Below are 50672 nucleotides of genomic sequence, written 5' to 3'. Positions count from 1 at the left end.
AAGTTTGCCGAAAAACTCACTCTCGTGCTGGTCCGGATTTCCTAATGCAGATCACAGTTGTATCCCTTTGCAGATTCGCTCCGCGGCACCCGTGCGCATCATCCTTCGGGGTCGGGCAAACCCCGATGAACCACGCTCAAGAGTAGGAATCTCCACTAAACCTGAGACAGTTCGATCGTTCGGGAAGTCCGAATGCTGAAGCCACCTCTCATAGGACGGATCGAGCGAACGCGGATATCTCAGGATGGGAGCGGGCGACTGTTTGGCGCGATCTTGAGGACTTCTGGCATTCTCTTGCCTACCCCTAAGCAGTTCCGTTAAGTACCATTGCTACAACGAACTCAGGATTTTCAAACGCTTGCTGGCGTTCCTTGATCCCTGATACGGGCGCCCGATAGATGATTACTGCTCCGGGTTTCTCCGTGATGTCGATGCCTTCTGAAGGCGATCCGTTTTAGTAGAAGCGACCTCTGGCAAGAGAGACGTACTGGATCGTGACCACTACAGGAAATGATTTTAACTTCGCAGAAAAATTCGGTTCGGCAGTCTCACCTTCTGGACGAAGATATTCTATGCGTTACATTCAGATGCACGCCATGCCATTTTTTTTCTCACTCTTGAATCGGGCCGACACGTCTGCTGTCCGTCCAGCAGCTATCAGGGAAGACATGCCTTGCTGTAGCGGTGAGCCATGAAGTTCCTGTGCCTATATGGACCACAGAAGTGGAGTGTCACGGTACCGAAGCTTGCGTCGAGCCTATCCATCCAATCCAGGTAAAGAAGAGGGTTGCGACCGATGTCGAAGAAAATAGTCGATCTCCTTATTTTATAAACAATTAGGAATGGAAAATGAATGATAGAGATACACGAATAATTGGCAACGTTCTTTCGGCAATCTCTCCTAACACGGAGCCCGCAGTAAGCAACATCGTAAACGTACCACTAGTCCTCACAAACGGTGAACTAGCGGCCTCGCAGATATTTTCTTTCTCGGGCTTACGAGACGGACGTGAACACTTCGCCATAAAGCTCGGCAATCCTCATCCAGAGACACCGGTGGTTCGCCTGCATTCAGAGTGCGTGACCGGTGATGTGATGGGATCTGCCCGTTGCGATTGTGGGCCGCAATTGAACGAGGCGTTGCTGCGCCTACACGAAGAAGGCGGCTTCCTGCTTTACATGCGTCAGGAAGGGCGCGGTATTGGCTTGTATAAAAAACTCGAGGCGTACCGATTGCAGGAAGATGGTTACGACACCTATACCGCCAATCGTATGCTGGGACACGCGGACGACGAGCGGGACTACGGAGCAGCGGTCGACATGCTGAACGCACTGGGAGTCAAGCGACTGGTGCTGTTGAGCAACAATCCCGACAAACGGGCGCAACTCCTCAAGGCCGGAATCCAGGTCGATTCGCTGATACCAACGGGGGTGTTTCTGCACGCGCATAACCGTCGTTACCTCGAAGCCAAAGTCAACCACACTCGTCACAACATCGATCTTCCCGCCCATCAGGAGTCCATCTAATGATTTCCCATCGTTCTCCCATTAGCGGTGTTGCCACGTTCGGCGGCCGTTTTGTCGCCACAGCAGGTTACGACAACCAGTTGATTCTCTGGGATGCTGGCCACAAGGTGCCAGTCGGCCGTGCGTTTCACGATCACCTTGCTAATCAGGTGGAATTCAGTCCGGACGGCCGGCACGTGGTTACTTCATCGAGCGATCACACGTCGCGGCTGTGGTCGGTGCCCGACCTCAAGCTTAGAGCCGTGTTCGGCGACCATCTCGACGACGTCGAAATGTCGGTGTTTCACCCCGGCAAGGAACTGATCGCTACGGCGTCGCGGGACCATCGGGTACGCGTTTACGATTTTCAGGGTGCCCTCAAGGCCTGTTTCGAAGGACATTCAGCCGATGTGATTTCCGTTGCGTGGTCGTCGAACGGTGACGAACTCATTTCATCGAGTGACGACGGCACCATCAAACGCTGGTCGTTGTCCGCCAACCGGCTGGTTGCCGATCTTGATCTGGGTGGCGTCGAAACCGATACGATCGCTGTTACACGTCAGGGTGTAATTTATGCTGGCAACGACGAAGGCGAAATTCTCGTCATCGATGGTGACAAGACGCGCCGTTATCCCGCGCACGCCGCCGGGATCAAGCGATTGATCTATCAGGCGAGCGAACACTTGCTAGTCAGCCTGAGCTACGATCGCACACTACGCATCTGGTCAACGCAAGGCGAGTTGACCGCACTGGCGAAGTCGGATCTACCGTCGCAGGTCTGGCCGCGATCGTGCGCATTCGTGGACAGCAAGACCCTTGCGTTTGCCACCTTCGGTACATCTTATGCGGTGTATCACGTCGATACCGATCGTTGGGACATGGACGGTGTCGGCTTTACGCCCGGTATCAACGCGGTGACGATTCACCATGGCAAGCGTCTGACGATCGGCGATGGCGGCGTGCTTCACATCGACGGCATTGCGTCGACAGATGTCGGTAGCCTGTGTAATTTCCTCACGCCTGTCGGCGAGCGCGTCGTGACGGGCGGGCAGATCGGCAAGGTCGTGGACGCGTTGACCAACGAGGTTCTGTTTCAGCATCATTCGCCGCTCAATTGCGGCGCAGCTTTCGAACGAGATGGCTTACCTCATGTCGTGATCGGCACGTACACGGGTGAGGGACTTGTATTTTCCATCGACGCGCAACGCGTGGTGAAACATGTAGCCACCTTGCCGCTACACGCGAATGCGGTCAAGGCTGTGGCGGTATCTGGGGGCAAGATATTTTCGGTTTGTGCCGATACAGGTGCATCGTGGTTTGCGGTCGACGACTTCCGCGAAACCGATCGCATTCGCGCTGCGCACTTTCGTATCGCCAACGGATGCGCTGCGCTACCTGAGGGCGAGTTCGTCAGCGTCAGCCGTGACCATAAATTGCGTATCTGGCGAACCGGTGGCGTTGCGGTAATCCAGACGCCGCATAAGCGATCGATCAAATGTGTTGCGACCTCAGACGACGGACGCTATATCGCTTCTGGTTCCTACTTCGGTACGGTCGCGATTTACGATCGCGCGGTATCTGGATGGAAGCCGACCGTGCGACCGACTCCAGCCGGCATCTCGTCAATGTGTTTCGACCCAGTGAACCGGTGTTTTCTCGCGAGTTCGTATGACGGCCATATCTACGAAATCGCTACCGGGGGGCAAAACGCATGAACGGCCGTGTGAATTTCAATCCGGCGGTGCACGCGACCGGTACCAATCCCAATCTGCTGTCACCACGCGAAGCAATGGGGCTCCCGGCTTCGCTCGTGGACCGGCTGGGGCGCGACGTGCTCAGCCGCAACCGCGATCTGCTGCGCGGTTCCGCTGCGGAGCTGGTTGCTGTACTGGAAGACCAGGACGCGTCGCTGCCGCGCCGCTTCGCGGCGGGGGCCGTGCTGGCGTTGGTGGGCGACCCACGTATCGACGTACTTCGTCCGCCGATGGTTGAGTTGCCTGGCGGCATGGTCAAGGTAGGGTTGCCGGTACAACGAATCGAGGATGTCGTTGAGCGTTGGCGGCACGTTGGTGTCGTGCGTGAATGGATCGAGAAAGAGTGTCCGGAGCACATGGTGCAGATCCAGCCGTTCGCGCTGGGCCGCTATCCGGTGACCCACGCCGAGTATCGCGAGTTCCTCGAAGACACGCAGGCACACTGGTTGCCCTCTTCGTGGCAACTGGGTGGCTACCCCAGTCATCTCGCGAATCATCCGGTTTGGACCGTGCCGCCCGAGGCCGCCGATGCCTACACCGCCTGGCTTGCACAGCGTACCGGTCGTGCGTTCCGTTTGCCTACCGAGACCGAATGGGAATATGCGGCGTCAAGCGGTGACGGGCGTGAATTTCCTTGGGGCAGCATATTTGAAGCCGGACGCGCGAACACCGTCGAAGACGGTCCTCTGTGCACCACGCCGGTCGGCATCTATCCAGCCGGTCGTACGCCTAGCGGCATCGACGATCTCGCGGGCAACGTCGAAGAATACACCGCGGACAACTACGCACCCTATCCAGGCGGGGCGTTCGTCGACGATGACCTACATCTGAAGCAGGGCACCTACCGTGTAGCGCGCGGCGGCAGTTTCTCGCGCTATGGCGATCTCGCGCGATGCGCGCGACGACACGGCTGGTATCACAGTCCGATCTATGCGATGGGTTTCAGGCTTGCGGAGTCCCTATGAATTCACTACCTGCGTTCGACGCTCATTTCGAACTGGCCGACGTTATACCGTTCGATACGTCCAGACTGCGCGCCCGGCATTCGGCGCTTGAGGTCTTCCATCAGCAACTTGGCGACACGGATTTGATCGAAGTGCCGGGTTATGCCGGCGGTGCGGCCATCGTTGCGAAACTCGAATGGCAGAACCCTGCGGGTTCGATCAAGGATCGTGTGGCCTATGCGTTGCTATGCGACGCATTGATGAAACACGACGATCGCCCGCTGGACGAACTGCGCATTCTCGAGTATTCAGGCGGTAATCTCGCCGGGGCGCTTTCCATGCTGTGCGGCGAGCTGGGTATCGCGGCGCGCTTCGTATTGTCTTCCGCGGCTCCGGGTAGTCTGCTCGAGCTGCTACGCGCGCGCGGCGCGTCCATCGAACTGGTAGACCGGGAGCTCGGCTTCTACCCCGTCATACAGCGCGCGCTTGAGATGGCCGCACGCGATCCCAGCTGGACTTTGTTGTACCAGCATCGCAATACGGTCAACATCGACGTTCACACGCAAACCACGGGCGCCGAACTCGTTTCGCAACTCGGCGATCGTGTGCCGTCTGCATGGGTTGCGTCGATCGGAACCGGCGGCAGTCTGGTTGGTGTCGCGCGCGCGCTTGACGTGCACTATCCGTCGCTGCGCGTGGTCGGCGTGACGCCTGCAGAATTGCCCTATGGCAGCGCTGCACCACCGAATGGTCTACCCAAATATTCTGGTTCAGGTGGTATGGGCAATAGGGTGTGCCAGCCGTTCGTGCAGGCCTATCGGCGCGCAGTCGAGCATCACTCGGTGTCGTTTGCCGACTCGCTTAAAGGCATGGTCGAATTCAGACAACTGACCGGCATCGCAATCGGCAGCTCCGCTGCCGCGAACTGGCTGATCGCCCGCGAACTTGCCCGCGAGTTACCGCGCGAAGCGACTGTCGTGACGCTGTTCCCTGATGCCGGCACCCCCGAGGAATGGAAACGAGCCCTCTCATGACCCATACGTTGACAGAACAGGCGCCTGAGCCGGGGGAATGTGCAGGCATGGTTGTTCGATTCGTTCAGGCCGTCTCCTGGAACCCAGGATGACATCTGGAGCGACGAGTCGGCGATACAGTTTTTCGCACCCGTAGCGTTACTCGAATCGGCGAACTGGGGCCCCGAACGCTTGCTGGCGATTCGAGGCACCTCCGATGCGAATTACCATTTTTTAGTTATCGTTTGCCACAGGGAGGCATGACAAATGCATATTGTGCTGGTGGAAACCACGTCGGTGCGCGGCTTCGACTGCGTCGCGGAAATGGTTGATGCGGGCATCGAGGTCACCTTCGTCGCGCAAAATCTACAGGCGCACAGAGCGGTGCAGGACGCCGCTCAGATGGCGCGGGCGACGCGACTGATCGAAGTTCCTGAACTCGGTCAAGACGCCAACCTGTATGCATTACTGCGCGAGCGCTGGGGACCGAGCTGTCCCGACGGAGTGATCTGCCGGCGCGAGTCATTCGCGCTTGAAGTCGCCGGATTGACCGAGGCGCTCGGCGTTCCTGGAGAAACGCGAGCAACCGCGTTACTGCTTGGCGACAAGCGAGCAGTGAGGCTGCGACTGGCCAGTGCCGGGATCGGGACGGTGCGCTGGCGTAGTGCCGATGGTCTTGATAGTGCCTTGGAGGCTGCCGACGCATTGGGTTATCCAGTCGTGATCAAGCCGGCAAACGGGTCGTTCTCACTGGGTGTCAGCGTCGTACACGACCGGCCAGCGCTGATTCGAGCATGGAGCGAAGCCGTACGCACTGCGGCGAGTTTTGCCGGAGGGCAGCCTGCGGTTCTGCTTGAAGAATACCTGACCGGTTTGCATGTCAGCGCGGAGCTGCTGGTGCAGGGCGGCGAACCGATCCTGCTCGGTCTTGCCGAACGCGACGCAGTCTCACCCGGCGTCACAGCGGAGACGGGCGGTTACTTCCCGGCGAGTTTCCCCGGCGCTGAACGTGCTGCGGAGTTTGCGCAGCAGGTAGTCAAGGCGCTCGGTATCTGCCATAGCGCAGTGCATATCGAGATGATGGTGACGCCGCGTGGCCCCGAGTTGATCGAAGTGAACGGCCGGGTGGCCGGGCACGTGGTGATGCAGCAGATCTCTTTAGCGCTGGGGCGGTCGGTGACAATGGATCTGGTCGCGCTCGCGACAGGTCGCAACATCTCGCCCCCGGGCGACCCTGTCTCCACCGTCGCACTTCGGCAGGTGTGGAGTGACCACGATGGGATCGTGGTGCGTGTCCAGCCGCCCGTCGAACTGCACCCGCAGGTGGTGTCGCATGGGTTGTTCGTCGAGACCGGCAGCCAGGTAGCTGCGTTGCGCAGCAATCCAGACCGGTTCGGTTATGTGCTGGCGAGGGGCGCGGACCGTAACCAGGCGACTACGATCGCGGTGGGTGCGGCGGCCCAGTTGCTGGGCCGACTGGAGATTGCCCGCATACCGCCGGTCGATTACGAAGAGGTACAGCCCTCTACGTCCGGAACCGGTCATGTTGGATCTCCAGCTGAGCTCACTCCCGTACCGCCGCTCGACCGTGCGGGCCCGGATGCCTAGACGACACCTGAAGACCTACCCCCGCTTGAGCGTCACCAGACCGCTGTGATCAGGTCTTCTCATGAAGGCCGCATAACGAAGGCACATACCGAATGATCAAAAAAGTGGACTGAATCTCGAACAAATCTATCAACCCCGTATTCGTTTCCGGAATTATTTTCAGTCACGCTAGTTGCTAGTCGAAGTAGACAAAGCGAATCGCTAATTTTCAGTGAGGACTTTCTCAAAATGACACCCTCTTCTTCATCAGAGTACGCATCGATTCTCGTAGAGAGTTTCAACCAGTGGTATGCATCTGGACGCGACACATGGTCAAACGAGCAAGCCATGCGGACGATGATTGATCCGATCCTGAACGCTCCCTCGCCCAAATTCCGGATTCTCGATATTGGTACAGGTCGTGGTTCTGATGCAGTTCGCCTCGCAGAAGCAGGCCACACGGTCACAGCGATGGATCTCTGCCGGCTGCCGGAGTGGGACGCTATCGAAATGTCTAGCACCATACCCATAACATTCATACAGCAGGACTTTCTGGATTGGGAAGGAGCGGATCCTTTTGACGTCGTAATAGACAATGGCTGTTTTCATCATCAGCACATTGACAAAGTTGGAGCCTACCTCGATCGAATCAGGGATCTGATGATTCCAGGGGGCATCTTCATGTTAAGCGTGTTCCATGACACCACCAGTCACAACGACTTCGAGATCGTCCTTTCCGACCGTAGGCTCGTAAGGATATATACCGTGTCGACGCTAAGTAAGCTCCTTGCCAAGTACGGATTCGAGGTGATGCGGCTTGAGCATTGCCAGCGAGCTTCAAAAGCTTTTCCCTACGACTATCTGTACGTGACCGCAGCAAGAGATCTTCCATGAGGGTCAGCCAGACATCGAGGATTCTTGCCTTGCGGGGACTCTGGCAGTTGATCGTGCTCCAGGCAGTCGCGGTTCCTTTCTTTCACGATCGAGGGCTCACGACCCCGGAAATATTCGTGGTTCAAACACTGTTCACAATAGTCCTGACCATTCTGGACATCCCGGCTAGCGTGTTAAGTGGACGCATCGGTAGACGTAACAGCCTTGTCGTTGGAGCGCTGGCAAAGGCGATTGGAGGAGTGCTGCTGGTTCCCAATTTTCATTTCGCGGGTATTTTGGGCGCGTACACAATGATAGCGATTGGGAATTCATTTTATTCGGGGGTAGAGTATTCGCTGCTATACGATGGCCTTCAATCGCATCGAGATCCGATGGCATCGCTAAAGCGGACCTTGGGGACGTCGTATGCAGTCACATTGTCGGCAACGATCGTGGCGAATCTGCTAGGTGGATTCATTGCAAAATATTTTGGATTTCAGACCGTAGCGAACGTGAATTCGATACTGGCGTTTTCGTCACTGGTCGTTACTCTTACTATTCGCGAGGTACCCGGCCGGAATCAAGATTCCAGTGTGCACCGCATCGAATTCAACGAAACTCTCCGTGCGGCAGCACAGATCCTGTTCTCACGTCAACGTCTTGCGATGGTCTGTCTGCTCGTTGTGATGGGTGTTGTTGGCCCCGTATTTACCACATTGCTTCAGATTCACCTATATGACCGACAGGTGGACCTGATATGGTTCGGCATTCTCATTGCGGCACAGAATGCTTTCGGTGCCCTGTTTGGTCTCTTGCTGCGGAGCTCGCTGGTGACTCGGCTCGCCCGTTTGCGCTCCGATATGGTAGTTCTGTTATCCGCAACAATCGCGTTTGGTTTATTGAATGTTGTATCTTTGCTTGCGCTACCGGCGGTCCTGGCCACAATGGAAGCCGCGAAAAGCATTGCGTTTGTGATCACTGGTACCGAATTCGCGTCATCCTATGAGTCGCGGGCGCGTGCAACGATTTCATCGATGCAGTCAGTTCTTATCAGAATCGGATCAATCGGCGCTAATGCTGCCTTGGCAATGGGATCGGGTTCCAGGGTGGGCGGTCGGCTGAGTTATGGCGTAGCCATAATGCTCGCCGCAATATCGATTCGATATTTTATTTGGCCACGAAATACAGGTAAGGCGTCGTCTCCCGGCGTATCGGATATCGCAAAATAACGAGTATGGACGACGCCCAGTTCAAGCATCGCGAGCCATCATGGAAACAAGGCGGTCTCGAAGATGAAGCGCAACATCAGAACGGACGTTGAGAGTGGGAAGATCGAATACGTCGATGAATCGCTTAACAGGATGGATTGACTCTGTGACCAGACACGAAGACTTTTATCGCGCCAACGTCGACATTATCAACGTGCGTATGCGCGAAGCACTAACGCTTGCCGCCGATGCAATTGGTCTAAGCGATCCGAATCCGCGTGTAGGCTGCGTGATAACCGACGCATCGAATCGCGTGATCGGCCGCGGGCACACCCAGCAGGCGGGGGGGCCGCACGCGGAAGTAATGGCACTACGCGACGCGGCCGCACATGGAGAACTGCTGAAGGGTGCAACTGCCTACGTAACGCTTGAACCTTGCTCGCACTTCGGACGGACGCCGCCCTGTTGTAACGCATTGATCGATGCTGGGGTGGGGAGAGTGGTGACCGCATTGCGTGATGCCAATCCGGTTGTAGCGGGTTCAGGCATTGAGCGACTGCGCGCGGCCGGCGTCGACGTGATCGAGTTCCCGGACAGTGCGCTGGTCGACGATGCGCGGCGCCTGAACGTCGGTTTCCTGTTTCGCATGCAGCATGGGCGACCGTGGGTACGCATGAAAGTGGCAGCGTCGCTTGACGGCAAGACCGCATTGCCGAATGGAGACAGCAAATGGATTACCGGCGAAGCCGCCCGACGGGATGGTCACGCATGGCGGCGGCGTGCGGGCGCGGTGTTGACAGGTGTAGGCACTGTGCTGGCGGACGATCCGCAACTCGAAGTCCGTATGGTTCAGACTGTTAGACAACCGTTGCGGGTCGTAGTCGATTCGACGCTACGCATGCCGGCCGGTGCTCGTCTGTTGAACACGGGCGGACCAGTGAGAATCTACTACGCCCATGAACAGGAGGACCGCAAGCGCTTTCTTGAATCCCGTCGAGCCGACCTGCGGCGTCTGCCCGATGTTGCGGGTCGCGTCGATCTGCAGCGGCTAATCGGCGAGCTGGGGCAGGACGGTGTCAATGAACTGCATGTGGAAGCTGGGGGTGAACTTAACGGCGCGTTGATTTGCGCAGGCCTTGTGGACGAACTGCTGTTCTATGTCTCGCCGCGGCTGCTTGGCCCAGGGCGCGAGCTGGCGGCGCTTGCGACGACTGGAGCGCTGGGCGAGCGTCCCGCTTTTGAGTTCCACAGCGTCGAGAGTGTCGGCGAGGATGTCCGGCTGATCGCCGTGCGTCGTGACGCGCAGAGGGTAGGTTCGACATAGCGTGCGGCGCCAGTTGCTTCTGCGGGCAACAGCCGCGAGTATTCGAACCGCTTGTTCAAATACTCGGATGCGCTCCATCGAGATTGACCGTCATGAGCTGCAGCGCATAGGTCCCCCATTTGCGCCGATCCCAGAGTGGCTCCATATTCAACCGTATTGACCAGCGCTCTGCCGCTCATGCTGCGAGTTCGGGCTCTCGCTGAGGACCAGGTGCTAACCGCGGCAAGAGCAATTGTGATCGCACGCTCGCATCCGATGACGAAGCCATCACGTCCAGGTAACCGATTTAGCCTTATGCTCCCGCAATCCCCGCGTCTATTCGGTGATCCGGTTCGGCCGCCGTCCTCCCGCCCTTGACCGCGGCCAAGGGCGTAGATTTCGTTCTCTTCGCCGTCTTCGGGTTCGTTTACCAGCGATTAACTGACTCGGGCTTAGGGGATTTCACTTATCAGACTGTCCGAGCTTTCACGGTCACCAAGCTTGCTGGAGGGCTGATGATGAGAATTCAATTCTCGACGGTAAGTTGTCGGCAATGCTCCCAACTGCTCCCGGAAATGCTTGCGCAGTGTCGCTGCACCATGGAAGCCCACCGTGAAGGCTATCTTCTCTATCGGCAGATTCGTCTCCTCAAGGAGCTTGCGTGCCCGCATCAATCGCTCCATCATCAACCACTCACCTGGTGGCGTGCCCATTGCGATGCTGAATCTACGCTGCAGGCTACGCGGGCTCATCGCCACTTCAGCCGCGAGGCGGTCGATGGACCAATCTTGTTCAAGTGATGACCTTACCTTATCGATCAAGGCAAGAAAGCGCGCTCCAGCCAGTCTGTTCAAAGATCCACTTTCGTGCCGAATATTGGCGCGCTCGTGTCGCGGCGGTATCACCATTCGCCGGGCGACCTTATTGGCCGCATTCATGCCAAAATCTCTGCGTACCAAATGAAGGCACAGGTCGATGCTAGCTAGGCTACCGGCCGAAGTTAGAACATCGCCCGCATCGACATAGAGTGCATTGGGCTCCAGAACCACAAGCGGATAGAGGCGAGCAAACGCGGCCGCGTGCTGCCAGTGCGTCGTCGCCCGTTTGCCCGAAAGCAAACCCGCGGCAGCTAGCACAAACGCGCCAGCACAGAAAGATAGCAGGCGGGAGCCGCGTTGATGAGCCGCTTGCAATGCGGTACAAATAGCAAGCGGAACCGGAGCCTCTGGTCCTCGCCAACCTGGCACAATGATCGTGTCGGCCTGTCGAAGCATTTCCAGACCTCCGTGAGCTTGCACGAGAATGCCTCCTGTTCCGTGCAGATCGCCCGACTCAGCAGCCACAACCGCAAAGCGATACCAATCGGATCCCATTTCGATGCGTGGCAGATCAAAAACCTCCACAGCACAGCTGTACTCAAAAGTATCTAAGCCGTCGTAGGCGAGAAGAGCAATGAGACGGCCGGCGGCGGAAAATTGTGGGTTCTGGGACATGCTACAACTCCAAGCCAGTTAAAGATTCAACCCGTCGAGCAAGTGGTTGACGTTACTCAATAGATAGACCTCAATTGGCCGAGAATGACTACGTGGAAGGAGTCCTCGTCTACCGAGTGAGCACGATTGTGCCCAGTGGAATGTCCTCAGTAGAGGTGGCTCCGGAGATCCACAGGATGGGAGGCGCGTTACCCCAGCTATGAAACGTTCTTACGCCTCTGCGTATTTGTGAAAACCATCGACAAATCGAAGTTGTTTCGCGAAATAAAACGTCACTACAACCCTGCGCCGCAAGTGCAATCTCTCCGGACGCCATCTCGTCTCTGCATTGCCTCAGTGTGCGTTCGGACCGCGGGCTAGAATTCGAACGGAGCCCTTTACGATTGAACTCTCGCTGGTGGCTTCGCTCAGGTTGCATCACTAGAGACGACGCTACCGAGACTGGCAAGCTGATGAGCGATCACGCGCTCAATCTGGGTGTCGTAGGCGTATCGGCTGCGCAATGGTTCCGCGATCGTGCGTGGTGGCGGATAGGTCAGACCTTGCTGATCGACTTCATATGCCGAAACAAAGCTTCTGAAACTTCCGCTCAGCAGCAGGTAATCCCAGCCACGTGTACCTTCTATCAGACCGTGAAGTGCGGACGCGGTCACTGTCGATTCGAGATTCGCATGCTCTGAAGGACCGGGGTTTGCGGTTGGCTGTTGTTCTGCGAGATGGTAGTGCCACTGCTCGGTACGTGTCGGCGATACCACGGTTAACTGGTAGATTACATTCCATCGTGCATATGTATCGCGTATGTCTGCGCTAAGACTGGCGATATATCGTGGCAGTTCAGCGGTGCACTCGTGGACAATCTCGCGCCACTGCGAAGCGTCGTCGCTGTGTGCGGCCGCCTCGGAGGGGTGAACAAATGGCACTCCGAAGGTAACGGGCGAAAAGCGAGGCTCGCTATCCGCAGTTGCCACTAGCGACGCAAACGGGCTCGCGCCACACTCGTGCGTTACCGTCGCTGTGCCGTTGGCCTGCTCGTGCAACGTAACGATATCGGCTGGCCGCGCACTGTAACAACGGCCGGCGAGTCCGGGGCAGCGGTGCAGAAGCGCGTCGGTGAATCGCACGGGTGTAAGCGGAAACACCAACTGGTTCATATATTCTGCTGGCGGCAAGTACGAGAACATGCATGCGCCGGGCACCACATGGCGCGGTGCGATGCGCGCGATCTGCTCAAGCATTGCTCCGACCCGCTCGTACGGAAATGCCAGAGGGCGATTGAGTGGGAAGTTATTCTCAAGAAGTGGCTGCCACGGTGCGATCAGCAAATCGACAGGCCCGTACTGTTCGGCGATGCGCGTTGATGTCGCTGCGCTGACAATTGTATCGACGACGTTCCACAGCACGCACGAGCCGTCGCGAACGATTGCGCCGAATTCCGGCACGCGGTTCTCGGACCGGGTGATTGTGATCTGCACTTTTCCGAGTGTCAGTTCGTCGAAGTCCTGTACCCGTTCGACGTTCCGGTAACCAAGCCTAGTGAGCGCGCGACTGAGAAGGTCGTCGTCGGGGATTATTACACGGCATTCTCGCGGCAAATTTGCCAGGGTCTCGACGTCGAAGTGATCGAGGTGGCGGTGCGTGATTATGAGCAATACTGGATACAGCTCGTCGAGTTTGTGCAGTGTGCGCTTCGGAAAGATGTCGAGCAAACCTTCCTGATGAGATGATCCAAACACCGGATCCATCAAAATATTGCCTTCGCTGGTTTCGATCAGCAGGCTGGCATGGCCGAGGAAATGTACTTTCATGCTTGATCCCTCCCTGAGAGCGTATGTACGAACGGGCACGTCATGTTGTTGACTTGAAGGCCGTGCGCTGCGCACCACGCGTTGTCGAAAAAGGTATTCAGGTATGGGCGCGTGCCATCGGGTAGCAGCGCGACGACATGGCGCGCGCTACGGCGCGAGCACGTCTCATCACAAAAACGTAACGCGGCGGCAACAATCGCGCCCGATGAGGGGCCCGCGAGCAGACCCTCGCGTTCGAGCAGCGCCTGGCTTGCGCTGCGCGCGTCAGCGTCAGTGACCTCGTACACGTAATCGACGTCCGCGACGCTCGCGACGGCGGGCACCTCGTCGTTGCCAATCCCTTCCACGAGACTACCGGTAAACTGCGTTGAACGTCTGTGCCAGCGAGCTGAAAATGCGCTGCCCGGTGGTTCGGCGAGCACAATGTCAACGTCCGGACGTTGTTCTTTCAGAAAGCGGGCGACGCCATGTAGCGTACCGCCGGTGCCTGCTCCACACACAAGTGCGCCGATCTGCCCTGCGGTCTGATGCCATAGCTCGCGTCCGAGGCCTTCGTACGCGTTGTGCCAGTTCATTGGATTGCCGAACTGGTTCGCGAACCATGCACCCGGAATCTGGTGCACGAGCCGGCGCGCGGTCGCGTTGGCCGAATCTGGATGATCTGCCGGTAGCCCAGGTTTGACCAGATGCACGGTAGCGCCGCATGTGCGCAACAAGTTGATCTTGTCGGGTGTGGTCGTGTCGGCAACGATCAGCACGACACGGTAGCCGAGTACGGCACCGGCCATTGCCAGCCCGACCCCTGTATTACCGGAGGTGGTCTCGATCACCGTTCCGCCAGGCGCGAGCCGACCTTCTCGCGCAGCGTTCAGCAACAGTGTGCGCGCGAGACGATCCTTGACGGAGCCGCCGGGGTTCATAAACTCGCACTTCGCATACAGGCGGTCCGACGTCGTGGGCTGCGCGGCTTGCAGTCGATCGAGGCAGACGAGGGGCGTGTTGCCGATAGCGTCCGCAATCGATGGGAGGGATCCCGGTAAGGGGGCGATGCGCTTCATATCGTGGACTTGTATAACAGGTAGCAACCGAGGCTCCACGGAACTGTGACGCGCCCGTCCTTGTGTAGCACGGGCCGCAACCAGCGCTGCACGTGCGAGCGCAACTTCTCAGTCGATATCTCAAGCCCGAAGAGGCGCGCGATGTAGGCGAGCGCGGACGGTTCATCATCAAACTGCCAGTCGGTCTCCACGCACTCAGTCCACCCAACGTGGAGTCCCGACCGCTCGGCGAGCAGCTCGACAAAATGGCGGTCAAGAAAATCGACTTCGTGGCCAGTGCGGCAATAGCGCTGCACGACGTGATCAAAGAACCGCTGCGCACTCGTGCCGAACTCGACGTCCACGAGGAGTAGCTCACCTGACTCCTTCAGCACACGGCGGATTTCGTCGAAGGCGACGGCCTTGTTCTGCACATGGTGAAAACTCGCCATCGAGAACACCAGATCGACTGATGAATCAGGTAGATCGATATGCGACGGGGTAGCGACAAGTTTGCGCATACCGGGCAGTACCTGCAGATGGTCAAGCATGTACGGCGACGGATCGCATGCCACCAGTTCGCCATGGACTGCCAACTGGTTGCTCAGCGTTGGTGTCGCATATCCGGAGCCTGCTCCAAGTTCAACGATGCGCTGTACCGGCTCGCGGCGCCGTTGCGCGAGCGCCCAGGCGGCAGCCTTCAGTTCCTCTGCGCGGGCTTCAGGCGCGGCGCGCATTGCATGCTCGTAGTCTGCAGCACGCTGACGGTCGAATTCGATAAACATGGATTGCTCACCTAGTTTGGTTTGACGTGAAGGTGATCACCGACGCAGAGTGCGTCGAGCGCCACGGCCCGATAGAACTCTTCACTTTGTGCGGCGACCGAGAAGATCGGGCTACCGCCTTCGTTCAATGATGTGTTGAGCAAAATGGGCACGCCGGTACGAGCCTCGAACGCGCGCAGCAGTGTGAGAAATGGATCCGGCGGCGCGCCGGGACCGTCGGCAACGGTTTGTACGCGCGCGGTACCGTCCTCGTGGACAACCGCTGGAATCGACGCACGGCGCTCCGGCCGCACGTTTACCGCGCGTAGCATGTAGCGACTCGAGCCGCTCATCTCAAACCACTCGGGCGCGCGGCTCTCGAGTACGCTCGGCGCGTAAGGACGCCAACTTTCGCGCAGCTTGATACGGGTGTTGATGATGTTCTTCGCGTCAGCGATGCGCGGGTCCATCAAGATCGAGCGGTGGCCAAGCGCACGCGGCCCGAGTTCACCCTTCCCCTGGTGCCAGGCGACAATCTTGCCCGCCGCCAGCAGGTCGGCGACCTGTTCGATGGTCTGCGGCGATGGTGCTGGTTCGACTGGATCGTTTTGCCAGTATGGGAAACCGGCGTTCGAAAATGGTGGCTCGTCGTGCTGGATGCGGAGCAGTTCGAGACAACCGAGCGACAGTCCACCGTCGTATGAATGCGGTGGAATGGCGAGCAGCGGAAAGTGGTGTGCGAGCAATTCGTTACATACGACGTTTTGCGCACAACCGCCTGCATACAGCACAGTTTCATCCGGCCGGCAGTACCGCTGGAAGAAGCGAAGCACATATTCAGCGACGCCGTGGTGTAGTGTTGCTAGCCAGTCGCGGAACGAAGGGTTATCGAACGAAAAGAAATCGTTGCCCGCACGCGGCGCCCAGCGGCGCGCGATTTCGTCTACGACAATGTCTGGTGCAGCCTCCGGGGCCGTGCCACGCCATGGCAGGGTCAGGATCAGATCATAGATACTGGAGTCGGCGATTGCGTCAAACTCGATCGACTGTAGATACGCGTGATCAACGTCGCCATAAGCCTGAGCACCCATCACCTTACCAACCAGGTCTTCAAGATTGCCAGACAATTTCATGAGCATGCCTATCTTCTCAAATAGCATGCCGAACGAGCGACTACTGCTGCTGAATACCAACTGCGGCGTCTTCGATCCGGGCGCGCGAATCACTGCCTGAGAGTTGCCGTTGTCGCCGTTACCATCAAGCGCAATCCCTACCGCGGTCTCTGATGTGGCAAGTATTGGCCAGCCGCTCAACACATGCGCGTAGTGATGATCAACACACCACGTCGGCACGTTCCCGAGAAACGGAAGTACGGGCTTGCTTGCAGCGAACAGCTCGCCAGGTGCACAACGGCCAAGCCCATTTCGCTGGCCATCGGAGAAGGCGACCGCGTCGACCCGGTCGATGCCCCATTCCTTGCACGTTCGCTCGACAAAATCTAGCGTTGCGCGATGATGCTTAACCCCCGTCATCCGCTCGGACTTTGCATAGTAGACACGCCCATTAGCGTACGCACACATGTTGCTGTCGTGACGACCCAGATAAAACGCAACGAAATTCATGAGGTTCTCCCAGTTGGCGAGGACTTGGTGGTGAGAAAGGTGTGAATTACCCCTGCGGTTTCCTCGGGGCGCTCAAGCATTGGTAGATGACCGCAACGGGGAATCACGCTTAGCGTCGCGTCAGGCAACAACTTGGTGAATGCTTGCGCGTATGCAGGCGGGGTGAAGCGGTCGTCAGCGCCGGCAATGACCAGCACGCGGCGCCGCAGATGGCGGAGGCGCTGGTGGAGACCGTGCTCGGCGAATGGCCACATAACGCGACTCAATGCGTTCCGGCCTCGCGGCGGCCAGTGCGCACGCATCTGCTGCGCCTCCGGATGCGTCGGGTCGTGCCACAGCAGCGCGGTGGCATCTTCGCCGCCGAGCGCGAGCAGATTTGCGAGCGGATGCGTATCGAGCCAGAGACCGAGTGGTGCGATCAGGACCAGCGGTGCGGCTGGATCTGGTGCGAAGCATGCAAGCTCCGCAGCGAGCATTGCTCCGAGCCCTTGACCGATCAGCAGCGGCCGCGCCGTAAGACCTACGCCAGCGTACCCGCTCGCGACAACGCCGGTCTCATCGCCTGCAGCTGCATCTGTACTTGTGTCCAGGCATGTCTCATACAGACGCGCGGCGCATCCGGTCAACAGATCAAGCAGCGGATTCCTGCCAGGTGGCGTGTGCATTGCGATGTCTGCTGCAAACACGGCGGACAGAGCCAGTGGCGACAATAGCTGCAGGCAGCGTTCAGGCAGAACGCTTTCGATACCGCCGAGGTACATTGCGCGCATACGCAACAGGGAGGCAGTGCCCAAAATCGCGGATGAAACGGATTTGTTCATATGAGCCCCCCATGGGCCGTACGGCGCGGCATCCATCGGTCGGTGTGTTCCGCGTGAAGGCTACGCAGTCGCGGCATTACTTCTGCGGCGAATAGTCGCGCGTTCTTTGCAGTCTGTTCGGCTGATAGTGTCCCGACCTGCAGAATGCAGATCAGATGACCGATCCTGCATTGCTGTGCCAGCTTCCGCAGTGCGGCAGTCACAGTTGCGGGACTGCCTGCGATCACCTGACCTCGCTCGACATAGTCCGCGTAACGCAGCGGCGCAGCAGCGGGTGTAGTGCGCGCTGGCTGCGTGGGCGAGTTATCCCCCGGTGCATCGGTTACTGGAAGGTGCGCGAACATCGGCGCGCCTGCCGTCACAGTGCCGAAGAAATGCTCGATGGCCTCCGCGTACTCGCGCTCAGCCACTTCATCTGTCTCGCTGACACAAATGACCTGTGCGAGTGCGAAGCGGTACGGGTTGTCATCCCAGCGTTTGGCGTAGACGGTCGACCAGTACTCATCGAGGAACGCGACGGTCTTTTGCGTGCCGCCGAACGACAAATAGCAATAGCAGTATCCTTCCTCCGCCGCGAGCGCCCACGTGTCCTTGCTGCCAGTGCCGGGTAACCAGATCGGAGGGTGTGGTTGCTGCACGGTGCGTGGCCAGACGTTCACGTGCGCAAGTTGCGTATATGTGCCATCGAAGGCAAAAGGTTCGTCTGCGGCCCATGCCTCGCGAACCAGCCGATGCGCTTCGTTCCAGCGACTGCGTAGCTCGCCTGGCGCGACGCCCCCTGCAAAGCACGCGTCCATCGGTGTACCGAGCACGAAACCAGCCACTAACCGCCCGCCCGATAACACATCGATTACAGCAAGCTCCTCGGCGACGCGTGTCGGTGGGTTGTACAGTACAAGACTGTTGCCGAGCACGATGATCGCCGCATCGCGCGTTTCGCGAGCCAGCACGGCGGCGAACAGGTTGGGCGACGGACTGACGGAGCCCGCATATTGATGATGCTCGTTGACGACGAGGCCATCGAAGCCGAGCTGGGCGGCGGCCCGATAGCCTGCCAGCGTGTGTTCATAGAGCTCTGCCACGGTCGCGGCATTGCAATGCTTGCGCGCAGGCGTGACCCACATACCCCCACCTCCGGCAAGCGCTTCCTCCGGCAGGTGAGGATAGGTGAATTCGACGAACCAGTGGAATTTCATGGCGTTTCAACAAGGTCGTTGAAGAGATCTTCCATCAGTTGCGACGCAACGTAATCCTCGATCAGTACGTCAGTACGACCCTGGCGAACGAGGCGTACCTGGGCACCGATCTCGGGTGTGCGACCAAGGTTGTACAGATGGTCGTCATGAGTGGCGTTACGCAGATGCTTGAAGGCCTCGGGCCCGACGTAACCACCGAGGTGATCGCAGCGTCCCGTAGCCAGATGAAACGTACCGAAGATCTTCTCGTCCTGAATTTCGGCACCGGTTACGGGCAGACGCGACGTACCGAGCCCGAATTCGCAGAGCACCGCGCTTGCCGGGTCTTCTATAAAGCGATTAAGGCCAACCGCGAGCGTATCTGCATTGCCATCGAGCAGCGTGCCGTCTACGACGCTTCCGTTCTCCACCTTCAAGGCTGCAAGCGTGCCGTCCGGGAACTTGTGTGGAAATACACCGTGCGCACTTTTTGGCAGGAAATACACCTCACCATCGGGAAGATTCTCGACGTTGCGATGCCCCGGCGGGCAGCGTCCCGCACTCTTGCCCGCATGGCGACCACCGAGTTCGATGTCGAGACGAAAGGTTTGTCCGCGATACGTAAAGTCGATCTCCGCACGTTCAGCAGGAGACAGCGCGGCCTTGAATCTGTTGGTGGTTTCACCTACTGTGCGGTAGTCGAGACACAGACCGCTATTTATTACGTCGCGATTGATACCGTGCATCGTGGCTGCGCGAAAGCCAGTCTTACGCGCCAGCACCAGCAGTGGTGCAGTGGCAGAGTGGGTCGTCAGACACAAAAGGATGGTGTACTTCGAGCAGATTTCGTCAACGAAATCGATCATCTTGCCTTGTGGGGTGAACGCTTCTTTCGGCAATTCGGCGTTACTACCTGACACTGTCTTGTATGCAAAGAAGTCAACTGAACCCAGTCGAAGTCGCTCCGCAACACCGGCCCGCAGAGGCTGATAGAAATCGCTATGTGCAAGTGCCTGTAGTTCGAACTCGGGGTTATCCAGGAAGCGGAAATTTTCGACGAGGGACGGGTCGGGCAGATCGATCAGGATAGCGAGGCGCTCTCCAGGTTCGGGTTCGAAGCTGCTTTCAATAAGACGATACAAATCGAAAGGAGGGAAAGTGAGATCTGTCATGGTTATGGCCTCGGGTTAGAGTGGAAGTCAATCGGGGCGCCGCGGGGTGTGACGGAGTGCCTGCATCAGAAAACCCATGCACGCGCCAAACCAGCGCCGGATGAGGAGATTTGAACCGCGCAACGTTCCTCGTCTCTGGGGGTGAGATACACCGTCTGACACGATGCGTGCATAACGCAGCAAATGTCTTGCGCGCGGCGAAAGTCGTGCAAAGGTACGTGCTTCGATAGCCCGACGATAGTCTCGGTCGCTGTGCGACGTCTCTTCGACAAGGCGGCCGAGCAGATTCCCCAGATTCAGGAGGCGTTGGCTCGCGACGCTACCTCCTTTACCACGGCCTATCTCCCGTACTCGAGCGGCGAGCCATACACCGGCCTGCGCGAGCCAACCGTACGGCGCGTCACCGGCCAGCACGTAATAAATGGATAGCATCGGGCGCGCGTCCGGTGTGAGGTTTGCGCTGCCGCGATGCAGTAACCGATGATCACGCACGATCAGTGTGCCGGCGGGTACGGTCAGGCGCACAGGGCGACGTCCCACGCTGAGTGCGCGCGCGTCATCGGCAGGAATGAAATATGGCCTGGTGTCGAATTCGCCATTGCGGTGGGTGCCTGGCCACACTTCGGTCGGGCCGTTGTCATTGGTGACGTCGACGAGTGGAATGTTCAGCGCGATACTGAATCGCGTGAAATCCTGGTGAGCGCCCTGAAAACCAGCACCCGCAAGTGGCGTATCGGATGCGATCAGGTAACACACTGCCTTCGGACCAATCAGCCGATTAACCACCTGCATCACGCGAGTGTCATTGAAGATGCGTTCATCGAACAACGATCCATGCGACGGTAAATGCATGTTCCAGCGGTTCAGATCGTGATTGCCACCGGCGGGTTTGAAGTCGTTCAGAACCGCGTCGTTGCGCTTGAGCAAGGAAAGGTGCGGTGACATGCTGCGAAGATCAAGACGCCGCATCTTCAAATCGAGCAGTTTCATGTAATTTCGACGCAGCAGATCGAGCTCGTCGCGACTGAATGGACTCGGAAAAGTGCAATAGCCGTCTTCGATGAATGCATCGAGTGGTGACCTGTTTCGCGATGCTGGCTGCACGACACACGTGTCGTTGAATAACTGGCGCTGTTCCATGACTCGGTCCTGTGATCTGTTGACGTTAGATCAAATATCCCGCCTGCAACAAAATTCAGATTCCCAACCGTGAGACAAGCATGCCATTTGCACTGTGCGTGCACATACTCTTAAGTCTTATAGGTTGAAGCAAGCACTCGCGGTCCTCTATTCTCGGAACCGGATACGGAGTGCCGCGTCGGCACGTAGATCATCGAGGGACGGGATTCATGGCAGAGGCAATCAAGCATGACGCGGAAGCGCCCACCGCGAGAGGTGCAACTGCGAGCAAGACGATGGATGAAGGGAAACGCGCACTGACGGTCGGGATGTTTATCAAAGGCCGCTTACGTGTTGCGTGGCGGTCTTTGAGCGCAGCGGTAGCGGCGCAGGTGATATCGGTCATGGTGACGATGTACACGACGCGTATGATCGGCAACACGATGGAATCAGCGGGCCGCAATCTTCTGACTCCAGAGCAGCTCGGTGTGACGTTCGCAGTGATTGCGGGGGTGCTTCTATGTGCGATCGGCGCTCGTCGCTATGGCGACCGGGCTGTCCTCTTGCATATTCTGGAGGTGTCCTGCGAGATTGTGCTGGTGGGTTACAGGAGCTGTCGGCAGCGTATGCTTGCAGATGCGGGAGATGAATTGGGCGGCGCGGCAATACGCAAGGTGCTGCGCGCGAGGCAAAACTACGATGCTGTAATCAGCAATGCTTACTTCACGCTGTTACCGGCAATCGTTGGAATTCCGTTCGCAATCTGCGTGACTGCGATCGACAGCTGGCCGGGTGCGCTCGCGATGCTGGTGTGTTTGCTGCCAATGCTGTTCGCTACTGTCTCTTACGGGCGGCGACATGTCACGCCGCTGCTACGCGAATCGGCGGCGCTCGATAGCCGCCTGTCTGCGGAGTTGTCCGATGTGCTGGGCAACCACGAGACCGTTACCGCGTGGGACACCCACCAGTACGAAACTACACGGCTGTCATGGTTCTGCGAGCGCTGGCGCGAGCGGACAGGACCGGCCTGGAAGCAACTTGTCGACAATGCGATGTTGCAGAACGCGCTAGCCACGGTCACGCTCATCGTGCCGCTTGCTGTGGTGGCGGCGTGCGCGCTGGCGGGGCACGGCAGCGTAGGCGCGGCAACTACCGTGGTCGGTGCATCATTCGTGTTGCGTAGTTCGCTTGCCGCGTTTGGCAAGGCGACGCGTGAATTCTACACATCGATATCCGATCTACGAGAATTCGTCGATTTGCTTAATACGCCTCAAGACGATAACGCGTCGAGAGAGTTGCCGGCGTTTCGCGACGGCAAGATGGACATCCAGTTCGACAACGTCAGTTTCCTCTACGAGGGTCGATCCGGCAGCGGGATCCGCGGGATCGATCTGACCATCGCATCGAACCAGATGGTTGGTGTGGTCGGTTCTTCGGGCAGCGGTAAGACAACTCTCCTAAAGATCCTGCTCGGTATCAATCAGCCGACCTCCGGCCGCATCTTGATTGCGGGACAGGATTTGGCGCTTGTCGAACCCGGTAGCCTGCGGCGCCGAATCGCTATCGTGGCGCAGGACGCCCCCATGTTTGCGCGCACGTTGCTCGAAAACATGACGTATGGGATCGACTGGGTCAGCCAGGAGGAGATCGACGAGGTGGTACGGGCTATCGGCCTCGGTTCACTTGTCGATTCGTTGCCAGATGGCTATCAGACCCAGGTCGGTGAGCGCGGCGCAAGCCTGTCGGGCGGCGAGCGGCAACGCGTCGCCATTGCCCGTGCACTGCTGTCGGGTCGACCGTTGTTAATTTTCGATGAGGCGACAGCAAATCTCGATGCAGTGACGGAAGCCAGCGCGCAGACGGCGATCGAACGTCTTGCCGGCGAGCAGACATGTATTGTCGTGGCGCACCGGATATCGACCTTGCGCAATGCGGACCGTATCGTAGTGCTGAGCGGGGGGCGCATTGTGGCGGACGGTAACCACGACGAACTGGTCCGCAGCGGTAACTCCGCCTACCAGCGTCTGCTCGGCACTCAGGCGTCATCGAATGGCGTGGCGGGTACCTCGCCTTCCGCGGAAGGTGGCGCAGCGTCGCAAGACAACCCCGATCTGATCTCACTGGCGAACGAAACTGGAAGATGACAGACATGACACACAATCCCCCACTTTCTCTGCGGACCCGGCTTGAGCGCTGGGAACTGGCGAGCCCAATTGAGTCACAGCACGGTACGTTCTATGAGGACGAGACACTACTGGTCGAATTGAGCGACGGTGTGCATATCGGACGAGGTGAAACGGTCGGCATGCTGCATCTGGGCGAATCCGCTGACGCGCTCGCGACTGAGGTGGAAGCGCTGCGGACCGAACTGGGTGATGGCCTTACGCGCTTTAGTTTGCGTGAGTGGTTGCCGCCAGGCAGCGTCCGCGCGGTACTCGACGCGGCACTCTGGGATCTCGAGTCGCAACAGCGTGGCATACGCGTCGACGCTCTGGCAGGTCACGCCGGTGCGTTCGACAGTCCCGTGCGTTCGCTCGTCACACTGTCGCCAGCAACCGTGGCCGAACTGTCTGACCTGCTGCGACTCCTGCCGCTCGACGTTGCTATCAAGCTCAAGCTGAATGACCCGGACGAGGTGGAACGACTCAGTCTGGTGCGCGCGTGCCGTCCCGACGCAACACTCGTGGTTGACGCTAATGGCGGTTGGAACAGTGAGCAACTGGCCCAGCTGCTGCCCGCGTTGCAGGCTGCACGTGTCGATCTGGTCGAGCAGCCGCTCCCTCCCGATGCAGACGGTGAGCTAAGTCGTTTCTCGGGTGCGATTCCGTTTGCCGCCGACGAGGCATGTGGCGATCTCGCATCGCTGGAGCGGTTGGCCGGCCTGTACGACTTCGTGAATGTGAAACTCGAAAAATGCGGAGGGCTGACCGAAGGGCTGCAGATGGCAAGGCGTGCACGCGAACTGAATATGCAGGTGATGGTCGGTTGCTTCGGTGGCACTTCATTATCGATTGCACCGGCGTTCGTAATGGCAAGCCGTTGCACATACGCAGATCTCGACGCGCCGTTGCTGTTGCGCACCGATCGTCCGGGAGCGGCGTCGCACGACGGCACTTGGATCGCACCGCCAGCTCAAGGGTTTTGGGGGTGAGGGCGATCCGGCACGGTGGATGGACAGAAGCTACTGGGCGCAGCCCGAGAGCACTGAGGCATGTCACTACTAACACTCTTTTCTATCGGAAAACATCATGCAAGTACAAATCGGAACACACGAACCCACGTTGTTCCAGTACACGAGGCGCTATCCGGACGTGCCACCGGAAGTGATCCTGAAAGAGGACTTGCTGCGCCTCGGGCTGCGCATCGAACGCGATGCGCTTGCGCTGCTACGCGGTTGCCGCACGCAGGCTTATTTTTTGTTCTCGTACAACATGTCACCGGTCGACGAACTTGGTGAAGACATCAGTTCGCTGGCGCCTGAGGACATTTCATTTCTCGGTGGACCACTCGGACTCAAGCGTACATCAGTGCGTGTCGTACTTGCCGCAAATTCCCCATACCGGCTGTGCGAAGCCGACGGCAAACTCGCGATCTGTGAGAATGGGGAAGTATTGGCGGAAGTCGAGCTACCAAAGAGACCGCCGTACTACGGCAACCTTCTCGACGACGGGACGCGCTACGAGCAGGTGGTACCGCTCCTGTACAACCACTACGCGTTTGTCACCACGTTCCGGGTGTGCCACTACTGGGGTGACAAGGAAGAGTGCAAGTTCTGTGACATCAACGAGCACGTGCGCTCGTTGCGGCGCCAGTCGGGCGACCACGTCCTCCCCGACCCGGTGAAAGACAAAGATAAGGTCATCCAGGTGATCAGCGCGATGTTCGCGGAGAAGTCTCCGGACTTTCGCCTCGTGACCGTTTTGATGACGAGCGGCTCTATTCTTCGCAAGGTGCGCGGTGGCGCAGGCAATCCAACCGATTTCAACCTGCCCTATGTGGAGGGCATCCGTAACGCGATTGGGAACCAGACGCCGATCGTGCTAATCACCGAATCGCAGCCGGTCGAGCAGGTCAGGCGGTTGCATCGGGCCGGTGTGACGAGTCACAACGCAAATCTCGAGGTGTGGGACCGAAAGTTGTTCGAAGTTGTTGCACCGGGCAAGGAAAAGTATGTTGGCTACGACCGCTGGCTGCACAACCTGTACGACGCAGTGCCGGTGATGGGTGAGGGTAACGTGAGCCCGAACATGGTCTCGGGAATCGAGATGGTTCAACCATGGGGCTTCAAGTCAGTGCGCGAAGCTGTAGCGTCGGCGCGGGAAGGCTTCGAGACGCTGATGTCGCACGGCGTGGTACCGCATCTTGACACATGGTGCATCGAACCAGGTTCAAGGCTCGAAGGCCATCCGCCGCCGCCGCTCGATTTCCTTGTTCAGGCCGACATTGCATGGTATGAGACTTGGCGCAAGTATAGTTTGCCGCCATTCTCGGGCTATGGTCCGATGGGCGCACCAGGCTGCGCAGTCTACGGCAATAGCGCCTCTGTCGACATGGGGGGATGAGCAAATGACCAGCAGTATTGCCACCCGTTCTGCGCAGATGGACACGCGACGCGAGCATCACGGCAAACCATGGACTGCGCTCGATGCTGCTGCGTCGGTTGTTGACGCAATTGAGGCGCAGGCCAGATTCGTGCCGGATCTCATTGCCGTGTGCGACATGACAAGTGCCTGGACCTATAGGGCGCTGTGGACATACGTCGAGGAAACGGCAAAGCGATTGTTCGAGGCTGGCGTTCGGCCGCGCGACAGCATCATTTGTGTCGCTGGACGTGACGTATCGACTGTGATTGCTCTGTTGGCGATCTGGCGCGTCGGTGCGGTATACGTGCCGGTGAAAGACGACTATCCGGCGGCACGAGTGGCAGACATCTCCACCGGGTCAGGCGCGGTGTTGCTACTGCGCAGCGGTAGCGCCGGTTTGCCCGGTGGCGACGATGCGAGCCTGCAGATTGAGAGACTGAAGGCCTCAGTCCACGCTGCGGCACCCGGCGATACCGCCGAAACGCCAGGCACCGAAGCGCAAGGCAGTGGCTCCTGCGCAGACCTTGCATACGTGATCTATACGTCCGGGTCGACCGGTAAGCCTAAAGGCGTCGCGGTTGGACACGCCGCATTGCACAATCTGCTTGTCGATCACATCCGGAGCTTCGGTATCACGCGCGCGGACCGCGTACTGCAGTTTTCTTCGCTGGCATTTGATGCCTCGTTGTTCCAGGTGCTGATGCCGCTGTGTAGTGGCGCGACACTAGTGTTGGCCGACGAGGCGACGCTGAGTGATGTCGATCGTCTGCTCAAGCGCATTGAAAGCACGGGCGTGACAGTGCTGTCGCTGCCGCCCGCGTACCTCGCCCGTTTCGAACGCCGGCCTCTTCCGACATCTGTGCGACTGCTTAACACGGGCGGCGATGCGCCGGTCGTCGCGGATGCGCGACATTACGCGATGAGTTGTACGTATATCAGCACCTACGGACCGACAGAGGCGACGATATGCTGTGCGTACCACGAGGTCGATCCCGCGCGTGACTACCCAGACGGGATCCCGCTTGGGCGCCCTGTCAAGAACATGCGCCTTGCAATACTAGATAGCGACCTGCAATCAGTACCGGCGGGCGTCATCGGTGAGTTGTTCGTGAGCGGCGCGGGGCTTGCTCAGGGTTATGTCGGCGAGCCGGAACTCACCACGCGCGCGTTCGTAGAACTGCCTACGTTGTCGGCCCCGGGCGCTGTGATTGCGACGCGTACTACCCGCTGGTATCGTACCGGCGATCTGGTGTGCGAAACCGGCGGCGAGCTATTCTTCGTCGGGCGCGCTGACCGGCAGATCAAGCTCAGCGGTTACCGGATTGAACTGGCGGAAGTCGAGCGGGCGCTTGAACGGCACCCCGGAGTGGCGCGCAGTCACGTCGAACGAATACTCGATGCAAATGGGCGTGCGAGGTCGCTACATGCGTATCTGCAGGGTGACGGTACCGTGGCGACTGAGGCGGTGCGCAGTGCCATGAATGAATCTTTACCCGCATACATGATTCCGGCTACGTTTAGTTGGGTCGCTCGTTTCCCGCTCACAGTGAACGGCAAGGTCGACGTGCAGGCACTGGTGGCGACGAGGCGCGCTGTCGGAGACAAACTCGATAAGCCGGACGGTTGCGCTCCTGCGGACGATGACACGCTCCCCGAAATGCCCACGACACCGTTCCAGCAACGGTTGGCGGAAATCTGGCGCCGCGCGCTCGGCGTCGCCATTACGAGCTTGCGTAGTCACTTCTTCGAACAGGGGGGCGATAGTCTGACGGCGATGCGGATTGCAGCAGATGTTGCAGTCGCGTTTGGGCACAACGTAAGTGTGGCAGACGTGTTGCGTACCCCTGTGTTCGCTGACTTCGCAGCGTTGCTGGAAGCGCGGCTGCACAGCGCAGGTGGCAAGCGGGCCGACATAGCCGCAGATCGCATAGCGGTCGATGGCGAAGAGCAGTCGCTGCTCGACGCCAGCGAGGGTGTGTTTCCACTCGCGCCTTCGCAGCGGCGCTTATGGACACTGCAACAGATCGAGCCGGCGTCGAGCGCATATCATCTTGCGCAGGTATTCGTGCTCCGCGGCGACCTCGATGTACAACGTCTCTTGCGCGCGTTCGATTCGATGTTGCATCGTCATCCGGCGTTGAGCGTAAGTATCGTCGAAAGGTACCGACTACCGTATCAGCAACTGGGTTCAAAGAATATACAGAATGCCGGGCTCATCGTACGCGAGTCAATCGGGACTGACGACGTTCTAACACGCGAATTCCTCCGTGCGGCTGAACGCGTAGCTGAGCCGTTCGACCTTGCATGTGGGCCGTTGTGGCGCGCTGAGTTGATAAGAATCGATGTTGATTGCCACCTGCTGCTACTGGTACTGCATCACATAGTGTGCGACGGCACATCGCTTGGAATTGTGCTACACGACCTTGGCCTGGCATATCGCGAGCAACCTGGCGTGCAGTTGTCGTTGCGCTCAGACGCGGCTACTGACTACCCACAAGTGGTCGCCGCGCAGGCACAACGCTTGCGGCAACGATTGCCCTTGCTCTCTGCGTTCTGGGCGGAGCGAGTCGTGAATTTACCGATGCCGCTCGCGTTGCCAGCGGACTTTGCGCGGCCCGCTCGGCGCAGCGGCAGTGGGGCTACGCTTCATTTTCCCCTGGATGAAACGCTGACCGCTCGCGTTGCAAGCGCGGCTGCCCGTCATGGTGTTAGCCGCTTCACACTGGCACTTGCAGTGCTGAATGTGCTGCTGTATCGCTACACCGAGCAGGAGGACCTGGTAATCGGCGTGCCTGTTACCGAACGGCGCGACGCGACGCTCGAACGCGCGGTCGGCATGTTCGTGAACACGGTGATGGTGCGCTCGCGCATCGTTCCCGGTATGCGGTTCGATGCGCTGCTCGCTGCATTGGGTGACGAGTGCGCAGCGGTCTACACGCACGGTGACTACCCGTTTGAGCTGCTGGTGGAACAGGCTGACAACGTGGCGGATCCTGCTCACCACCCGTTGTTTAACGTAATGGCTGCGTGGCAGCGAGCAGACGATCTGGAGTTCGCGCTCGACGGTATTACCATCGAACGTCCTGTGTCGTTAGAGCGCGGTAGCAAGTTCGATCTGAGTTTCGATTTTGTCGAAGGCGTACAGGCTGGCACACGATCACTGCAAGTGCTGATCGAATATAGCGACGCGTTGTTCGTACCGGCACGCATCGAACGGATGTTCGAGCACTGGCGCACGCTCCTCGAGTCGGCGCTGGACGACCCAGAACAACCACTCGAGCAGATGACAATGCTGTCTTCGTACGAGCTGGCCGATTTGCAGCAGCGCTTTCAGGCGCAGCATTTCGCTGAGCCCGACAAGTCGGGTCTCGACGGCTTTCTGGATGCCGCGCGCGCCACACCACACCAGACGGCAATCGTCTGGCGGGGCCACCGGTGGAGCTATGCGGAGATCGGTCGGCGCGTCGACGCACTGGCCGCCCGGATCGAGAAACAGACGGCGGCCGGGCGTAACATGCTGATCGGCGTGCTTGTCGAGCGCTCAGAGCGGTTCTTCGTAGCAATCCTGGCGATCTGGCGTGCTGGACATGCATACGTTCCGCTTGACCCACGGCATCCTGACCAGCGTTTGCGGCAGATTGTCGAAATCTGCCAATGTGCGCTGGTGATTTCTGACCGTGAGCTGGCGCCGCGCATTGGATCCGCGTGCGCGACGCTGCTATACCGCGATGACGCACAAACCGGCCTGGAGGTCACGGGGTCTGTGCCACCGGACCGCGACGAGCTTGCGTACTGCTATTTCACGTCTGGATCCACAGGTCAACCAAAAGGGGTATTGGTCAATCATCGTAGCGTGGCAAACGCGGTTGAGATGTGGCGGCGCGACTATCGCCTCGACAGACCTCGCGTGCTGCAACTCGCAGGACACGCGTTCGACGTCGCGCTCGGCGATCTGTGCCGCTCGCTGTTGATTGGTGGCATCCTGGTCATCGCAGATGAGGTCGAGCGTGCTGACCCGAAATCGATTGTTGATTTGCTCGAAACGCAGCAGATTGATGTGTGTGAGCTCACGCCAGCGGTGGCGCGGCTCCTGACGAACTGGTTTAACGAGCGTCCGGCACCGGCGAGCCTGCGTCTACTGGTGGTCGGTTCGGACGTGTGGACTCTCGACGAGTTCGAGGCATTACGTGCGCGGCTCCCGCCGGGCACAAGATTGGTCAGTAGCTACGGCACCACCGAGGCAACCGTCGACTCCACCATCTACGAGGCGACCGGTGCATCTATCGGTACGCGTCCTGCTGAAGGCGAGCGGGTTCCGCTTGGTCGACCGATGAGCAATGTCGATGTGCTGATTTGCGACCGGTCGGGCAATCCAATGCCGGTCGGCGTGCCCGGTGAACTTTGTCTCGGCGGGCCGGCTGTAGCGGTCGGTTATCTAGGCTGGCCGTCGCCGGATGGCGTGCGCTTCGTGGTTGATCCGCAGCGTCCTGGGGAGCGCATGTTTCGCACGCGGGACAGGGCCGTATGGCGTGCCGATGGCACGATCGCCTTCCTCGGCCGTAATGATGATCAGATCAAGGTGCGAGGCTATCGGATTGACCGGGTCGAGATCGAGCAAGCCTTGCGAGCAGTACCCGGAGTTGGTCAGGCGGTTGTCGCCGTGCACACGACGGCTGGCCGACTTATGGCGTTTGTCACTCCCGAGTCGGGCACGGAGGATGCGCCAGATTCGCATGGCGTGCGTACCGCCCTTGCGGGACGATTGCCGTTCTATGCGGTGCCTGATTCGATCACAGTACTTGAGCACATGCCGTTGAACGACAACTACAAGATTGCCGTTAAGCAGCTCGAAGCGCTGGAGCAACTGGCACATGCTAGTCCAGATGGTAGACACGACGCGGACCTGATCACGCTGCAACCCCGTGAGGCTTTACTCGCAGGCTTGTGGCGCGAGGTACTGCGCGAGCCGGGTGCGATCGGCCCGGAGAGCTCCTTCTTCGGGGTCGGCGGCGATTCACTTCGCGCGGTCGGTCTGGTGATTGCTGCGAGCCGCGCTGATGCGACGCTTACGCTGGCTGACATTTACCGCTACCCGAAGCTCGCGCAGATGGCGGAGCGGCTCACGCCGGGTGGTGGCGCTGTCGCTGCGGCACTTATTACGCCTTCCGTTGGTGAGGCGGCGCGGTACCGTTACGCAGGCATTGCGGAAGACATCTATCCTGCCACTTACCTGCAAGCCGGAATGCTGGATTGGTCAACGCTCAGTCCGCACAGCTATCACAATCAATCTAGCTGGCGTTTGCAGGGGAAATCGTTGAGTCCCGACGTGCTACGCGACGTCATACGGGCGATGATCCGGCGTTATCCGGCACTGCGCACCGCCTTTGTGCGTGATAACACAGATGCAACCGGCTACGCGCAGATCGTGTTGTCACCAGAAGCGGTGTCGGTCGTGAGCGAAGACCTGAAGGTAGTCGACGCCGCGGCGCAAGATGAACGGATCGCTGCATGTCTACGCGCTGACCGGGCCAGACCGTTCAGGGTCGGCGAGCCGCTGGAGCCGATGAGTCGCGTACTGTTCTTCGAGCGAGCGGCCGGTGACATCGAATTGGTCTGGTCTCAACATCACGCACTCGACGACGGCTGGAGCCATACCCAGCTGGAGGCGTGTCTGGTCTCACACTGCACGAAGTTGATTCAGTGTGGCGAGATCCCATACGCTCCGGTCAACCATGGATATCGTGAAGTCGTAGCACTCGATCGCGATCACGCCGCGTCCGCACGACTGCTCGAATACTGGTCGACACGCGCTCGCGATCTACCAGGTGTGCGGGGGCATGAACAGAAAAGGGGGCGTCCGACAACACCTACGTGCGAACCGGACAAGCAGATCGTCGCGCTCAGTCAAGAGACGGTAGCCCTGCTTCGGCAACGCGCGGCAGCGCTAAACATAAGCATCAAGAGCCTGTTTCTGGCCGCGCTCCACAATGCACTTTGCGAACTACGTCCGCATGCCTTTCCGGTCATCGGTGTCGTTGCAAACGGTCGCTCCGCACGCTTGAGCGATCCTCTAGGTACGGTCGGATTGTGCTGGAATCTGTTGCCATTTTACTGTCCGATTCCGGTTCTAAACGGCCAGCGAGCGTTCGATGAACTCGCCGGAATCGAGTCTCATGCGGGCTTGCCTCTATCGATCATTGAACGGGCTGCTGGCCGAAACGTTCTGCTTGACGCGTGTCTGAACTTCACCGACTTTCGGTACGCTCAATCCTCCGATGAGCCGCAAGCGGCAGTTGTCGTCGCTACGCGGCGTCATCACGGGTACTTCCACTTCCCGATGACAGTGACCGTGGCGTTTTCCGGCGGTAGCGGATCTGCGGTCGTATTCGAATTTGATGGTGATCATTTTGCTCAACCCGAGCAACAAGCGCTGCAAGAACACTTCCTAGGAGAGCTTCATCAATGAACGGTCTCGACTGTGCGGGCGTCGTGCGCTCGCTGCTACACCAGGATGATATTGGACGCATTGTTGCGCAGGCCCATGGGATGACAGGCGAGGTAACCTGTCGCCTGTGGACGATTGGCGACAACGACAACTACATGCTATGGCACAACGGCGTGCCGTTATTTGTCCGCGTGTATCTGGCCGGCAAGCATTGGGGTACCGGCGAGTCGGATTGCCGCTTTGAACTGGAGTTTCTGCAGCATATGCATACGAAGGGTGTCTCAGTTGCCCATCCGCTGCCCAATCTGAACGATGATCTGCTGACGCCGCTAGCGGCGCCCGAAGGCACACGTTATCTGGCGCTGTTCTCGTACGCGAATGGCGTACTCGATCCGTTTCCCGAAGACGACGAGCGTTGTGCAGCGGTCGGCCGCGAGCTTGCGCACGCGCATCGGGCCGGCATCGGGTTCGTATCGCACCATAAACGTTTTGCGATCGATGCAAATTTCGTCTTGCTGCGTCCGTTGCAACGTATTGCTGCAGCCTTGGCGCACGCGCCGCGATCACGGCTGACGGCGCTATTGAAGGTTGCTCATGTTGAGGTGATGGATGCACTTGCGACCTTACCGGCGCGCGGCGATGGCGTTATCTTCGGAGATTTTCACGGTTCTAACTACCATCTCACGGCGAATAACGTGACGTTGTTCGACTTCGATCTGTGCGGTGTTGGCTGGCACGTGCACGACATCGCGACGTGGACATGGGACGCGCGCAAGCGCTTCGGCGACGAGAAGGCAAAGACGCTGCTTACCGCACTGCTGCAAGGTTACGAATCGGTGCTTCCGTTGCCGGCGACCAGTATCGCAGCGCTGCCGGCGCTGATGATAGCTCGCGAGATCTGGTTGGTGGGCGAGCATTGTGCGGACATCGAAAGCCTCGGCGCGGAACGGCTAGACGAACGTTACTGGATGCGTTTCGAAGAACGTCTGACGACATGGCTCACTGCTCTGCCACGGCAGGTCTGGGTTGAGCGCGCGAGAGTGAGCGACGAACTTGTATACGGGCGGTGAACATGACTGCCGTACGGACACGAATTCCACCGCAGACTTTGAATGACAATGGCGCGCGCTCGCCCGACTTTTGGAACAAGCGATTCACACACGGCGAGACACCCTGGGACCAAGCCGGTGTGTCGAGTGCGTTTTGCCGCTTTGCACTGACCCAACCGCAGCCACTTAACGTGCTGATCCCGGGTTGTGGGAGCGCGCATGAGGCGCTATGGCTTGCACAGCGGGGCTGGCGGGTCAGGGCAATCGACTTCGCCCCGATCGCGATTGAGACCGCTCGATCGAATCTCGGCGCGCATCGGGACTGCGTGGAACTGGCCGACTTCTTTCGTTATGAGCCACCTTTCACACCACAGTGGATTTTCGAACGCGCTTTTCTCTGCGCGCTATCGCCCGCACAGTGGCCCGCCTATGCCGAGCGAATGGCCGCATTGCTGCCGACTGGCGGGTGGCTCGCCGGTTGTTATCTGCTCGGTGAAGCGTCATCTGGTCCGCCATTTGGCGTCGAACGTGAGGCGCTCGGCGAGCTCCTTGCATCAAGTTTCGATCTGGTAGACGAACGTGGTGTGACCGATTCGGTTGCGGTATTCGCGGGGCAAGAACGATGGTTCACGTGGCGTCGCCGGTGATCCTTTACTCGACGACCAGACCGGTCGGGAGGTGCATAAGTTGTGCGTGAAATCTCGTTCTACCGCGCATATATTATGCTGTACTGATAAAAATCAGGCTTGCGCCGAATACGCGATGATCTGAAAAGTCTATGACTATTGTTACCAGCGGAAGTACTCTCACCGATCGCACGACTACTGCGATACGCGAGGTGTTGGCCGGCAAGCGGCGTGGATTGCGCTCGGCGCTGCTGTTCACCGGGCCGGCTGTGATTGCATCGATCGCCTATATGGACCCGGGCAATTTCTCTACCAATATCCAGGCGGGTTCGCGGTTCGGTTATACCCTGTTGTGGGTGGTTCTAATGGCGAACATGGTCGCTATGCTGTTCCAGGCGCTTTCAGCGAAACTCGGGATCGTCACAGGCCGAAATCTGGCCGAAATGTGCCGAGAACAGTTTCCTCGCAAAGCCATCTATTTCATGTGGGGTGTTAGCGAAATCGCAGCGATGGCCACTGACCTGGCAGAGTTTCTCGGTGGTGCCATCGGCCTCGCGCTGCTATTCCGGGTGCCACTGACAGTTGGCATGGCGATTACTGCCGCGGTAACTTATGGCATCCTAGTCGTCGAAAGAAGCGGCTTCCGGCCCATGGAGATCATTATTGGTACGCTCGTTGGCGTGATCGGTGTTTGTTATCTGCTTGAGATGTTCATTGCACCGGTTTCATGGAGTCAGGTCGGAATGCACACGATCCTGCCGTCGATACCGAATGACGAAGCGCTGACGATCTCAGTGGGTATTGTCGGCGCCACCGTCATGCCCCACGCGATCTATCTGCATTCCGGTCTCACTCAGGGGCGTGCGCGGGCGGACACTGCATGCGCGCGGCGCGCTCTGTTGGGCTTCTCAAATCGAGAAGTCATTGTCGCGCTCTCGATCGCAGGTCTCGTGAATATGGCCATGGTCGTGATGGCGAGTGCCGCGTTCCACATCGGTCACAGCGATATCGCTGAAATCGAGGCCGCCTACCATACCCTTACACCTCTGTTCGGTGCTGGCGCAGCGGCCGTATTCCTCATTTCACTGATCAGTTCGGGTATTTCCAGTTCAGTTGTGGGTACGATGGCGGGCCAGATGATCATGCAGGGGTTCGTCGGCTTCCGTATTCCGATCTGGGTGCGGCGTCTTGTCACCATGGCCCCGGCTTTTGTGGTGGTCGGGCTTGGAGTAAATACAACCCAGGCGCTCGTGATTAGTCAGGTCGTACTTTCATTCGTGTTACCTGTCCCAATGGTGGCGCTGGTTGTTTTTACGCACCGCAAGGACATCATGGGTGAGTTCGCCAACAGCCGGTTAACGGATGCTGCTGCGATCATCGGGACGACGATCATTCTCATACTTAATCTGATTTTGCTACTTCAAACCTTTGGTGTTGGAATTCCCGGACTGCCTGCTACTTAGGTAAGGGCACCATTTTGAAACACACCCGATGCCGCATCGCAGGTGCGCGAGTTTGTATTGCAGGCCTCGCAGTTATAAAGTTGGCTGTTTCCCTAGAAGTACCGGTGCAGTTTGCTAAGGAAAATGCATTGTATCAAGTACAGATTGAGAGACCTGCTACCCCTATGTCCGTCGTCAAAATATCAGGATCATTCGCGCTCAGTTTGAGTGGGTGTTAGCATAAAAATAAATTTTATGCAACTATGATGATTGGGGTTGTGATGAATTGATATTTCGCTATCCTCTTGGGGAAGATCTGCGGAAGTGATCGTTGATGACGAAGCTTGGGTTCTGGTCTGGATCTGTCTGGAAACGTGAACGTAGACGGGATTTCTTGAAGAGATGCGATGCACTGTACCGTGTTCTAGGCTGGTTACGTTGATCGAGCACGACTTATTGACGCAGGCCGCTTGCACGTTCCAACGAAACCGGAGCAACGCAGAGTACTGGACCCGAGTGATCGTTCGGATGCGATATGCGATCAGATCGAACACGATAAGGTCACTATTGGTGCTAGTGTCGACTACTCGTTTCGCGTCATCAAGTGGCAGTTCGGCGATACGGGTGCCCAGTTCCTGGTTTGATGGAAAACACCGCCTAGATCACTCTGTCGTTTGCTCAGGGAAATCTGGAGAGGGTGCGCAATGCCTTGCGGAGAGCCTGAAGGCGAGAATGTTGTGGTCGTCAATCTCTGCAAGCGTCGCCTGGTGCCAGCGGAGTTTACCCATGTGTTCGTGACGGGTAACAAGAGCGGTGCGGGTGAATGCGGTAAAGTAATGAGTAAGAGTCGGGTAGTGCGGGATAGCGCAAAAGTGGGTGTGCTGGAGTAGCCGATGGCTATCCTCTGATGTTCTGACCGATCTGCTGCGCGAGCAACGGAACGGTTTGACAGATTCGCAACGGCGGATGCCCGAGTCATGGGGAACCGTTGCAGGGGAAGGTGTCGATACGATATCAACGATGGTGCGTCATCGCTCTCCCGCAGCTGCCCGCACACTGGCTGTATTGAAGATGAGATAGCGTCGAGAATTAACCCTTGCACAATTAAGGGAACCTCTTTCGGAGGATGGGATTCGACTAACGACAGCGTGCCGATCTTGGGCGTCGCATCTGGTCGACGGAGCAACGATGACTGGTCGGGCTTCAACGGTGTCAACCAACTCTTACCGCTGTACCCTGTGGGCCGAGGATCTCAGCATTGGTTTTCGTAGTGATTTACTTAATTCGGATAGTATTTCTCGATGTAGGAGTCTACGCGATGTCCCTTATATCTATCTTGTGGATAACGCTTATCCACGGCTATGAAGAAATGGTCCCGAGCCCATCGTGCAGATCCAATTTGACTGGTCGTGGCATTTGCGTAATTAAAAATTCGGATATTTTAAATTATGTGCACTTAGAGGGCATGTTACTACCTGAGCGTTGGCTGTTACGGTTAAGGAGAAATTCTTGATGCTGCGAATCCCTGCGATATTGTTGTCATTTTCTGACCTCTCTGCGGGAAATGGTGCTGATATGAGCAAGAATTAATGGATTTATAATAGATGTCGGGCGATGGTTATTTGAGACTGACGGTAATCGAATTCAATGCATTGCGGCTCATTCATTCGTGGTCGGTGTGTGATGAGGAAGTGCAGGCAGATTTACGCGTTGCAGGTATTGCATTGGGGCTCGGAGGTTACACGGAATGGCGGGGAGTTTGCGAACAAGGTTGCATATCGGTCGGTTGGGTCTGGTATGAAACTCCAACCCGACGTCTGGAGATTGCACCGAGAGGAATAGGACCCGTCGGGACTAACTTGATGTTAGTAGGGGCTAATGGAAAAGATCTTGGACGTTCCGTTACGGACGATTTTATTCGTTCCCGCATTGCGATCATGCGGTGGAGGCACAGTGTGCGAGCTGGTCTGCTGGACAGCTGATTCCCTTGGATCGGGTAGCACGCCTTCAAAAAAATACCAGCATCTCTTCCATCGGTGATGTGCTTTGCGGGTCACCGGCAGGTTCTCTGTTTTACATGGCGGTGATGTAGGGACGGGGCAACGAAAAAGCGTAGATAAAATAGAATGTAGTCCGAACGTTCCGAAGCGACTCATCTCGCTTAAGGCAATGCCTGTCCCGCGGTGCCGACGACCAAGCACCGACGCGCGAGAACGGCGCTATACATCGTTATCTGCTGTGCTCTGACGCGATCCGTAGCCGAGACCGATTCGTCAACGAGACTTGACCGTCGCCAGGAGTGGATCTGGAACAAGAGGTGGCTGGCTTGGCAAGTAGCCGCCGGTCATCGCAAGCCTGCAGGGATAGAGACGAGGACAGGACTGCTAACACGCTTGACAGGTACGCGGTTGGACGCTTCGCTGCATGGTAGTGGGCGCTTGATGTGTTGAGAGACAGATCGAATGTGTCCAGCATCAGTTTCGAGCACCAATGCCATTCCATGGAGAGGGCGGCAAAACTACAAACTATGGTAGTTCCCGCAGAGACCATGAAGGCTTCTAATTGAGTCACTTCCACTCAATCAAGGAGCTGAAAATGTCGGATACACATGTAACACAGTCGGACGAGCATTTCGGTGAACACTTGACTATCGACGGATACTTTGGCGACAGCGAGCGTCTAAACGATAGGGAGAACGTCAGGAGGGCCATCGACGAGCTGCCTGGGGCGCTGGGCATGAAGAAGTTGTCCACGACCGAAGTACATTTCGCGAAGGGTAATGACATCAAGGACCCTGGCGGTTGGAGCGGATTTGTCGTGATTGAGGAAAGTCACATCAGCGTCCACACATTCCCCGCCGTCGGGTTCGTCAGTATCGACGTATACACCTGCCGCAACGGGCTCGACCAGCAGCGCATTGTCAATTACTTCGGCGAGCGCTTCGGTCTGCAGGAATTCGAGGTTAACTTCATCAAACGTGGGCTGAGGTTCGCAGAAGTCACGCGAAGCCTGATCGAAGAATGATGCTCGCGGAGACTATCGTGACTCTCTCCCCGGAATTCATCCTTCAGGAAATGTCTCTCGATCGGCCAGCCCGCGAGCAGGTCTTTCATCTTGCCCGAGCACGGCGTACCTGGCCGAACAGACTGGTGATAGGTGTTATCTTCGCGTCCCACATCGGTTCTCTTGTCGGCCTGATCTTCACACCGACCCCACTCATGATTGGTTCTTCGATTCCGCTCCTCAGCCTTTCGATGCTATGGTCGTGGTATCTCGCACACGACTGTGCGCATCTGGCCGTCTTTCGCCATCGTCGATTAAACGTGGGCCTTGGCGAACTGTTGTCGCTTATCAACGGCGTCGCCTACACTTCATTCAGCGCGTATCGAGTTGAACACCTCCGGCACCACGCTGACCGAACTGACCTGCTCGGTACTGATCTTGCGACATTATTGGCCGCCTGGCCGCCCAGCGTCGTGCGTCTGTTGATCCGGCTCGAAACGTTCTATGTTCCGGTGCTCTTCTATGTCATCAAGCTGCGCACCATCAAGAAAGCGATCATGGGCGGAAGTGCCGGGGAACGCGTTAGGGCTACGCTATGCGTCGTTATTTACGGTGCACTGTTCCACACGCTGCTAGTTGCATCGATCGCCTCGCTAGCCGCATTGTTTGCGGCATCGTTCATTCGTATTCACGTTGTGCGCTTCGTGGACGCGTTTCAGCATAGCTATGACCAGATCGATCCTGACGCGTCGAACATTTCGCTTCATTCGCGCGCTTACGAACTGCGGAATACGTTTTCGCTGCCAGTTGCCAGAAAATGGACCGTCGCGAATATATTCATCCTGAACTTCGGATTTCACTGCGCACATCACATGACCCCGTCATGCCCTTGGTATGCGCTACCCAACCTGCATGTACTGCTGCAGCAATATGAACACGGGGTATCGATCGATTCACGCGAATCCGACACTCCGTTCGTCGCGCTGCTGCGCGCATATCACCGTGGCCGGATAGTGCGAATTCTGTCTCGAAGCGAAGGACATCCATACGACGACCAAGGTCGCTTCGACATTGAACGCTTTGTAGGCGCCTTCACCGACAAGTTGCTTGGATAACGTTCATATGGACATCATGCCGAACCTCTCTAATCAAGGCGACATTCCGGTCATCGATATCTCCGCAATTCGCACCGACGACGCCCGGGAGCGTGACCAGTTGGCAAGCGAAATCTGGGAGGCGTCTCGAAACGTTGGTTTTTTCAGCATAGTCGACCACGGGATTCCGGGCGACCTGACGCACGAGGTCTTCTCGCAGATCCGGGCGTTTTTCGATTTGCCTGCGCAAAGCAAGATTTCTATTAGCAACAAGAAGTCGAGGAACATGCGTGGTTATTTTGGAATCGGCGAAGAGTCACCCGAGGACACTATGGCGGGAGACCTGAAAGAGGGTTTCGATCTGTCGGTCGACTTACTCGCCGACGATCCAGACTTTGTTCGCGGCTCGACACTCTATGGGCCGAATCAGTGGCCGCCTGACATGCCGGTCTTCAAGCAGGTCATGACAACGTACCACACGCAGATGACTGCGCTGTCGATTGCGTTACTCGGCCTCTTCGCTCGTGCGCTTGGCAAGCCCGAGAGCTACTTCGCACCACTCCTGCGCAAGCCGCTCGCACAGTTGAGACTGTTACGCTACCCTCCACACGATACGACCAGCTTGTGTTCGCCAATCGGCTGCGGTGAACACACCGACTACGGGGCGATCGCGTTGCTAGCGCAGGATGCACCCGGTCTCGAGGTTCAGGATAAACGGGGGCGGTGGATCGAGGTCGGCGTTGTTCCGGGTGCGTTCGTCGTTAATATCGGTGACCTGATGGCACGCTGGACCAACGATCGACTCCAAGCCAATGTTCATCGCGTTGTGAATCGGCGAGCAGACTCTCGGCACGCGGCGGCGTTCTTTCTCGATCCAGATTACGACGCGCTTATCGAGTGCATCGATTCCTGTGTCCCGACCGGTCAACAGCCGATCCACGAACCGATAGTATTCGGCTGCTACAACGAAGCGAAACTCAATGCGACCTTTGAATTCCGCAAGCAGTCGTGAAGCGGTATCCCTTTCTCCTGGTTTGCCCGAGGTGTGAAATGCAGGGTATTTCTCGCAAGATCGTCCAAGCATTTCTTTACGAGGCTGTCGCGGTGTTCTGTATCTCGCCAGCCATCTCTCTCATTTACAAGGAGGGGTTGGTACACTCTGGCACGCTGTCGATCATGATTTCGCTAATCGCCGTGACCTGGAGCATGATTTACAACGCGGTATTCGAATCCTGGGAAGCCCGTCGCGCGCGCCGTACCCGGACAGCATGGCGGCGCATTCTGCATTCGACGGGCTTCGAGGGCGGCCTGACGTTTATCCTGCTTCCACTGGTGTCTTTCTGGTTGAAGATCTCCTGGCTCGATGCACTGATGGTAAACATCGGTCTATTCATCTTCTTTTTCTTCTATGCGTTTGCCTTCCAGTGGGTCTTTGACTGGATTTTCGACGTACCGGATTCTGCGAAGGAGGCGCGACAACCACTAGTTAAGGATCGTTAAGCGCGGCGTGAGGTTGCGTGAGTGGTTGTTTTATGAGGGGCGATCGGGGTGTGTCACGAACGCAGGCGTCAGCCTGCGGTGCTGTACGGAAGATGGGAGTAGGTCTCCCGGAGTCGGCTTTCAGGAGCAGGCTTCAAACCGCCCGATGCTGCTGCGTTCAAAAGGCGCGGTGGTGAGCGATCGAGGAAAAGGCATTCGTTGAGGATGTCAGGTACGTATTGAGAAGATGAGCGAAAGCGAACCGTCCGATGACGCATCGTTAAACCTCTAAAAGAGCTGTCAAAACTGGAGCCGCCCGGTCGCTCCAGGATCAGTCGGGACGATACCTGATCACGGACCCGATGGCAGTCGGTGTATAGGCGGCATGATCTCAATGCAGGCTTTGGTATGGAACGTGAGAACCTTGCTCTGGATGTAAAGGGAAATGACAAATGGCAAACACCATGAGAAAGAATACCGATGCCAGAGCGAGGGGCGGAGCTGCCCGTAGTAGTGTCGAAGCCTTTGTAATGAGGGCGGAGCGAAGGGGTAGCGTTATCCTGTTGACGAAGGTCGCCAACCTGCATTGCGGGGATGAGTGACATGACATCAACAAAACCGTACAGCATTGCGAAGCGCACAGTGTGGGAGGCTTTCCAGTTAGTAAAGGCCAACCGCGGCACTGCTGGCGTGGACGATGAGACTATCGCCATGTTCGAGCAGAATCTTTCGGGAAATCTGTACAAGCTGTGGAACCGGATGTCATCGGGGTCGTACTTCCCACCACCGGTGAAGCAGGTTGAAATTCCGAAGGCCAAGGGAGGCACGAGAAAACTGGGTATCCCCACGGTGTCTGATCGAATTGCTCAAACTGTGGTCAAGCTCATGATCGAACCGACACTCGATCCGATATTCCATGAGGATTCGTATGGGTATCGGCCGGGCAAGTCGGCAAAGCAGGCGATTGCCGTGACGCGCAAGCGTTGCTGGCAGTACGACTGGGTTGTTGAGTTTGATATCAAGGCGGCGTTCGATCAGATCGACCATGCGTTGTTGATGAAGGCGGTGCGAAGCCACATCAAGGACGACTGGATCCTGTTGTACATCGAGCGGTGGCTGACTGCGCCGTTCGAGACTGCGGATGGGGCAAGTTTGTCTCGAGCGCGGGGTACACCACAGGGCGGAGTGGTCAGTCCGATCTTGATGAATCTGTTCATGCACTATGCGTTCGACAGCTGGATGAAGCGGACTTACCCACATTCTCCTTTTGCCCGCTACGCCGACGACGCGGTGGTTCACTGCCGCACACAGGCGCAAGCGGAAACCGTGATGCGTGCAATCGCTGCGCGGTTGGAAGAATGTGGTCTTACGATGCATCCGGAGAAGTCGAAAATCGTATATTGCAAGGACGGTAAGCGTACGGGCACTTATCCGAACGTGCAGTTTACGTTCCCCGGTTTTACCTTCAGACCGAGAGCGGCATCGAACAGGCACCACCGACGATTCACCGGCTTTCTGCCGGCGGTGAGCAGCGATGCGTTAAAGCGGATGAGACAGACCGTGCGGAGTTGGCGTATGCATCGAATGACTTCGGCCACGCTTGACGAGCTTGCACAGCAGTACAACACGACGATACAGGGATGGTGGAACTACTACGGGGCGTTCTATAAGACGGCAATGCACGACCTCTTCGACTACCTCGATCTACGGCTAATGCAGTGGGCTCGACGAAAGTACAAGAGGTTGCGGCAGCACAAGCGGCGTAGTGATGCATGGCTACGCAAGATGGCAGCCGCCTACCCCAGACTGTTTGTCCACTGGCGTGTTATCGGCGTGGCGGTTGGATAACTGGAGCCGTATGAGACGAGAGTCTCACGTACGGTTCTGCGAGAGGCTCGGGGTGTAATTCCCCGGGCCTACTCACCATTCGTGATTATCCGAATCTTCGTATAGTCACGAATCCCGGCCATGCCTCGTTTAGCGCCTTCAATCATATTGCGGATCACAACCTGTTCGCCATGGTTAAAGGCGAGCGAACTAACGATAGTTTAATCGGTGGATCGTTTGCAGTTGTCGCGAATACATGGCCGCCGCCCAGCGATATGTCCTATAGGCCAACGCACGCCGCTTTGATGCGAGGTAGTTCCTTGACCGAATCGACGACGGTCCAGATGTCCTTGATCCGTATTGACGGAACGAGGCGTCCTTTTTTGCCGCCGCTCTCACCGAAACCAAGGGAGCCGAACGTGGCGGCCGCATAGCCTGGGCCTCGGCGAAGCGAGGGAGCAGCGGGTTCTAGAATGCCACAAAACCCGTGACACAGGGCAATGAAAGGGACACGAGCCTGCGCGTTAGGCCGGCGCAGGTGCCATGCAACATCGCTAGCTGTTCGATGTGTCGTGGTTTCCACGTGATCGAGAAGTAGCGGTGGGTGAGGTCGAGGTCAATGCCGAGCATATTCGCGCTCACTCCAGATCGTCGGTTTTGAAAAGAAGGGCGATTGCATATCGAGGGAAGTCAGTCGAGGACCTTCCTTGTGTCTCGCATCGCTGGGATCGCCGACTGGAATAGAGGGAAGCGACCCTTGACGGAAGTGGCCAAGTTGTGACGGGCGGGCGTTCTTATGGGCCTATTAAGATAAGTATCAATATCACAATAGCGTGGTCTTTTTGCCGAACCCATGGCCATGAAAACGCGCCTGGGTTTGCAGAAACTCAGCCTTCCGGTGCAGAGACATTGTGGCCCGTCTCAAAGGTCAGTGCGCGCTCAAACTGTGCTGAAGGCCCATCCTGGAAACGAAACCGAGAACACGGCTTCATCTCGCCGCGGTGGGTCGAATACGACAACTCCTCTGCTGCATCTATCTCGCACCAGATGCAAGTCGCGAGTCACCAGACACAGCTGGACTTCCTGCGGGTCGACATGACGATCCAGCACGTGGACCGAATACATGCCGGGCGCCCATTGCGGCGCCGTTTCAAGTAGTGCTTCTGGGCCGCAGATGAGTCAACCGTCCATGCCCTGATCCTGCTGGTTGCACGTCGTCAGCACCAGAAAGCTAACAATTTCGGTGGTCCATCCCACGCGGCACCACTCATGACAGGGCTGCGCGAATGCCCTCCTGGCCAGGCGAAATTCCGCCTGGGAGGAGTCAGTCATTGGCATCTGAGGGCCTCGTCGAGTCCAGAAACATATAAGGAAATGCACAATCAACGGGTATGGAATCAACGTATTACGTTGTTACTCAACATGACGTGATGTTACGCAATCCGCCAGGTCAGGCGAGCATGTGTGTTGACCAACAACAAGGCATGTTGACCCGGTGGCTCCCTCCGCAGAAAAGAAACTGGCCCGGCAGATCGGCGATGCGCTGGCTCGCGAGCGCGCCCGGCGCGGTTACACCCAGGAACAGGTCGCTGATCGTCTCGACGTTACAGTCGAAACGATCAGCCGGTTCGAGCGGGGCGCGGTGTTGCCTACGTTGACGCGGCTGGTCGAACTCGCCAACGTCTATGCGGTGTCCGTCAGTGACCTGCTGCGACGCGGGTCAACCCGTCCGACGGACGTGGCCGAGGAACTGGCCCACGTGTTGAGTCTCCTGACTGACGCAGACCGGGTCTTCGTACGCGAGTGGGTGACGCAATTGTGTGAGCGCCTGCAGGCCGCACCGCTGGCTTCCTCGCCCCGGAAGCTGCGAACACGTTAGCTGGCGTCCCCATCTGCGCTCTTCGTGCCCTGTCCGCTGGCGGTGTCGACCGTGATGACTCGCGTCACCACTCCGGATTGAACCTTGAAACAAGTCAGCGCCTCCTGGTGGTCCGTGCCCTGAGAGTTTTAGATTGGGACTGTTTCCAAGACTGATGTAGTTCGGACTGCGCAGGATCATCCGTCTGGGTTGGCTGACAGGTAAGTGGAGGTCGCTGCAATGGCGAAGAACCCGATGATTCAGGTTTTACCTATGCTCGACGAACTTGCGGCGGGACATCAGGGCAGGATCGGGTGGATCAACGGGAGCCGCAATCAGGATGACATTTCGAACCTGATCCGCAGCGCTGTGATAGCGCGTGGATTTGATCCGGGCAGTATGTCGCGACTCGGCCAGCTGGCACTTATCTCGGATATGGCCCATCGTGAGTACGTCCAGAAACATTCCATGGGGGCCAGCATTGATGTTGTTTCTTATGACGGGGATCACTCGTTTTATGACACCGGATTGCCGTCGAGTGCCCGACCGGGAATGCCCCCTGACAGGAAGGACGTGTGCTGTTGCATTCAATGCATTGAGAATGACCTGCGAGAGTTTAATTTTTCGTGGTATCGGCGACGCCATCATCTGGCCGGCGTGGACTGGTGCCTCATCCATGGTGCAAGGTTGTGGGTGGTTGACGCCGATGCCCCCTTTGTCTACGCGCCCCATGTATGGCTCGGGAAAAGTAGGCTCACGCCACTCTGGGTCGTAATCGAGAGACTACCGGACAGGGGGTTCCTGCGGCGGTTCGCAGAGACTTCCTGGTTACTGTTGCAGCGAGAGCATCGATTCTCGTGGAGCAGCATGCACGGCACACTTGCGCAACAGGCGGTGAACCTGGGTTTGCGTCTGATCTATCATGGCAACAGGCCGCTCATCAGTGACTGTCTGTCGATGCAGGCTGACCACGAATGGCTAAAAGAGCATTTGCCCGAGTGGACCCAGAAAAAGCCCTTTTCGTTCTTTTCCCCTGTCGATATAAACATTACCGCGAAAAGGCTGGCAGACACCGGCATAACGTACGCGATGAGAATGGCGGTGTTATATCAGACAGCCGGGGCGGCAATGTGGGATGTCTCCGTAGCTGAGGCAGATCACCGATATTCGGGGCTTGATACCGAAGAGCAACGGAGAGGGGGCAATAGCGATCTCCGTATACGATACTGGAACGATGTGTGCGCGAGGCAGTTCCCGCAGGCAGATGCCCAGGTGACTATCCTTGCGAGGCGGACGGGCTTCCATTTCGACGCAGTCGATCAAGCACTGAAAAGATTCGGCTTACCCAACCAGCAGGAGCGCGAGGTATCAGATACGTGGGCGGTATTGATCCGGTTCTGCTTTGGAGAGCGTCTCGGAGCAGCATGCGCGCGCGAGCACGTGAACAGAGAGGACGTCAAAAGACTGTTACGAAACTGTCCTGGTCGCGTTTTGCAGACGATCAGGATAGTAAGAAGGGAGCATCGGGAGAGAACAGATCCTGCGGGAAAGTGAACACGCTGGATGCCCGTATGACATGGCACACAATCCTGTTTCTCGCGTCACCATACGCGCGATTCAGGTAGGGGCAAAAGGCTGGCATTTCGCCTCTATCCTCTTCCGGCGAGCTTGCAGATGCATACCTCGACATTGTCACCATCGATATCAATGTCCGAAAACCAGGCCGGAAACAGGTTGAGACTGGTCTTGCCCACAGGTATGTGGCGACCCCAGTCTGTGCATAAGCCTTGACGGGTCCGGCCGCCGGTCGATCTGGCAAAATATTGGGCTTGCTGCCTGCGAGTTTCAAAACTTGAGGGCTCGCCTGGCCCGGAAACTTCCACGTAAAAACTCCATGGTCGCCGGCGCGCACTATACTCCATCGGACAGGGCCGGGCGACGCTTGAGTTGCGATGCTGGTAGACGATAACCGTACACCCGCATCAGAGAACTCACCTCGCAACTGTTCCTGCAGATTAGCTTGCAGAAACCCAACGCGGTGCATTGCCCTTGTACCCGATCGCATCCGCCTTCTGTTGTGGACATTCAGCGCTTCTGATTATCCAGCAGGAGCCACAAGATCCGGAAGTACGATGGATTGTATCGGCATACGGTGCATCGGCCGAAGTGGTTGCCCGGGCAGGTATATCCGTCCTATGGGGCGCTGTAGTCGGGCGTAAAGGTCTGGACTCCGGCGCCACATTTTTCATAATGTGGGTATAGCCAGCCTTACGGCGATATCGTGCTGGCAGGAAAACCGACACTCGGCAACCAGCACGCGACGACACCTCTGCGCGTCTCTTGCGCGTTTGTGCCACAAGTCGAGAGTTGGTAGCGAGGCAACGGCAACGTAAATGGACGTGAACCTACGCCGGGCGTTGAACGGCTCTGGAAGGAGATAGCCGATTCGTGAAACTTTGATCCAGTATTGAGGATATGCAAGCAAAAACGCCAGCCTGGCAGCTGGCGTTTCGTCTGACTTGTGGAAAGGCGTGTTACGTACTGCGGACTGGAATTCACAGTGTGTAACGCGGATTGCCACCGGTCAAGGTTTTTCTCGCGCCTGAAAAAGGACGTGGAGGACGGCATGGCATCCAGACGGATGAGCGAGGCACGGCTTCGAACCATACATGATCGTCAATGGAGTGACCGGTGGGGCGCGGAGTACCGGGCGTCGGTCTGGGCTACACCTCAGGAGGCGCCAGGGTGGAGCTATGCCACCATACTGCGTCCTAAAAAGCTCGGCGGTCGCGAATTCCATAGCCTGAACAGACCAGAGACGTTCGCCGCAATCCTTGCCTTGCACTATGAATATCTATGGGATCTTCATGAGCAGAGGGTACTGTTTCCCGAGCCTCGCGCCCATTTCCTGCTGGATCACCCACGTGCACCTGTCGGCAACCTGAGTCATATCGCGGGAACGATTGATGTCGCGTCGCGCCTGGGGATTCTGTCTGCACATCCCAGGATATACGTCAAAACATCTGATCCAGGAAATCCACAGATTGTCGTGCCGTTCCCGCTTATTGGTGACCTGCTGCTCTATCTTGAGGATCCGGTGGGCATTTACGCGCTTAACTGGACGATAACCGACAAACTGAATGATTTTCGTGGGCGAGGGCGACGCCCAGGACAGCTTCGTTCAGGAGGAGAGCATCTCACGTCAAAGGATAGGCAGCTGATTGAGAAGATCTACTATGAGGACGCGGGTATCAGAACCCAGACCGTGGCTGGCGATGCGATCGATTTCGAGCTCCGGTGCAACCTCCGGGATTTATTCCTGGAACAGATGGAGACTGTCAGCCTGCCGTTCGAACTGAGAATCGAAATCCTGTCCATGTTCCGGACCGCCGTAGGAAGCGGAGTAGTGGCCCATGACGTGGTACGCGAGGTGGCTGCCAGATTCCACATCACTGATCGGGTTGCCGTTACGCTCCTGAAGCAGGGGATCTGGAATCGCCAGATACGGGTAGATCTGTTCCGGCCGGTCCTGATGGACAAGCCACTTCGTTCCGAAATATGCGATGTATTCGAACGGTATCGTGACTGGTTCAGGAGGTAAGCATGCATATCGGAACCCAACTGCAGGCTCCCGATGGATTCCACTCGCTATCGAAATCCATACGTTACTACTTTGCCGGTAGAAGAAGTCACGACCGGGCAGCGCTGCTGGTCTGGTTTGAGAAAGCGCGCAAGCAGCGACGCGTCAGGTGCATATGGCTCGGTGAATGCGAGTTCGAACGTGCACTGCTAGACGATCCGCCCGGTCTCGTGCATGAGAAAAGGCAGTACACACTTCCTGAATGGCTAAAGGACCAGGAGGGCGTGTCGTTCGAGGAAATCGAGGAACTGCGCTACAAAAATAAGAAGGAGACCTACCGGCAGCAGGTCGAGAGAGCTTACACTCACATCAGTGAGGCCGTCGCGAACGCGGAGAAGATTCTGTCCTCCGACAATCCATTAAAAGCGCTGTCCAGCTACAACGCGAAAAACGGGAAAGGCGTACACCTGCACAGGATGCAGGTATGGTTTTTCTCCTTCATTCTGCACGGGAGAAATATATGGGCCCTGAAGCGATCGGGCGGTCTGACAGGGCGATGGGATCGAGCTGACGCATCGCACACGAACAGAAAACTTGGCCGCCCTTCGTTGTCCGATGGGTCGATGTACGGATGGCCATCCGGGCCGATGCAGGAGAAAATCCGGACAAGCTATCTGCGCTTTTGTGGCCTTGGTGTAACGATGGCCGACATCCACCGGAAGGCGCTGGCGGACGTTTTTGGAACCAAGGTAAGGAAGCTGGAAAGCGGAAGATTGCAGCTTTATCACCCGGAGAACGAGCCATTTCCAAGCTATGGGCAATTCCGATACCGGGTAGTCCGCAAATTTGGAGTTGACGATATAAGAAATACCGTTTGGGGGTACCCACGCGTCCGTCTAAATGCAAAGCAGAACAAGGGTAACTTTACGCGACCGTATGCAAATCTACTGGAGAGTGTCGCGGTAGACGCATTCCACGTCGCGGAGCGCCCGCGGGCATTCCGGTCGGATGCTCCAATGTCTCCGCTGATTGTGGCGCGTGGCATCTGTGAAACTTCAGGCGCGGTTGTAGGCGTTGGATTTTCGTTGGGCGCGGAAACAGCTGAGGCCTACAGGTCGATGCTGTTCTGCATGGCCATACCGAAGAAGTACTATGCGCGGCTGATCGGGGTGCCGCCCGACGATCTTGACTGGATTGCGGAAGGGCTACCACCAAGCTTCATGTCGGATCGCGGGCCAGGTGGAACCAAAGACCTGGTGACGGAACTGGAACTGGCATTTCCCATCAAGACGATCATCCCATCCTACTCGGGGCAGTCGAACGCGGTTGCTGAAGCCAGTCATCCAAGGACGATCAACCTGGAAGGTGCTCCGTCGTTCCTGCAAAGTGATCTCGACGTGGCGGAAACGATCAAGCGCGAGGTTTATCGTGCCTGCCGGGACAACCATACAAGCGACATATCATCCCGGCTTAGTAATGAGGCGGTCCATGTATTTCTTCAACGAGGTTGGCCAGCAACGCCACATTGCTACTGGAAATACCTGGAAGAGCGTCTCCGGACATCCGGTCACGCGATTTCTGTGGAGCAGGCGGTCAGGGCATTCTGTACGCCCGTGTCACTGAAAGTGGATTGCCATGGGGTGAACTACAAAGGAACCTGGTACAACTCGGATGAATTCAAGGCTACTAGGATTCAGACCCAGGTAGCGGGTCTGGCAGATGTCACATTGTCGGGATTCATCCTGTCAATGATGGTGCGCTACCTCTGGGTAGAAGTGAGGGGGCGATTGATAGAGGTCGAAGCCTTGAGGCGCGTAAGAGAGGATGGGGAGGATCTGTATATACCTCTCTCAAGATTGAATGAATTCGCAGAGGAGCGGCGCGGATTGAGGGCAATGACCCGCGAGAGCACGACCGCCGCTGACGTAGATACCCGTCTAAGATTCGAGGCGGAAACTGGTCACCCGTGGGACGCGGCGCACCGACGTGCCGGCTCGCCCAAAAGGCCGTCAGGAACCACTGCTGAGGAGGCAGACGTTCTTGGCAGGACCGCATCACGACGGAGGGGATAGTGATTTTCAATCCTTGGACTACCAGGTTCGAACATTGCTGGACGGACGAGGAAATTGACCGCGTTGTCGCCGTGCCTGCGTCTCCAGTTAGTCTGGAAGGACGGCCCGCTAACGCCGGTGCCGAGATCCTGCGGGGCGTGCTTGGGAAAATTTTTTTCCCAACTGCTCAAACCCGCGGGAAGCTTCGGCTAATGAACGACATCGCATATAGCCATGCACGATCACATTTCCTGTCGGAAGAAGTTTACATGTATGGTCTTTATGAGCCGAATCCATGGGGGGAGCACGTTTCGCCTGCCGTATGCGTGACAGGACTGGCTGGCATTGGCAAGTCTGCACTTATCAGGGCCTTCAGGACGCTGATTGGGCCAGACACCCTGATCGATGTCGGGGATCACAAGAACATACCGTTGGTGTC

The 50672-nt window shown here is 57.6% G+C and carries 35 protein-coding genes (1 of these 35 running past the window's edge); 26 read left to right on the top strand and 9 right to left on the bottom strand.

The genetic code is table 11. The annotated features are described in order from the left end of the window. The first annotated feature begins 849 nt into the window (after positions 1–849). From ribA to ribD, 8 genes are all read left to right on the top strand, one after another. Complete coding sequence (gene ribA, locus M0D65_RS15095) at positions 850–1527, top strand: GTP cyclohydrolase II RibA (protein ID WP_266253395.1); 678 nt, start codon at positions 850–852, stop codon at positions 1525–1527. Continuing rightward, the gene (locus M0D65_RS15090) at positions 1527–3221 is read left to right on the top strand and encodes a WD40 repeat domain-containing protein (RefSeq protein ID WP_266253394.1); all 1695 of its coding nucleotides are present in this window, start codon (positions 1527–1529) and stop codon (positions 3219–3221) included. Before ribA ends, M0D65_RS15090 begins: the two co-directional genes overlap by 1 nt. Beyond that, on the top strand, positions 3218–4225 hold the full coding sequence (locus tag M0D65_RS15085; RefSeq protein ID WP_266253393.1) for an SUMF1/EgtB/PvdO family nonheme iron enzyme: 1008 nt from the start codon (positions 3218–3220) through the stop codon (positions 4223–4225). Before M0D65_RS15090 ends, M0D65_RS15085 begins: the two co-directional genes overlap by 4 nt. Then, entirely contained in the window at positions 4222–5238 is a 1017-nt protein-coding gene (locus M0D65_RS15080; protein WP_266253392.1) for a pyridoxal-phosphate dependent enzyme, read from the top strand. Before M0D65_RS15085 ends, M0D65_RS15080 begins: the two co-directional genes overlap by 4 nt. A 246-nt stretch (positions 5239–5484) precedes the next feature. Beyond that, positions 5485–6825: an ATP-grasp domain-containing protein gene (locus M0D65_RS15075; protein WP_266253391.1), complete on the top strand. Its 1341-nt coding sequence runs from the start codon at positions 5485–5487 to the stop codon at positions 6823–6825. Positions 6826–7152: 327 nt separating this feature from the next. Beyond that, complete coding sequence (locus M0D65_RS15070) at positions 7153–7698, top strand: bifunctional 2-polyprenyl-6-hydroxyphenol methylase/3-demethylubiquinol 3-O-methyltransferase UbiG (protein WP_266253390.1); 546 nt, start codon at positions 7153–7155, stop codon at positions 7696–7698. Beyond that, on the top strand, positions 7695–8906 hold the full coding sequence (locus M0D65_RS15065) for an MFS transporter (RefSeq protein ID WP_266253389.1): 1212 nt from the start codon (positions 7695–7697) through the stop codon (positions 8904–8906). The genes M0D65_RS15070 and M0D65_RS15065 overlap by 4 nt, the downstream gene beginning before the upstream one ends. Positions 8907–9051: 145 nt before the next feature. Beyond that, positions 9052–10209 carry a bifunctional diaminohydroxyphosphoribosylaminopyrimidine deaminase/5-amino-6-(5-phosphoribosylamino)uracil reductase RibD gene (ribD, locus tag M0D65_RS15060; protein WP_308076666.1) on the top strand — a complete coding sequence of 386 codons (1158 nt, stop codon included), beginning with the start codon at positions 9052–9054 and terminating at the stop codon, positions 10207–10209. Between the two features lie 431 nt (positions 10210–10640). On the opposite strand, the gene M0D65_RS15055 is transcribed toward ribD, so the two are convergent. The 9 genes from M0D65_RS15055 to M0D65_RS15015 all read right to left on the bottom strand — a co-directional run bounded on the left by M0D65_RS15055 (position 10641) and on the right by M0D65_RS15015 (position 21217). Further along, entirely contained in the window at positions 10641–11681 is a 1041-nt protein-coding gene (locus tag M0D65_RS15055; protein WP_266253388.1) for a helix-turn-helix domain-containing protein, read from the bottom strand. A gap of 407 nt (positions 11682–12088) precedes the next feature. Continuing rightward, positions 12089–13486 carry an MBL fold metallo-hydrolase gene (locus M0D65_RS15050; RefSeq protein WP_266253387.1) on the bottom strand — a complete coding sequence of 466 codons (1398 nt, stop codon included), beginning with the start codon at positions 13484–13486 and terminating at the stop codon, positions 12089–12091. Further along, positions 13483–14544: a PLP-dependent cysteine synthase family protein gene (locus tag M0D65_RS15045; RefSeq protein ID WP_266253386.1), complete on the bottom strand. Its 1062-nt coding sequence runs from the start codon at positions 14542–14544 to the stop codon at positions 13483–13485. Before M0D65_RS15045 ends, M0D65_RS15050 begins: the two co-directional genes overlap by 4 nt. Next, positions 14541–15260, bottom strand: a complete 720-nt coding sequence (locus tag M0D65_RS15040; protein ID WP_266253385.1) for a class I SAM-dependent methyltransferase — start codon at positions 15258–15260, stop codon at positions 14541–14543. The genes M0D65_RS15045 and M0D65_RS15040 overlap by 4 nt, the downstream gene beginning before the upstream one ends. Positions 15261–15319: 59 nt before the next feature. Beyond that, complete coding sequence (locus tag M0D65_RS15035; protein ID WP_266253384.1) at positions 15320–16909, bottom strand: carbamoyltransferase C-terminal domain-containing protein; 1590 nt, start codon at positions 16907–16909, stop codon at positions 15320–15322. Beyond that, the gene (locus tag M0D65_RS15030; protein WP_266253383.1) at positions 16906–17730 is read right to left on the bottom strand and encodes an alpha/beta fold hydrolase; all 825 of its coding nucleotides are present in this window, start codon (positions 17728–17730) and stop codon (positions 16906–16908) included. The genes M0D65_RS15035 and M0D65_RS15030 overlap by 4 nt, the downstream gene beginning before the upstream one ends. Further along, positions 17727–18926 (bottom strand): LLM class flavin-dependent oxidoreductase, encoded by a 1200-nt coding sequence (locus tag M0D65_RS15025; RefSeq protein WP_266253382.1) that lies wholly within the window; start codon positions 18924–18926, stop codon positions 17727–17729. Before M0D65_RS15025 ends, M0D65_RS15030 begins: the two co-directional genes overlap by 4 nt. Next, entirely contained in the window at positions 18923–20077 is a 1155-nt protein-coding gene (locus tag M0D65_RS15020; RefSeq protein WP_266253381.1) for a hypothetical protein, read from the bottom strand. Before M0D65_RS15020 ends, M0D65_RS15025 begins: the two co-directional genes overlap by 4 nt. A 27-nt stretch (positions 20078–20104) precedes the next feature. Then, positions 20105–21217: a phytanoyl-CoA dioxygenase family protein gene (locus M0D65_RS15015; protein WP_266253380.1), complete on the bottom strand. Its 1113-nt coding sequence runs from the start codon at positions 21215–21217 to the stop codon at positions 20105–20107. Between the two features lie 209 nt (positions 21218–21426). Between M0D65_RS15015 and M0D65_RS15010 the strand changes: the two genes are divergently transcribed. The 18 genes from M0D65_RS15010 to M0D65_RS14930 form a co-directional block, all read left to right on the top strand. Next, positions 21427–23340 (top strand): ABC transporter ATP-binding protein, encoded by a 1914-nt coding sequence (locus M0D65_RS15010; RefSeq protein ID WP_266253379.1) that lies wholly within the window; start codon positions 21427–21429, stop codon positions 23338–23340. 5 nt (positions 23341–23345) lie between these two features. Continuing rightward, the gene (locus M0D65_RS15005) at positions 23346–24347 is read left to right on the top strand and encodes an enolase C-terminal domain-like protein (protein ID WP_266253378.1); all 1002 of its coding nucleotides are present in this window, start codon (positions 23346–23348) and stop codon (positions 24345–24347) included. Between the two features lie 160 nt (positions 24348–24507). Continuing rightward, positions 24508–25758, top strand: a complete 1251-nt coding sequence (locus M0D65_RS15000) for a radical SAM protein (protein ID WP_266253377.1) — start codon at positions 24508–24510, stop codon at positions 25756–25758. Continuing rightward, positions 25649–32245, top strand: coding sequence for a non-ribosomal peptide synthetase (locus M0D65_RS14995; RefSeq protein WP_266253376.1), 6597 nt, complete (start codon positions 25649–25651; stop codon positions 32243–32245). Before M0D65_RS15000 ends, M0D65_RS14995 begins: the two co-directional genes overlap by 110 nt. Further along, positions 32242–33294 (top strand): phosphotransferase enzyme family protein, encoded by a 1053-nt coding sequence (locus M0D65_RS14990; RefSeq protein WP_266253375.1) that lies wholly within the window; start codon positions 32242–32244, stop codon positions 33292–33294. The genes M0D65_RS14995 and M0D65_RS14990 overlap by 4 nt, the downstream gene beginning before the upstream one ends. Positions 33295–33296: 2 nt before the next feature. After that, complete coding sequence (locus tag M0D65_RS14985) at positions 33297–33920, top strand: methyltransferase domain-containing protein (RefSeq protein ID WP_266253374.1); 624 nt, start codon at positions 33297–33299, stop codon at positions 33918–33920. 131 nt (positions 33921–34051) lie between these two features. Next, on the top strand, positions 34052–35362 hold the full coding sequence (locus tag M0D65_RS14980) for an Nramp family divalent metal transporter (protein WP_266253373.1): 1311 nt from the start codon (positions 34052–34054) through the stop codon (positions 35360–35362). 1583 nt (positions 35363–36945) lie between these two features. Beyond that, entirely contained in the window at positions 36946–37323 is a 378-nt protein-coding gene (locus M0D65_RS33125; RefSeq protein WP_367619333.1) for a DUF4902 domain-containing protein, read from the top strand. 613 nt (positions 37324–37936) lie between these two features. Further along, positions 37937–38365 carry an adenosylmethionine decarboxylase gene (speD, locus tag M0D65_RS14975; protein WP_266253372.1) on the top strand — a complete coding sequence of 143 codons (429 nt, stop codon included), beginning with the start codon at positions 37937–37939 and terminating at the stop codon, positions 38363–38365. A 17-nt stretch (positions 38366–38382) separates the two neighbouring features. Beyond that, positions 38383–39459 carry a fatty acid desaturase gene (locus M0D65_RS14970; protein ID WP_266253371.1) on the top strand — a complete coding sequence of 359 codons (1077 nt, stop codon included), beginning with the start codon at positions 38383–38385 and terminating at the stop codon, positions 39457–39459. 7 nt (positions 39460–39466) lie between these two features. Further along, positions 39467–40450 (top strand): isopenicillin N synthase family oxygenase, encoded by a 984-nt coding sequence (locus M0D65_RS14965; protein ID WP_266253370.1) that lies wholly within the window; start codon positions 39467–39469, stop codon positions 40448–40450. A gap of 38 nt (positions 40451–40488) precedes the next feature. Further along, the gene (locus M0D65_RS14960; protein ID WP_266253369.1) at positions 40489–40938 is read left to right on the top strand and encodes a PACE efflux transporter; all 450 of its coding nucleotides are present in this window, start codon (positions 40489–40491) and stop codon (positions 40936–40938) included. A gap of 582 nt (positions 40939–41520) precedes the next feature. Continuing rightward, positions 41521–42765, top strand: a complete 1245-nt coding sequence (gene ltrA, locus M0D65_RS14955; protein ID WP_266253368.1) for a group II intron reverse transcriptase/maturase — start codon at positions 41521–41523, stop codon at positions 42763–42765. Between the two features lie 1474 nt (positions 42766–44239). After that, positions 44240–44623 (top strand): helix-turn-helix domain-containing protein, encoded by a 384-nt coding sequence (locus M0D65_RS14950; protein WP_266253367.1) that lies wholly within the window; start codon positions 44240–44242, stop codon positions 44621–44623. A gap of 219 nt (positions 44624–44842) precedes the next feature. After that, positions 44843–46156: a hypothetical protein gene (locus tag M0D65_RS14945; RefSeq protein WP_266253366.1), complete on the top strand. Its 1314-nt coding sequence runs from the start codon at positions 44843–44845 to the stop codon at positions 46154–46156. Between the two features lie 1072 nt (positions 46157–47228). After that, a complete protein-coding gene (locus M0D65_RS14940) occupies positions 47229–48203 on the top strand; it encodes a hypothetical protein (protein WP_266253365.1) in 975 nt (324 codons plus the stop codon). A 2-nt stretch (positions 48204–48205) separates the two neighbouring features. Beyond that, positions 48206–50254, top strand: a complete 2049-nt coding sequence (locus M0D65_RS14935) for a hypothetical protein (RefSeq protein ID WP_266253364.1) — start codon at positions 48206–48208, stop codon at positions 50252–50254. After that, positions 50254–50672, top strand: the beginning of a protein-coding gene (locus tag M0D65_RS14930; protein ID WP_266253363.1) for an ATP-binding protein. It continues 940 nt past the right edge of the window; 419 of the gene's 1359 nt are visible here — the first part of the coding sequence; its start codon is at positions 50254–50256; the stop codon falls past the right edge of the window. Before M0D65_RS14935 ends, M0D65_RS14930 begins: the two co-directional genes overlap by 1 nt.

It is taken from the genome of Paraburkholderia sp. CHISQ3 (assembly GCF_030464945.1).
GTDB lineage: Bacteria > Pseudomonadota > Gammaproteobacteria > Burkholderiales > Burkholderiaceae > Paraburkholderia > Paraburkholderia megapolitana.
The sequence above is the reverse complement of the archived record's forward strand: the minus strand, read 5'-3'. Positions and strand labels throughout refer to the sequence as shown.

What these genes read in the sequence shown, in the direction of transcription:
- M0D65_RS15075 (WP_266253391.1), top strand. Translation starts at nt 5,485, where the DNA reads ATGCATATTGTGCTGGTGGAAACCACGTCGGTGCGCGGCTTCGACTGC.
- ltrA (WP_266253368.1), top strand. Translation starts at nt 41,521, where the DNA reads ATGACATCAACAAAACCGTACAGCATTGCGAAGCGCACAGTGTGGGAG.
- M0D65_RS14990 (WP_266253375.1), top strand. Translation starts at nt 32,242, where the DNA reads ATGAACGGTCTCGACTGTGCGGGCGTCGTGCGCTCGCTGCTACACCAG.
- M0D65_RS15010 (WP_266253379.1), top strand. Translation starts at nt 21,427, where the DNA reads ATGGCAGAGGCAATCAAGCATGACGCGGAAGCGCCCACCGCGAGAGGT.
- M0D65_RS15035 (WP_266253384.1), bottom strand. Translation starts at nt 16,909, where the DNA reads ATGAATTTCGTTGCGTTTTATCTGGGTCGTCACGACAGCAACATGTGT.
- M0D65_RS15065 (WP_266253389.1), top strand. Translation starts at nt 7,695, where the DNA reads ATGAGGGTCAGCCAGACATCGAGGATTCTTGCCTTGCGGGGACTCTGG.
- M0D65_RS15045 (WP_266253386.1), bottom strand. Translation starts at nt 14,544, where the DNA reads ATGAAGCGCATCGCCCCCTTACCGGGATCCCTCCCATCGATTGCGGAC.
- M0D65_RS15080 (WP_266253392.1), top strand. Translation starts at nt 4,222, where the DNA reads ATGAATTCACTACCTGCGTTCGACGCTCATTTCGAACTGGCCGACGTT.
- M0D65_RS14960 (WP_266253369.1), top strand. Translation starts at nt 40,489, where the DNA reads ATGCAGGGTATTTCTCGCAAGATCGTCCAAGCATTTCTTTACGAGGCT.
- M0D65_RS14965 (WP_266253370.1), top strand. Translation starts at nt 39,467, where the DNA reads ATGGACATCATGCCGAACCTCTCTAATCAAGGCGACATTCCGGTCATC.
- M0D65_RS15085 (WP_266253393.1), top strand. Translation starts at nt 3,218, where the DNA reads ATGAACGGCCGTGTGAATTTCAATCCGGCGGTGCACGCGACCGGTACC.
- M0D65_RS33125 (WP_367619333.1), top strand. Translation starts at nt 36,946, where the DNA reads ATGTCGGGCGATGGTTATTTGAGACTGACGGTAATCGAATTCAATGCA.
- M0D65_RS15005 (WP_266253378.1), top strand. Translation starts at nt 23,346, where the DNA reads ATGACACACAATCCCCCACTTTCTCTGCGGACCCGGCTTGAGCGCTGG.
- M0D65_RS15015 (WP_266253380.1), bottom strand. Translation starts at nt 21,217, where the DNA reads ATGGAACAGCGCCAGTTATTCAACGACACGTGTGTCGTGCAGCCAGCA.
- M0D65_RS15055 (WP_266253388.1), bottom strand. Translation starts at nt 11,681, where the DNA reads ATGTCCCAGAACCCACAATTTTCCGCCGCCGGCCGTCTCATTGCTCTT.
- M0D65_RS15090 (WP_266253394.1), top strand. Translation starts at nt 1,527, where the DNA reads ATGATTTCCCATCGTTCTCCCATTAGCGGTGTTGCCACGTTCGGCGGC.
- speD (WP_266253372.1), top strand. Translation starts at nt 37,937, where the DNA reads ATGTCGGATACACATGTAACACAGTCGGACGAGCATTTCGGTGAACAC.
- M0D65_RS14935 (WP_266253364.1), top strand. Translation starts at nt 48,206, where the DNA reads ATGCATATCGGAACCCAACTGCAGGCTCCCGATGGATTCCACTCGCTA.
- M0D65_RS14945 (WP_266253366.1), top strand. Translation starts at nt 44,843, where the DNA reads ATGGCGAAGAACCCGATGATTCAGGTTTTACCTATGCTCGACGAACTT.
- ribA (WP_266253395.1), top strand. Translation starts at nt 850, where the DNA reads ATGAATGATAGAGATACACGAATAATTGGCAACGTTCTTTCGGCAATC.
- M0D65_RS15025 (WP_266253382.1), bottom strand. Translation starts at nt 18,926, where the DNA reads ATGAAATTCCACTGGTTCGTCGAATTCACCTATCCTCACCTGCCGGAG.
- M0D65_RS14995 (WP_266253376.1), top strand. Translation starts at nt 25,649, where the DNA reads ATGAGACTTGGCGCAAGTATAGTTTGCCGCCATTCTCGGGCTATGGTC.
- M0D65_RS15030 (WP_266253383.1), bottom strand. Translation starts at nt 17,730, where the DNA reads ATGAACAAATCCGTTTCATCCGCGATTTTGGGCACTGCCTCCCTGTTG.
- M0D65_RS14940 (WP_266253365.1), top strand. Translation starts at nt 47,229, where the DNA reads ATGGCATCCAGACGGATGAGCGAGGCACGGCTTCGAACCATACATGAT.
- M0D65_RS15050 (WP_266253387.1), bottom strand. Translation starts at nt 13,486, where the DNA reads ATGAAAGTACATTTCCTCGGCCATGCCAGCCTGCTGATCGAAACCAGC.
- M0D65_RS15040 (WP_266253385.1), bottom strand. Translation starts at nt 15,260, where the DNA reads ATGCGCGCCGCGCCTGAAGCCCGCGCAGAGGAACTGAAGGCTGCCGCC.
- M0D65_RS14980 (WP_266253373.1), top strand. Translation starts at nt 34,052, where the DNA reads ATGACTATTGTTACCAGCGGAAGTACTCTCACCGATCGCACGACTACT.
- M0D65_RS14985 (WP_266253374.1), top strand. Translation starts at nt 33,297, where the DNA reads ATGACTGCCGTACGGACACGAATTCCACCGCAGACTTTGAATGACAAT.
- M0D65_RS15070 (WP_266253390.1), top strand. Translation starts at nt 7,153, where the DNA reads ATGCGGACGATGATTGATCCGATCCTGAACGCTCCCTCGCCCAAATTC.
- M0D65_RS15020 (WP_266253381.1), bottom strand. Translation starts at nt 20,077, where the DNA reads ATGACAGATCTCACTTTCCCTCCTTTCGATTTGTATCGTCTTATTGAA.